Raw genomic sequence first — 44,077 nt, forward strand, 5'->3', positions numbered from 1 at the left:
TGCGGTCGGTGAGGCACTTAAAGCGCTGCACCAACGTTGTGTCGATGTGCGCTACCTAGGATCCTGGCCCACCGGGGCGGCCGGCGGCGTGACGCCGCCGCCCGCCGATGCGGCCGCACGCTGGTTGGAGAGCCTCAAGCGCGGCGCGACCGAGGAGCGCCGGTTATGAGCGGGCGGCTGGTGCTGGTGCGCCACGGGCAGTCCTACGGCAACATCCACCGCCGGCTCGACACCCGGCCGCCGGGCACCGCGCTCACCCCGCTGGGCCGCGAACAGGCCCGGGCGTTCGCCGGCGCCGGTTCGCTGCGGCCGGGCCTGCTGGCCCACTCGGTGGCGACCCGGGCGGTGCAGACCGCCGAGGAGATCGCGGGGCGGATCGCGGTGGTCCCGCGCCCCGTCGAGGGCATCCACGAAGTGCAGGCCGGCGACCTGGAGGACCGCAGCGATCGGGCCGCGCTCGACGAGTTCCACCGCATCTACCAGCAGTGGCACCGCGGCGACCTCGACGCGCGGGTGCCCGGCGGGGAGAGCGGCAGCCAGGTGTTGGACCGCTACCTGCCGGCGGTGACCGAGCTGCGGCTGCGCTACCTGGACAACCACGACTGGACCGCCGATGTCATCGTGGTCAGCCACGGCGCGGCCATTCGGCTGGTCGCGGCGGTGCTCGCCGGCGTCGAGGCGGAGTTCGCACTGGACAACCACCTCAGCAACGCCGAGTCGGTGGTGCTGGCCCCGATCACCGACGGACGGTGGAGTTGCGTGCAGTGGGGCGAGCGGACACCGCCGTTCGGCCCCGAGCCGCGGCCGGCCCCGACCGCCGATTCGCTCGGCGCCGACCCGATGGGCTGATCGGGGCGGCTCAGCCGACCAGTTCCGCGCAGCGGCACCCGGTGTCGCAGCATTCGACCGTGCAGACGTGCCGGTCGGCATGGTGGTCGACGCAGCCGTCGGTGGTGCATTCGGAGTGCCGGCAGGGATGGTCGATGACGGTGCCGTGGCAGTGGTCGACGTCGTCGTGGCAGTACCGGCAGCCATTGGTCATGGCTCGTTTGTAGCACCCGGACCCGACAGCGGCGCGGTGCCGTGCCGGGTCAGCCCCAACCCAGTTCGTGCAGCCGGTCGTCGTCGATGCCGAAGTGGTGGGCGATCTCGTGGATGACGGTGATCGCCACCTCGTCGACCACCTCCTGTTCGGACTGGCAGATGTCGAGCAGGGCGTCGCGGTAGATGGTGATCGCGTCGGGCAGCGACCCGGCGTAGTTGGAGTCCCGCTCGGTCAACGCCACCCCCTCGTACAGGCCGAGCAGGTCCGGTTCGTCGGGATTGCGGTCGGCGACCAGCACGACCACGTTGTTCAGGGCGGCGGCCAGCCGCGGCGGGATCAGATCGAGCGCCTCGGCGACCAGCTCCTCGAACCGCTCGGGCGCCATCGCGACCGCCACGGCGCGCTCAGCTCCCCGGCAGCGGCAGCAGGTCCAGCCGCTCCTCGGGGATGTCCGGCGGCGGCACCGGCGGCTGCCCGTTGATCAGCAGATCGTCCCTGGCGCTGTTGAGCAGCGTGGCCCACCCGCCGTTGCCCAGCGTCATGCCGACGCTGCAACTGAGTTGGCGGCTGCCTGCGGTCCAGCTGGGCAGCGAGATGGTGCTGTAGAGCAGGGTCAGGGTGGTCTGACGCAGTTTCACCGGCGCCAGGTACTCCTCGGTGACCCGGGTGCAGACCTCTTTGATGTAGGCGTCCTGGTCGGCTTCGGAGGGCAGCACGTCGGGGAACCGCTCGGCGAGGTTGACCGTCCCGGTCACCTCCATGGAGTGCGGCGCGGCGCAGTCCACCGGGATGTCGGAGGGCTGGTTGGTCTCGGTGTCGATGCCCAGACAGGTGCCGGGCGGCCAGACCTTCGACTGGTCCTGGTCGGCGACGCGCCCGCTGAACAGCTGCTGGGTGTCCGCGGGGCCGGGCAGTTGCAGCCCGCAGAGCATCCGCCGCTCACCGGAGTGCTGCCAGGGCTTGTCGCCGGACCACAACACGCCGATCGCGAACCGGCCGTTGGGGTCGTAGCGCGGACCCAGGTAGCGGTGCACCGCGCGCTCGCACTGTTCGCTGCCGATCGCGCGCAGCCGATCCGCCGACGGCGGCGCGGCGTCGGGTCCGTACTCCGAGCCGGGAAAAGCCCGCATGTCGACCGCCTCGGCCACCTCGAACCGGTGCTCGCCGGCGCAGTCGGCCAACGTGACGGCGTTGGGGGTGTCCTCCGGCCAGGTCAGGCAGTCACCGGCGGCGGCGCTGCTGAACGCGTCGTTGGTCCGCGCGGTCACCGAGTTCTGCGAATCCAGGCCCAGGTAGCTGATCAGTGCCTCGTCCTGGTCGATCAACGGGATGGCGACGGCCACCCCGGCGATGAGCAGCCCGCCCAGCGCGGTGAGCAGCAGCGTGCGCCGCGCCGCCCGTGACGAGCGGGTGCGCAGCCGCGGCCACCGCACCCGCCGCCGTTTCGGCTGCTCGGCGGGCGCGTCGCTCGGCTCGTCGAGCGCGTCGTCGATCGGGTCTGGCTCCTCGGACATCGGCACCATTCTGACAGGCAGCCCAGCCGACCTGTCCGGCAGTCGGGCGGAAAAGTAGTGTTCAGGCCGTGATCGACCTGAGGTTGCTGCGTGAAGACCCCGACGCCGTCCGGCGCTCCCAGATCAGCCGGGGGGAGGACCCGGCGCTGGTGGACGCGCTGCTCACCGCCGACGCCGAGCGGCGCGCCGCGATCTCGAACGCGGACGCGCTGCGCGCCGAGCAGAAGGCGGCCAGCAAGCAGGTCGGGGCCGCCACCCCCGCGGAGCGGCCCGCGCTGCTCGAGCGCGCCAAGGAGTTGGCCGCGCAGGTCAAGGCCGCCGAGGCCGCCCAGGCGCAGGCCGAGGCGGCGCTGACCGCCGCCCACCTCGGCATCGCCAACATCGTCGCCGACGGGGTCCCGTCCGGCGGGGAGGACAACTTCGCGCTGCTCGATGTGGTCGGGGAACCGGCCGCCCTCGCCGAATCGCGCGACCACCTCGAACTCGGTGAGGCGCTGGGCCTGATCGACATGGCCCGCGGCGCGAAGGTCTCCGGTGCCCGGTTCTACTTCCTGACCGGGCGTGGCGCACTGCTGCAGCTGGGTCTGCTGCAACTGGCCGTGCGGCTGGCGGTGGACAACGGGTTCGTCCCGATGATCCCGCCGGTGCTGGTGCGCCCGGAGATCATGTCCGGCACCGGCTTCCTCGGTGCGCACGCCGAGGAGGTGTACCGGCTGGAGGCCGACGACCTGTACCTGGTCGGCACCTCCGAGGTGCCGCTGGCCGGCTACCACGCCGAGGAGATCCTGGACCTGTCGGCCGGGCCGCTGCGCTATGCCGGGTGGTCGTCGTGTTTCCGCCGGGAGGCGGGCAGCCACGGCAAGGACACCCGCGGCATCATCCGGGTGCACCAGTTCGACAAGGTCGAGGCGTTCGTCTACTGCCGTCCCGCCGAGGCCGAGGCCGAACACCAGCGGCTGCTGGACTGGCAGCGGCAGATGCTGGCCGCCATCGAGGTGCCCTACCGGGTGATCGACGTGGCCGCCGGCGACCTGGGCGATTCCGCGGCCCGCAAGTTCGACTGCGAAGCCTGGGTTCCCACCCAGAACGCCTACCGCGAGCTGACCTCGACCTCCAACTGCACCACGTTCCAGGCGCGCCGGCTGGCCACCCGCTACCGCGACGAGAACGGCAAGCCGCAGACCGCGGCGACCCTCAACGGCACCCTGGCCACCACCCGCTGGCTGGTGGCGATCCTGGAGAACCACCAGCAACCCGACGGCAGCGTGCGGGTGCCCGCCGCGCTGGTGCCCTATGTCGGCGCCGAGGTGCTCACACCGCGCTGAGCCCGGTCAGCCCACCAACTGCCGCAGCGCCGCCAGGAACGCCTCCGGGTCGGCCGGGGTGCACGCCGGATCCGGCCAGGTGTCGTCGACCTGGAGGGTCACCAGCGTCGAGCGCAGCGGCCGCTGGACATCCAGCGGCAGCCACCGGCGCAGATCCGAACTGCCCCAGAGGCGGAACCGGTGCACGAACAGCCCCAGCGACTCGGTCCGGTAGCCGCGGACCGCGGCGAGCGGGATCACTTTCGACGTTCCGGACGGAAAGTGATAGCGGCGCAACGTGATCGCCTGTCGATCCAGCTGGATGAGGCCGTCGTCGTAGTGCTGCGGTGTCATAGCTTGGCGCACCGCAGTTCGTGCCCGCGCGCGGTCAGGCAGCGACCGGTCTCCAGGTCCCACTGCCAGCCGTGCTGGTTGCACGTCAACGTACTACCTTCCACCACACCGAATTTCGACAGGTCAGCCTTCATGTGCGGGCAGCGGCGCTGAATCTGGTAGCCGCCCAACTCGATGGTGGCCGAGTCGTCGTGGGCCTCGCCGAACCAGCCGTCGGCGTAGACGATCCGGTCCTCGGTGAGGCACTTGAAGAACGTGTAGAGGTACTCGTTGTAGCCGCCCACCCGCCAGGCGGTGAACCGGGTGGACAGGAAAATGGTGTTCACCCAGTCGGGTTCGTCGTCGCGCAACACGGTGCGGACCAGCTCCGGGGCGATGGCGAACCCGTAGCGGAACTTCTCCCCGGCCAGCGGCGCGCGCACCGACCGGTTCGGGAAGTCCAGCACGACCGTCTCGGGGCCGAGCACCAACTCGACCGGATAGCCGACCCCGTCGCAGATCTCGTCGCTTTTGGCCATGATCGGCTCGAACAGCGCCTGCAGCGGCGCGAGCAGCGGTTCGCCGGTCGCCGGCGCCCAGGAGGCCTTCTCGGCGGCCAGCACCGGTTCCATCCGCTGCGCGTAGTCGGCGATGTAATCGGCCTTGCCGGTGGTGAAGATGGCCTCCACCTGCTCGGTGGGCAGCGGGTGGGTCAGCGACTCCAGCTCCGAGCCGGCGAAGGCGGCGGTGGAGCCGGGCATCATCAGCAGCCCGCGGTCGTGGCCGTTGCGGCGCATCTGGTCGAGGAAGACCATCTGGTCGGGGAAGATGTTGGCCGGGTCGCCGTGGTCGTCGTTGAGGTGGCGCAACTCCGGATCCAGGAAGCACGGCGGTCCGGCGGAGGGCACCACCCAGGTCGCGCCGACGTGGGCGATGTACTGACGGGCCCGGTCCATCTGGCGCTGCCGCTTCTGGGTGCCGAACGCCGTCTTGGCCCGCGCGGGCATGTCGTAGACCATCGGGTACCAGATCGCCCCGGAGTACTGCAGCAGGTGCACGTCGATGTGGTCGAAGGCCTCGAGCACATCGAGGTCGACCGGCCGGGAGTCGTTCATGTTGAACACGGTGGTGGTGCCGTCGGAGACCACCAGGCCGGAGTCGCCGATCGGGCCGTCGGCCGGGGCGCGCAGCGCGATGATCATGATCTCCAGGTCGCCCTTGGGGCCGCTGACGGTCTGGCGCACCGAGTCGGTGGTCTCGACGAACCGGTGAAAGCCCAGCTTCTCCAACTCGGTGCGCAGGTCGGGCACCGGGTAGTCCGGCAGCAGCACCACCGCGTCGGTGTTGACGTACTTGCGCAGGTGGCGCGGATCGAAATGGTCGTGGTGCAGGTGGGAGACGTAGAGGTAGTCGCAGTCGCCCAGGGCGGCCCAGTCCAGCTCGCTGTTGTCGGGGAACGGGAACCACGACGCGAAGTACGCCGGGTTCACCCACGGGTCGCACAGGATGCTGCCCGCGCGGGTGTCGATCCGAAAACCCGCATGTCCGACGCTGGTTACCTGCACTAATACCTTCTCTCGACGCCGACGGGCCCGGCCGTTCCGGGCGTGCCCCCGAGCTTAACCGCCGGCGGGACGCGGCCCCGGCCCGCCGCCGGTCGCCGCGCATTAGGCTGAGCGGCGTGGAACCGGTGTACGGGACGATCATCAAATGCGCGCGGTTGGCGTGGCGGGTGCAGGGCCTCAGGTTCACCGTGAGCGGCGTGGAGAACCTGCCCGAGGTCGGCGGAGCGGTGGTGGCCATCAACCACACCAGCTACTTCGACTTCAGCTTCGCCGGGCTGCCGGCGTTCAAGCAGGGGCTGGGCCGCAAGGTGCGGTTCATGGCCAAGCAGGAGATCTTCGACCACAAGATCGGCGGGCCGCTGATGCGCGGCTGCAAGCACATCCCGGTCGACCGGGCCAACGGCAACGCCTCGTTCCAGCTGGCCTGTGACTACCTGCGAGCCGGGGAGTTGGTCGGGGTGTACCCGGAGGCCACCATCAGCCGCAGCTTCGAGATCAAAGACCTCAAGTCGGGGGCGGCGCGGATGGCGATCGAAGCGGACGTGCCGATCATCCCGCACATCGTGTGGGGCGCCCAGCGCATCTGGACCAAGGGCCACCCGCGCTCGCTGTGGCGGCCCAAAGTGCCGATCACCGTCGCGGTCGGCGAGCCCATTCCGCCGACCCTGCCGGCGCCCGACCTGACCGCGCTGCTGCACTCCCGGATGCAGCACCTGCTCGAACAGGTCCAGGACGCCTACGGGCCGTACCCGCCGGGCGAATTCTGGGTGCCCCGCCGGTTGGGCGGGGGCGCCCCGTCGCTGGCCGAGGCGGCCCGGATGGACGACGAGGAAGCGGCCGCCCGCGCCGCGCGCCGCGCCGGACCCCCGGCGGCCGGCCCCGAGTAGCCATGGAGCCGGTCTTCCGCTGCCTGGAGATCGCGGCCCGGGCACTGGTCAAGGCGACCGGCACCGACCTGGTGTACACCGGTCTGGAGCACATCCCGACCGCCGGCGGCGCGGTGGTGGCGATCAACCACACCGGCTACGTCGATTTCCTGCCGGCGGCGCTGGCGCTGCACCGCCGGGGCCGGCGGATGCGGTTCATGATCAAGGCCGAGATGCAGCAGGTGCGCGTGGTCGACTTCCTGATCAGACACACCGGCACCATCCCGGTGGATCGTCGCGCGGGTGCGCAGGCCTACGCGGTGGCGGTCGAGCGGTTGCGCGGCGGGGAGATGGTGGGGGTCTACCCGGAGGCGACGATCAGCCGCAGCTTCGAGCTCAAGGAGTTCAAATCCGGTGCGGCGCGGATGGCGCTGGAGGCGCAGGTGCCGATCATCCCGTTGGTCGTGTGGGGCGCCCAGCGCATCTGGACCAAGGACCACCCCCGCCGGCTGGGCAGGCACAAGATCCCGATCCGGGTCGCCGTGGGGGCACCGCTGCCGCCCGTCGGGGACGTCGACGCCGGAGCCATCGACGCCCTGCTCGGCGCGCTGCGCGAGCGGATGACCGCCCTGCTCGACGACGCCCAGCGCGACTACCCGCGCCCGGCCGACGCGTTCTGGGTGCCGCGGCGAATCGGCGGCGGTGCCCCCACCCCGGCGCAGGCTAAGGTTCTCGATGAGGCCGAACTTTCCCGCCGCGCGCGTCGCCCAAGGAGGTAGCCGATCATGGCCGAGCCGTTCTTCCGGTTGCTGGAGATCGTGGTGCCGCCGGTGGTGGCGGTCAACAAGACCAAGATCAGCTACCACGGCCTGGAGCACCTGCCCGAACGGGGCGGCGCGGTGATCGCGGTGAACCACACCAGCTACGTGGACTGGCTGCCCGCGTCGCTGGCCGCGCTGCAGCGGCGGCGGCGGCTGCGGTTCATGATCAAGGCCGAGATGCAGGACGTCGCGGCCGTCAACTACGTGATCAAGCACACCAAGCTGATCCCGGTGGACCGCGAGCGCGGCGAGCAGGCCTACCACGAGGCGGTAACCCGGCTCAAGCAGGGCGAACTGGTCGGGGTGCATCCGGAGGCGACGATCAGCCGCAGCCTCGAGCTCAAGGAGTTCAAGACCGGTGCGGCGCGGATGGCGCTGGAGGCGCAGGTCCCGCTCATCCCGATGATCGTGTGGGGCGCGCAGCGCATCTGGCCCAAGGACCACCCGAAGAACCTGTTCCGCAACAACGTCCCGATCATGGTGGCCGCCGGCCGGCCGCTGGCGCCGCGCGGCAGCGCCGAGCAGCTCATCGCCGAGCTGCGGGAGAAGATGGTCTCGATGCTGCACGCCGTCCAGCAGGACTACCCCCATCCCACCGGCGCGCACTGGGTGCCTCGCCGGCTCGGCGGGGGCGCGCCGTCCCCGGAGGAGTCGGCGGTGCTGCGCCGGGAGGAGCTGCTCGCCCGCGCCCGGCGCCGCGAGGAGGCCGCCCGCAAACGTGCCGGCGCCCCACCGAGGCGGTCGCGGTGATGGCCGGATCGCGGTGAGGGCGGCGCCGGCGCTGATCGCCAGCGACGTCGACGGCACCCTGCTCGACGACGACGACACCATCAGCCCGCGGACCCGCGCGGCGGTGCTCGCCGCGCTCGACGGCGGCGCCCGGTTCATCCTGGCCACCGGGCGGCCGCCGCGCTGGGTGCGCCCGGTGATCGACGAACTCGGGTTCGCCCCGACGGCGGTCTGCGCCAATGGTGCGGTGATCTACGACCCCGCCACCGACCGCGTCCTCGCCGCCCGCACGCTCAGCCCCGACGCCCTGGTCAAGCTCGCCGACGTGGTGGCCCGCGCGCTGCCGGGGGCGGGGCTGGCGGTCGAACGCATCGGGGAGCGGGCGCACGACGCCGCCAGCCCGCAGTTCGTCAGCTCCCCGGGCTATCACCACGCTTGGCTCAACCCGGACAACACCGAGGTGTCGATGGCGGACCTGCTCAGCGCGCCCGCGGTCAAGCTGCTGGTCGGCATGCCCGGGGCGCGCAGCGCCGACATGGCCGCCGCGCTGATCCGCCACGGCGCGGCGGCGGAGGTGACCTTCTCCACCGACCGGGGGCTGGTCGAGGTCGTGCCGCCGGGGATCAGCAAAGCCACCGGCATCGCCGAGATCACCGGGCCGCTGGGCATCGCCGACACCGAGGTGCTGGCGTTCGGCGACATGCCCAACGACGTGCCGATGCTGCAGCGCGCCGGTCACGGGGTGGCGATGGGCAACGCGCACCCGATCGCGATCGCGGCGGCCGACGAGGTCACCGCGGCCAACACCGACGACGGGCTGGCCCGGGTGCTGGAGCGGTGGTGGCCGTGAGCGGCGGGCTCAGTCGAGCGGGCTGACCGGCGGGGAGAACCGCTCGAGCTGCACCGGGGGGCCACCGGCGGTCGGCGGCGGCAACACCTGCGCCAGCCCGTCGACCACCCGGGTCACCGTGCCGGTGAGCCGGTCGAAGTTCAGCGTCCCGTGCTGGAAGTTCTGCCCGATCCACTGCGGTTCCTGGATCTCGCCGCTGGTCGGCAGGCCGAGCACGCCGCGCTCGTAGCCGAGTGCGGCCCACGCGTCGTAGATCGCCCCGGTCAGCGGCTGTGCGCCGGTCTGCGGCGACCAGTACATCGCGCCGTGGGTGAAGGTGGCGTAGCGGGTGGCGTCGGCGCCGGCGGACTCCGGGGAGGTGGGGGCGCCCAGCACGCTGTCCATGCCGCCCATCGCCTGCCAGCGGGCCAGGATCGCCCCGCCCTGCAGGGCGTCGATCAGGTCCTCGGGTCCGGCGGGCCGGGTGAACCGGGCCGCCTCGGTGCGGATCCAGTCCAGCATCGCGTAGGCCTGGTGGCCGGGGCAGTCGGTGGCCCCGACGTCGCGGTGGGTGAAGATCGCCGGCAGGGTGGCGACGGTGTCGCGGACGACGCTGGTGTAGGCGCCGCCGGCGGACCGCAGCGTCGCGGTGCCCAGCGGGTCCACCCCGTCGAGGCTGAGCCGCCACCCCAGCAGCCGCGCCACCGTGCGGGCCTGGATCGCGGTGGGCGGCTCGTCGTCGAAGTTGCCCAGCATCGCCACGCCCCAGGTGCCGGTGTTGAACCCGCCGGTGTGCGAGCCGCGCACGGCGCGGTTGATGCCGCCGGCGCGGCCCTCGAAGACCTGACCGTACTTGTCGACCAGGGCGTTGTAGGCGATGTCGCACCAGCCCAGCGTGCGGGTGTGGTAGGCCTGGATCGCCCGGACGATCGCCGCCGAGTCCTGCGGGCTGTAGTCGTTGCTGCCGGCGGTGTGGTGCACGACGGCCGCGCGCAGGCGGTCGTCGTAGCCGGTCGGGCAGCGGGTGGTCTCGTCCGCGCCCCACTGGCCGCGGCCGATGATCGCGGGCGGCTGACCCGGTGGGGTCACCGCGTTCGGCGGGGTCCACTGCGCGTCGACGGGGGCTTGGGGCGGTGAGATCAACACCGCCGAGACGTTCTGGCCCAGCGACTCCTCGGTCGCGGCGGGCCGGTATCCCAAGCCGGTGTCGGGTTGCTCGGTCCGGCCGCCGGTGGTGGGTGCGGCCCCGGCGGGCCGGCGCACCTCGATCTGCACGGCGTGGGTGCGCCCGACGAATACCGGTTCGGTGCCGCGGCGGCGGGTGGCGGCGTCGTCGCCGGTGAACTCGGGGGCTTCCACCTCGAACCACGGTCCCCACCCGCCGTGCTCGGCGCGGGCGCGCACCCGCGCCGACGTGCCGGTCAGGTCGCTGCCGGTCAGCGCGATGAGGGAGAACGGGGTGTCCTGGCTGATCTCGCGGACGCTGACCCCGCCGCCGAGGTCGGGCAGCGCCTGCTCGGCCAGGCGGGTCTCGGCCGCGTTCGGCGGCGCGGGGTGCTCGTTCGAGCCGCCGTCGAGCGCCCACGGCAGGATCACGACGGTGGCGGCGATGGCGGTGAGCAGCATCGTCGGCGCGGGGCGGCGGGACGGCACGCGTCGATGTTACGTACGTGTCACAAGTTATAGATGTTTCGACACGACATTAGTGGGAAAATAGTGACTCAACCTGTAACGGCACCGCAGAGTCTCTGAGTTGCTGGATCCGCCCGGTCCAGGCTCCCTCTGCGGTGCCGTTGGGTAACAGGTCGTTACTGCAGGGCCGCGTCGGCGGCGTCGGTCGCCGCCCCGGCCGCGTCGGTCGCGGCGTCGGTGGCGGCCGCTGCCGGTGCCGCGGGGTTGACGCCCTGCGCGGCCTGGGTGATCGACGGCATCACCACGCCCTTGAGCAGGTCCATCACCTGGCCCGCCCCCAGCTGCTGAGCGGCGCTCATCACGTCGCTGACGATGCCGCCGCCGGACGAGGTCGCCGGCGCGACCGGCATCGCGCCCAGGGAGGGGTCACCGAGGATGGGGTAGGTGCCCATCGACGGGTCCATCCCGATCGGGGCGGTGATCGGCATCTCGCTGGGGCCGATCGGGGAGAGCCCGTCGGTGGGCCCGAGCAGCGCCGGGTCCACGCCGGGCAGCGTGGCCGCCGGGTTGGTCAACCCCGGATCCACGCCGGGCAGGGCGCCGGCCGGGTTGACGCCGGGCAGGGCCCCACCCGGGTCGGGCAGGGCGCCGGCCGGATCGGTCAGGCCGGGGGAGAGCTGCGCGGGATCGGTCAGCCCCGGCAGCGCCCCGGTCGGGCTGGTCAGACCCGGGTTGGTCAGCGCCGGGTTGGTCAGCCCCGGTGAGGTCAACCCCGGCGAGGTCAGCCCCGGGGAGGTCAGGCCCGGCGAGGTCAGGCCGGGGCTGGTGGCCGGCATCGCCCCGGCGGGGCTCAGGCCCGTCGGCACCGGCGGCAGGTTGATCCCGAACTGGGAGAGGCCCTGGCTCAGCGCCGACATCAGTTCGTTCGGCAGATCGGTCACCACTGCAGCGCGGACGAAGTCGGGCTGCTCCGGGACGGCGCTGGCGCTCAACTCGGAAACGGTGACTACGGCAAATGGACTTGCGACTGCCAGCGCGGCGACTGCGCTCATGGCTGTCGAGAGCTTGCGTCGACGTCGGTTCGGCACGGAAGTCTCCTCAATGGTGGACTACTGCATCGGGTGCAGCACGGCAGGGAGCCGCTGTGATCGATGGTACGAGTGTGAATAGTGAGATTGGTGTGACGAGATCGAATCGTGAGCCAATCGCGATCTGCCGCGCTGCGGTCACCCGGAGCGGCGCGGCGGGAACGTCGCCGGGTCCGATACTCTAGGCGCCGATGACCGCACGTTATGACCTTTTCGTCGTCGGATCCGGGTTCTTTGGGCTGACCATCGCCGAGCGGGCGGCCACCCAGCTCGGCAAGCGGGTCCTCGTTACCGAGAAGCGGCCGCACATCGGCGGCAACGCCTACTCTGAGGCCGAACCGCAGACCGGCATCGAAATCCACAAGTACGGCGCCCACCTGTTCCACACCTCCAACAAGCGGGTCTGGGACTACGTGCGGCAGTTCACCGAGTTCACCGACTACCAGCACCGGGTCTTCGCCATGCACGACGGGCAGGCCTACCAGTTCCCGATGGGGCTGGGGCTGGTGTCGCAGTTCTTCGGCCGCTACTTCAGCCCCGACGAGGCCCGCGCGCTGATCGCCGAGCAGGCCTCCGAGATCGACACCGCCGACGCGAAGAACCTCGAGGAGAAGGCGATCTCGCTGATCGGGCGCCCGCTGTACGAGGCGTTCGTCAAGGGCTACACCGCCAAGCAGTGGCAAACCGACCCCGTCGACCTGCCCGCCGCGGTCATCAGCCGGCTGCCGGTGCGCTACACCTTCAACAACCGCTACTTCAACGACACCTACGAGGGCCTGCCGGTCGACGGCTACACCGCCTGGCTGGAGAACATGGCCGCCGACCCCAACATCGAGGTGCGGCTGGACACCGACTGGTTCGACGTCCGCGCGGAGCTGCGGGCGGCCGCCCCGGCCGCCCCGGTGGTCTACACCGGGCCGCTGGACCGCTACTTCGACTACGCCGAAGGCCGGCTGGGCTGGCGCACGCTGGACTTCGAGCTCGACGTGCTCGACACCGGCGACTTCCAGGGCACCGCGGTGATGAACTACAACGACCTCGAGGTGCCCTACACCCGGATCCACGAGTTCCGGCACTTCCACCCCGAGCGGGCCTATCCGACCGACAAGACCGTGATCATGCGGGAGTATTCTCGGTTCGCCGGCGACGACGACGAGCCTTACTATCCGATCAACACCGAGGCCGACCGGGCGGTGCTGGCCGCCTACCGGGCCCGCGCCAAGGCCGAGACCGCGGCGTCGAACGTGCTGTTCGGGGGCCGGCTGGGCACCTACCAATACCTGGACATGCACATGGCCATCGCGAGCGCCCTGAACATGTACGACAACGTCCTCGCCCCGCACCTGCGTGACGGCGTGAGGTTGGAAGAGAGCAAACCATGAGCGACATCCCGTCGGGCCCGCTCGACGACACCGAATCGCGTGCGGTGAGCCTGCTGGCGCGGGTCATCCTGCCGCGCCCCGGCGAACCCCACGACGTCCGCAAGCTCTACCTGGAGGAGTCGGCCACCAACGCGCGGCGCGCGCACGCGCCGAGCCGCACCACCCTGGAGATCGGCGCCGAATCGGAGGTGTCGTTCGCGACCTACTTCAACGCCTTCCCGGCCAGCTACTGGCGGCGCTGGTCCACCCTGGAATCGGTGGTGCTGCGCGTCGAACTCACCGGCTCGGCGCGGGTCGACGTCTACCGCACCAAGGCGACCGGCGCGCGGATCAGCGTCGGCGGCGGCGACGGCACCGCCGACCCCGCCGGGGCGCCGGCCTGGACCGAGTTCGAGATCGACCTCTCGCCGTTCGAGGACGGCGGCTGGATCTGGTTCGACATCACCACCGACAGCCCGGTCCGGCTGCACAGCGCCGGCTGGTACGCGCCGCAGCCCGCGCCGGGCCGCGCCAACATCGCGGTGGGCATCCCGACCTTCAACCGCCCCGCCGACTGCGTCAACGCGCTGGCCGCCCTGACCTCCGACCCGCTGGTCGACGAGGTCGTCGGCGCGGTGATCGTCTCCGACCAGGGCACCGCCAAGGCCGTCGACCACCCCGGCTTCGCCGAGGCGGCCGCCGCCCTGGGCGACCGGTTGTCCATCCACGACCAACCCAACCTGGGCGGCTCCGGCGGCTACAGCCGGGTCATGTACGAGGCGCTGAAGAACACCGACTGCGAACAGATCCTGTTCATGGACGACGACATCCGCGTCGAGCCGGACTCGATCCTGCGGGCGCTGGCGATGAACCGGTTCGCCAAGTCACCCACCCTGGTCGGCGGCCACATGCTCAACCTGCAGGAACCCTCGCACCTGCACGTGATGGGCGAGGTGGTCGACCGCGACGAGTTCATGTGGACCAACGCGCCGCACGCCGAATACGACCACGACTTCGCCAAAGCGTCGCTGGAGGAGAGTCCGGCGCTGCACCGGCGCATCGACGTCGACTACAACGGCTGGTGGATGTGCATGATCCCGCGGGCGGTGGCCGAGGAGCTCGGCCAGCCGTTGCCGCTGTTCATCAAATGGGACGACGCCGACTACGGGCTGCGCGCCGCCGAGCACGGCTATCCGACCGTCACCCTGCCCGGCGTGGCGATCTGGCACATGGCCTGGAGCGACAAGGACGACGCCATCGACTGGCAGGCCTACTTCCACCTGCGCAACCGGCTGGTGGTGGCCGCGATGCACTGGGACGGCGCCAGCCGCGGACTGTTGCGCAGCTCGCTGAAGGCGACGCTGAAACACCTGCTGTGCCTGGAGTATTCGACGGTGGCCATCCAGAACCAGGCGATCGCGGACTTCCTGGCCGGGCCGGAGAATCTGTTCTCGATCCTCGAATCGTCGCTGCCGACGGTGCATGCGATGCGCAAGCAGTACCCCGACGCGGTGGTGCTGCCGGGCGCGACGGCGCTGCCGGTGCCCTCCGGGCGCACCCGGGTCAACAAGCCCCCGGTGTCGGCGCCGGCGATCGCGGTGCGCCTAGCCCGCGGGGTCCTGCACCAGCTCACCCGGGAGGACCCCGAACATCACCGGCGGCCCCAGCTCAACGTGCCCACCCAGGACGCCCGGTGGTTCCTGCTGTGCAAGGTCGACGGTGTCACCGTCACCACCGCCGACGGCCGCGGCGTGGTGTACCGGCAGCGCGACCGCGCCAAGATGTTCGGCCTGCTGCGCGCCTCGCTGCGCCAACACCTGCGGCTGGCCCGCCGGTTCGACACGATGCGGCGCACCTACCGGCAGGCGCTGCCGATGCTGTCCAGCCCGCAGCAGTGGGAGAGCGTGCTGCTCACCGAGCCGACGACCCGAGCGCCGGGCAAGTGAGCGAACCCGGCGCGCCGCACGGCGAGGTCGCCGCCATGGTGGCGGTGCAGTCGGCGCTGGCCGACCGGCCCGGCGCGCTGGCGACGGCCCGCGCGCTGTCCTACTTCGGGGAACACAGCCTGGGCTGGCTGGCCCTGGCCGCGCTGGGCGCCCTGGCGCGGCCGCGCCGCCGGCGCGACTGGCTGCTGGCCGCGGCCGGCACGCTGGCCGCGCACGCCGCCGCGGTGCTGATCAAGCGGGTGGTGCGCAGGCAGCGCCCGCACCACCCGGCGGTGGCGGTCAACGTCGGCACCCCGAGCCGGCTGAGCTTCCCGTCGGCGCACGCCACCTCCACCACCGCCGCGGCGATCCTGCTGGGCCGCGCCAGCGGGCTGCGGCTGCCGGCGGTGCTGGTCCCGCCGATGGCGCTCTCGCGGATACTGCTGGGAGTGCACTACCCCAGCGACGTGGCGGCCGGGGTCGTCGTCGGCGCCGCCGTCGCGTCCGCCGCGGCCCGGCTGGACGCCCGAGCAGAAGGAACGAGCGCAGGTCCATGAGCAAGATCGACGAGGCGCCGGCGACCGGCGGACCCCCGAGCAACCTGGCCGTCGGCGTGATCAAGGCGGTCCGGCCCCGCCAGTGGGTCAAGAACGTCCTGGTGGTGGCCGCACCGCTGGCGGCGCTGGGCCGCCTCGACGTCGACTACCGCGCGGTGGCGATCAAGGTGCTGGTCGCCTTCGTGGTGTTCTGCCTGGCGGCCTCGGCGATCTACCTGGTCAACGATGCGCGGGACGTCGAGGCCGACCGCGCCCACCCCACCAAACGGTTCCGGCCGATCGCCGCCGGCGTGGTCCCCGAATGGCTGGCCTACAGCCTGGCGGCGCTGCTCGGCGCCGCCTCGCTGGGCATCGCGGCGACGGTGACCCCCAACCTGGCGTTGGTGATGGCGGTCTATCTGGCCATGCAGCTGGCGTACTGCTTCGGGCTCAAACACCAGGCCGTCATCGACATCTCCATCGTCTCTTCGGCCTACCTGCTGCGCGCCATCGCCGGTGGGGTGGCCGCCGAGATCCCGCTGTCGCAGTGGTTCCTGCTGGTGATGGCGTTCGGGTCGCTGTTCATGGTGGCCGGCAAGCGCTACGCCGAGCTGCAGCTGGCCGAGCGCACCGGCGCCAAGATCCGGAAATCGCTGGAGAGCTACACCAGCACCTACCTGCGGTTCGTCTGGACGCTGTCGGCCACGGCGATGGTGGTGTGCTACTCGCTGTTCGCGTTCGAACGCGACCACGGCTCCGGCTCCTGGTACGCCATCTCGATCATCCCGATCACCATCGGGCTGCTGCGCTACGCGGTCGACGTCGACGGCGGGTTGGCCGGCGAGCCCGAGGACATCCTGCGCCGCGACCGCGTGCTGCAGCTGCTGGCCCTGGCCTGGCTCGGATCCGTCGGTGTCGCCGTTGCCTGCGGTTAGCGTCCGGCCGACGGAGCGGCCGGCGAACCGGTCGCCGGCCTGGCCGGTCTACCCCTACGACGCCACGGTGCGCGCCAGCCTGTGGATCAGCGTCATCGTGGTCACCGCGCTGTTCGGCTGGGGTGCCTGGCAGCGCCGGTGGATCTCCGACGACGGGCTGATCGTGCTGCGCACCGTGCGCAACCTGCTGGCCGGCAACGGCCCGGTCTTCAACGCCGGCGAGCGCATCGAGGCCAACACCTCCACCGCCTGGACCTACCTGGTCTACCTGGGCAGCTGGGTGGGCGGACCGGTGCGGCTGGAGTACGTGGTGCTCGCGCTGGCGTTTTCGCTGAGCCTGCTGGGCATGGCGCTGGCGATGCTGGGCACCGCCCGCCTGTACGCGCCCGGGCTGCGCGGCCAGCGCGCGCTGATGCTGCCCGCCGGGGCGCTGGTCTACCTCGCGCTGCCCCCGGCCCGGGACTTCGCCACCTCCGGGCTGGAGTGCGGACTGACGCTGGCCTACCTCGGTCTGCTGTGGTGGATGATGGTCTGCTGGGCGCAGGCCCCGCGCTCCGGGCCGCCGAGCCGACTGTTCACCGCCGCACTGGCTTTCGTGGCCGGCTGCAGTGTCCTGGTCCGCCCGGAGCTGGCCCTGATGGGCGGGCTGGCGCTGGTGATGATGCTGGTGGCCGCCGGCGGCTGGCGGGCCCGCACCCTGATCCTGGTCGCCGGTGGCCTGCTGCCCGTCGGCTACCAGATCTTCCGGATGGGCTACTACGGACTGGTGGTGCCCGGCACCGCGCTGGCCAAGGACGCCGCCGGCGACAAATGGCAGCAGGGCTGGCGATACCTGGCCAACTTCACCGGCCCGTATGCCCTGTGGATCCCGGCGCTGCTGCTGGTCGCCCTGGTGCCGGTGCTGCTGATCACCCGCGGCAACCCGTGGTGGCTGCAGCCCCCGGCCGCGACCTCCCGGCGCGGACTGGCCCGGGCGGTGCAGAGCCCCGCGGCGGTGGTGGCGTTCATGGTCATCAGCGGCCTGCTGCAGGCCGCCTACTGGACCCGCCAGGGCGGCGACTTCATGCACGCGCGGGTGCTGCTGGCCCCGGTGTTCTGCCTCATCACCCCGCTGGCGGTGGTGCCGCTGGTCATCCCCGACGGCAGCCGGATCTCCAAGGAGACCGGCTACTGGCTGGCCGGCGCGGTCGGGTTGCTGTGGCTCGGGCTGGCCGGCTGGTCGCTGTGGGCGGCCAACTCCGCCGGCATGGGCGCCAACGCCACCCGCATCGGCTACGACGGCATCATCGACGAGCGCAAGTTCTACTCCCAGGCCACCGGGCACGCCCACCCGTTGACCGCCGCCGACTACCTCGACTACCCGCGGATGCGGGCGGCGCTGATCGCGCTGAACAACACCCCCGACGGCGCGCTGCTGCTGCCGTCGGGCAACTACGACCAGTGGGACGTGGTGCCGGCCATTCCGCCGCCCCCCGATCAGCAGGAGCCGGGCCGCAAACCGCCGCACACCGTCTTCTTCACCAACCTGGGCATGGTCAGCATGAACGTCGGCCTGCACGTGCGGGTGATCGACCAGATCGGCCTGGCCAACCCGCTGGCCGCGCACACCGACCGCCTCGACCACGCCCGCATCGGCCACGACAAGGACCTCTTCCCGGACTGGGCGGTCGCCGAGGGCCCGTTCCTGAAGCAGCACCCCTACCTGCCGCCCTATCTCGACGAGGGCTGGGTCGAGCAGGCCCAGGCCGCACTCCGGTGCCCGGCGACCGAGGCGGTGCTCGCCTCGGTGCGCGCCCCGATGGGCCCGCGCCGGTTCGTGTCGAACCTGGTGCACGCCTACGAGTTCACCCGCTACCGCATCGACCGGGTGCCGCTGTATGAGTTGATCCGCTGCGGACTCGAGATACCCGAGACCGACCCCGACCCCTACACCGGGCTGCCCGCGACCGGGCCGTGACGCGGTGCGCGGCAGGCGCCGGGCGGGAACCGGACGTGAAACGCGCCACATTTTCTCCGCCGACGGCCGCGCATAACACCAGCAACCGGCCGTACCGGCGTGACCGGCGGCTTCGCGGCGACCGGCGTATTCGGCGGTCGCCGGGGCGGCGGTGTAACGCGCGGGCGGGGCGCGCCGATCATGAAACCGAACAGCGGCAACGGATCCGCGCGATGTGGGGGATGGCCTTTCGGTGTGGTTGACTACACGGGCGCTGCCGGCAGTGCCGGGCAGCATTCCGCCATACCTCCTGCTGGTGGTTGAGAAAGAAGAGGAAAAACAACGGTGAAACTCGTTGAGATGATGCGCGCCGCGACGAAGGAGCTGCCGCGGCGCCTGCTGGTGGCCGCCGCGGGTGCGGTGCTGCTGCCCGGCCTGATCGGCGTCGTGGGCGGCACGGCGACCGCCAGCGCCTTCTCCCGGCCGGGACTGCCGGTGGAGTACCTGGAGGTGCCGTCGGCGGCGATGGGCCGCACCATCAAGGTGCAGTTCCAAAGCGGCGGGGAGAACTCCCCGGCGGTGTACATGCTCGACGGTCTGCGCGCCCAGGACGACTACAGCGGCTGGGACATCAACACCGCGGCGTTCGAGTGGTACTACGACTCGGGCCTGTCGATGATCATGCCGGTGGGCGGCCAGTCCAGCTTCTACTCCGACTGGTACAAGCCGGCCTGCGGCAAAGCGGGTTGCTCCACCTACAAGTGGGAGACCTTCCTGACCAGTGAACTGCCGCAGTGGCTTTCGGCCAACCGCAGCGTCAAGCCGACCGGCGGTGCCGCGGTGGGTCTGTCGATGGCCGGCTCGGCGGCGCTGACGCTGTCGATCTACTACCCGCAGCAGTTCGTCTACGCCAGCTCGATGTCGGGCTTCCTGAACCTCTCCGAGGGCTGGTGGCCGACGCTGGTCAACCTCGCCATGGGGGACGCCGGGGGCTACAAGGCCGCCGACATGTGGGGCCCCAAGAGCGACCCGGCCTGGCAGCGCAACGACCCGATGGTCAACATCCAGAAGCTCGTCGACAACAACACCCGCATCTGGATCTACTGCGGTGACGGCAACCCCAGCGAGGTCGGCGGCGCCAACGTCCCGGCCGAGTTCCTGGAGAAGCTGACCATCCGCACCAACCGGACCTTCCAGGACGAGTACATCGCCCACGGCGGGACCAACGGGGTGTTCAACTTCCCGACCAGCGGCACCCACGACTGGGGCTACTGGGGCCAGCAGCTGCAGGCGATGAAGCCGGACCTGCAGCGGGTGCTGGGCGCCTCCTCCGGCGGCGCGGTCACCGAGACCGGCGCCTCCGACGGCGGCCAGGAGTAACCGACACCACGGCGCGATAGCCGTGAGCGGTTCGTCCGCAACGTGTTCGACGGCGGTGCCCTGCGGGGCGCCGCCGTCGGCCGTATCGGCCCGCCGCGACCGGCCGGTGTGATTCACTACCTTGCGTACCGAGCGTGCGCGGAGCGGAAGAAACGGTCGTCGGAGGTAGCCATGAGAGCGCTGTCGAAACTGCTGCGGGCCGTCAGCGTGGCGGTGCTGGCCACCGGCATGTGGACCGCGACGGCCGGCCCCGCCCACGCCGACGGCGTCGAGCAACTGATGGTGCCCTCCGCGGCCATGGGCCGCGACATCCCGGTCTCGTTCCAGGCCGGCGGGCCGCACGCGGTCTACCTGCTCGACGCGTTCAACGCCGCACCCGATGTGAGCAACTGGGTCACCGCGGGCAACGCGATGGCCACCCTGGCCGGCAAGGGCGTCTCGGTGGTCGCGCCGGCCGGCGGCGCCTTCAGCCTCTACACCAACTGGGAGCAGGACGGCAGCAAGCAGTGGGAGACCTTCCTCTCCGACGAGCTGCCGAACTGGCTGGCCGCCAACAAGGGTCTGGCCCCCGGCGGCCACGCCATCGTGGGCGCCTCCCAGGGCGGCACCGGCGCGATGATGATGGCGGTGTTCCACCCGGACCGGTTCGGCTTCGCCGGCTCGCTCTCCGGGTTCCTCTACCCGTCGTCCACCTGGGAGAACGGCGCCATCACCGCGGGGCTGGCCCAGTTCGGCGGGGTGGACGCCAACGGCATGTGGGGCGCCCCGCAGCTGGGCCGCTGGAAGTGGCACGACCCGTCCGTGCACGCCGGGATGCTGGCCGCCAACAACACCCGGGTCTGGGTGTTCAGCCCCGGAGTGGACGCGCCCGCCGACGTCCCGGCCATGATCGGCGCGGCCGCGGAGGCCTCGGGCAGCGCCCGCCACTTCTACCAGCAGTACCGCAACGCCGGCGGCCGCAACATCCACGTCGACTTCGGCAGCGGGGACCACACCTGGGGGTCGTGGGCGGGCCAGCTGGGCGCCATGTCCGGCGACATCGTCGCCGCCATCGGCTAGCCGCCCGCCTGGCTCCCGCCTCGCTTCCCGCCCGCGTCCGGCTGACCTCCGGTCGGGCGTCCCGCCGGACGTCCGGGCGGCCCCGGCGCCACCCGGCCGGACCGGGGTGGGCCGTGCTCGATGCCGGGCCGGCGCCCGGGGTCGGTACCGTGGAAACGCAACTCGACCGACTCTGGTGAGCAGGAGACGATGGCCAACACCTCGCGGCGCAAACGCCGCCGCATTCTGGGCTTGATCGCCGCCGTCGCGATGGCCGTCGCCGTCGCCCTGGTCATCTGGGTGGTGATCATCGTCATCCGCATGCCCTCGGCGCCGCCGAGCTCCGAGCGACCCGAGGCGGTGCCGACCACCACGACCCCCCGGGCGAAGAAACCCCGCCCGGCCTTCCAGGACGCCAGCTGCCCGGATGTGCAGCTGGTGTCCATCCCGGGCACCTGGGAGTCCTCCCGCACCGACGACCCGCTCAACCCGGGCGAGTTCCCCATCGCGCTGCTACTCAACGTGACCCGCCCGATCGCGGAGAACTTCGACGCCGCGCGGGTGCAGCCCTACACCATCCCCTACACCGCGCAGTTCCATAACCCGCTGAGCAACGACAAGCAGATGTCGTACAACGACAGCCGCGCCGAGGGCACCCGCGCCACGATCAAGGCGCTGACCGACATGAACGAGCGCTGCCCGCTGACCAGCTACGTGATCATCGGCTTCTCCCAGGGCGCGGTGATCGCCGGAGACATCGCCAACATGATCGGCAACGACGAGGGCCCGGTCGACGAGGACCTGGTGCTGGGGGTCACGCTGATCGCCGACGGCCGCCGCGAGGACGGGGTGGGCCGGATGGTCGGGCCCAACCCGCCCGGGCAGGGCGCGGAGATCACGCTCAGCGAGGTGCCGCTGCTGTCCGGGATGGGCCTGTCGATGACCGGGCCGCGACCGGGCGGATTCGGTGCGCTCGGCGACCGCACCAACGAGATCTGCGCGCCGGGCGATTTGATCTGCGCCGCGCCCCGCGAGGCGTTCAGCATCACCAACCTGCCCACCACCCTCGACCAACTTGCCGGGGGCGCCGCCAACCCGGTGCACGCGCTGTACGCGACCACCAAATTCTGGGAGGTCGACGGCAAGCCGGCGACGACCTGGACGCTGGACTGGGCGCATCAGTTGATCGAGAACGCGCCGCATCCGCCGCACGGATGAGCGGCGCCACACCGGAGGCGGGCTGATTTGGCTCACGCCGCCCCGGCCCTTAACATTAAGAAAGAATTAAGAGCGGACGGGCCGTCGGTCCGGTCCCGGTTGTGCGCGTCGGTAGCATGCCAGCATCGCCGGACGGGACGTCCGATCGGTCCGCTGCCCCGCCCAGGTGTCGACAGGAGAGTGGTATGACACAGGCTTCCCATTTGGGATACCGCAACCCGTTCATCAAGGACGGTCAGATCAGGTTTCCCGAACACGGCAGTCTGGTACGCCACGTGGAACGGTGGGCTTCGGTCCGCGGCGACAAGCTCGCCTACCGGTTCCTGGACTACTCCACCGAGCGCGACGGGGTCGCCCGCGACATCTCCTGGGCGGAGTTCGGGGCCCGCAACCGCGCCATCGGCGCCCGCCTGCAGCAGGTCACCAAGCCCGGCGATCGGGTCGCGATCCTGTGCGCCCAGAACCTGGAGTACCTGGTCGCGTTCTTCGGCACCCTGTACTCCGGGCGCATCGCGGTGCCGCTGTTCGACCCGGCCGAGCCCGGCCACGTCGGCCGGCTGCACGCGGTGCTCGACGACTGCGAGCCGGCCGCGATCCTGACCACCAGCGACTCCGCCGAAGGCGTCCGCAAGTTCTTCCGCAGCCGCCCGGCCAAGGAGCGGCCCCGCGTCATCGCCGTCGACGCGGTCCCCGACGAGGTGGCCTCCACCTGGGAGCTGATGCCCGCCAGCGAGGACACCATCGCCTACCTGCAGTACACCTCCGGGTCCACCCGCACCCCCACCGGCGTGCAGATCACCCACCTGAACCTGCCCACCAACGTGGTGCAGGTGATGCACGCGCTGGAGGGCCGCGAAGGCGACCGCGGCGTCACCTGGCTGCCGTTCTTCCACGACATGGGCCTGATCACCGTCATGCTCTCCCCGGTGATCGGCCACCACGTGACGTTCATGACCCCGGCCGCGTTCGTGCGCCGGCCCGGCCGCTGGATCCGGGAGTTGGCCCGCAAACCCGACGACGAGGGCATGGCCTACTCGGTGGCCCCGAACTTCGCGTTCGAGCACGCCGCCGCCCGCGGCCTCCCGCGCGACGGCGAGCCGCCGCTGGATCTGAGCAACGTCAAGGCCATCCTCAACGGCTCCGAGCCGGTCTCGGCGGCCTCGCTGCGCAAGTTCAACGAGGCGTTCGGCCCGTACGGCTTCCAGGAGAAGGCGATCAAGCCCTCCTACGGGCTGGCCGAGGCGACCCTGTTCGTCTCCACCACCCCGATGCAGGAGGCGCCGAAGATCATCCACGTCGACCGGGACACGTTGAACAACAACAGCTTCCTCGAGGTCGACCCGGAGTCGGACAACGCGGTCGCGCAGGCCTCGGCCGGCAAGATCGGAATCGACGAGTGGGCGGTCATCGTCGACGCCGACACCGCCACCGAACTGCCCGACGGCCAGATCGGCGAGATCTGGCTGCACGGCAAGAACATGGGCTCGGGCTACTGGAACAAGGAGAAGGAGACCGAGGAAACCTTCCGCAACCTGCTCAAGTCCCGCATCGAGGAGTCCCACGCCGCCGGCGCCCCCGAGGACGGCATGTGGGTGCGCACCGGTGACTACGGCACCTACTACGACGGCGACCTCTACATCACCGGCCGGGTCAAGGACCTGGTGATCATCGACGGGCGCAACCACTACCCGCAGGACCTGGAGTACTCCGCGCAGGAGGCCAGCCGCGCCGTGCGGCCCGGCTTCGTGGCGGCCTTCTCGGTGCCGGCCAACCAGCTACCCGCCGCGGTCTTCGACAACCCGCACTCCGGGCTGAAGTACGACGCCGACGACAGCTCCGAGCAGCTGGTGATCGTCGCCGAACGCGGACCGGGCACCCACAAACTCGACCAGCAGCCCATCGCCGACGACATCCGGGCGGCGATCGCGGTACGCCACGGCGTCACCGTGCGCGACGTGCTGCTGGTGCAGGCGGGGTCGGTGCCGCGCACCTCCAGCGGCAAGATCGGCCGGCGGGCCTGCCGCACCGCCTATCTCGACGGCAGCCTGCGCGGCGGCTACGCTTCGCCGAACGCCTTCCCCGACCAATCGGACTGACCCCGCGCGGAATTGCGAACCCCCGCGAGCACTGAGGAGCGGCGCTAGTGACTGAGACACCGGAACCGGGATCACCGGCCCGCACCGACCTGACCGTCGCCGAGATGCGCACCTGGATGCGCAACTGGGTGGCCAACGCCACCGGGCAGTCCCCGGACTCGATCAACGAGACCACCCCGATGGTCGAGCTGGGGCTGTCCTCCCGCGACGCGGTGGCAATGGCCTCCGACATCGAGGACCTCACCGGCGTGACCCTCTCGGCCACGGTGGCGTTCCAGCACCCCACCATCGAGGCGCTGTCCACCCGCATCATCGAGGGTGAACCGGAGCTGCCCGACGACGGCGACGGCGTCGACTGGTCGCGCGACGCCGACGTCGCCGACATCGCCGTGGTGGGCCTGTCCACCCGCTTCCCCGGCGACATGAACAGCCCCAACGAGACGTGGCGGGCGCTGCTGGAAGGCCGCGACGCGATCACCGACCTGCCCGAGGGCCGCTGGTCGGAGTTCCTGTCCGAACCGCGCATCGCCGAACGGGTCGACACCGCCCGCACCCGCGGCGGCTACCTGAGCGACATCAAGGGCTTCGACTCGGAGTTCTTCGCGCTGTCGAAGATGGAAGCCGACAACATCGACCCACAGCAGCGGATGGCGCTGGAGCTGACCTGGGAGGCCCTCGAGCACGCCCGCATCCCGGCGTCGAGCCTGCGCGGCGAATCGGTCGGGGTCTACATCGGGGCGTCGAACTACGACTACAGCTTCCTGGCGATGTCGGACCCGAGCATCGCCCACCCGTACGCCATCACCGGTAACGCGCACTCGATCATCGCCAACCGGGTCAGCTACTTCTACGACTTCCAGGGCCCGTCGATGGCCATCGACACCGCCTGCTCCTCCTCGATGGTCGCCGTCCACGAAGGGGTGCGCGCCCTGCGCAACGGCGACGCCGACGTGGTGGTCGCCGGCGGCGTCAACGCGCTGATCACCCCGCTGATCACGGTCGGCTTCGACGAGGTCGGCGGCGTGCTGGCCCCCGACGGCCGGATCAAATCCTTCTCCGCCGACGCCGACGGCTACGCCCGTTCCGAGGGCGGCGGCATGCTGGTGCTCAAACGCGTCGACGACGCCCGCCGCGACGGCGACCAGATCCTGGCCGTCATCGCCGGCTCGGCGGTCAACCACGACGGCCGGTCCAACGGCCTGCTCGCCCCCAACGCCGAGGCGCAGGCCGCGGTGCTGCGCAAGGCCTACAAGGACGCCGGCATCGACCCGCGCACCGTCGACTACATCGAGGCGCACGGCACCGGCACCATCCTCGGTGACCCGATCGAGGCCGACGGGCTGGGCCGGGTCGTGGGCCGTGGCCGCCCGGCCGAGCGGCCGGCCCTGCTGGGTGCGATCAAATCCAACATCGGGCACCTGGAGTCGGCGGCCGGGGCGGCCAGCCTCGCCAAGATCGTGCTGGCCCTGCACCACGACAAGATCCCGCCGTCGATCAACTACGCCGGCCCCAACCCCTACATCGACTTCGACACCGCCCGGCTGCAGGTCGCCGACACCGTCACCGACTGGCCGCGCTACGGCGGCTACGCCGTCGCCGGGGTGTCCGGGTTCGGCTTCGGCGGCGCCAACGCCCACCTGGTGCTGCGCGAGGTGCTGCCCCGCGACGTCATCGCCAAGGAACCCGAGCCCGAACCGGCCGACACCGCACCGGCGGCCGACGGCGCCGCGGCGGCCGACGAGGCCGGCGGGGTGCGGTTCGACGAGTACGGCGAGTTCGTCCACGACGACGAGCCGCAGACCGCCGCCGCCGAAGACGACGAGTACCCGCTGCCCGGCCTGACCGAGGAGGCGGTGCGGCTCAAGGAGGCCGCGCTGGAGCAGCTGGCGGCCCGCGAGGCGGAGAACCCGACCGCCCCGCTGATCCCGCTGGCCGTGTCGGCGTTCCTCACCTCCCGCAAGAAGGCCGCCGCCGCGGAGCTGGCCGACTGGATCGACAGCGTGGAGGGCCGCGCGTCGTCGCTGGAGTCGATCGGCCGGGCGCTGTCGCGGCGCAACCACGCCCGCTCCCGCGCGGTGGTGCTCGCCCGCGACCACGACGAGGCCATCGCCGGGCTGCGCGCCGTCGCCGAGGGCAAGCAGAAACCCACCGTGTTCTCCGCCGACGGTCCGGTCACCGCCGGGCCGGTGTGGGTGTTCGCCGGGTTCGGCGCCCAGCACCGCAAGATGGGCAAGGAGCTGTACCTGCGCGACCCGATCTTCGCCGAGTGGCTGGAGAAGGTCGACGCGCTGATCCAGGACGAGCGCGGCATCTCGATCCTGGAGATGATCCTCGACGACGCGATCGACTACACCGACGAGACCGTCGAGTTCCCGATCGAAGCCGTGCAGCTGGTCATCTTCGCGATCCAGATCGCGCTGGGTGAGCTGCTGCGCGCCCACGGCGCCGCCCCGACCGCGGTCATCGGCCAGTCCCTCGGCGAGCCGTCGGCGGCCTACTTCGCCGGCGGGCTGTCGCTGCGCGACACCGTCCGCACCATCGTGCCGCGCGCCCGGCTGATGGGCGAGGGCGAAAAGATGCTGTTCGGCGAGTACATCCGGCTGATGGCGCTCGTCGAGTACTCCGCCACCGAGATCACCGAGGTGTTCTCCGACTTCCCGGACCTGGAGGTCTGCGTCTACGCCGCCCCCGGCCAGACCGTCATCGGCGGCCCGCCCGAGCAGGTGGACGCCATCATCGCCCGCGCCGAGGCCGAGGGCCGCTTCGCCCGCAAATTCCAGACCAAGGGCGCCAGCCACACCCAGCAGATGGACCCGCTGCTCGGCGAGTTCACCGCCGAGCTGGCCGGCATCGAACCGCTGCCCACCCGGATCGGCTACTACTCCACGGTGCACGAGGGCACCTTCGTGCGCGCCGGCGGCGAGCCGATCCACGACATCGACTACTGGAAGAAGGGGCTGCGGCACTCGGTCTACTTCACCCAGGGCGTGCGCAACGCCGTCGACAACGGCCACACCACGTTCCTGGAGCTGGCGCCCAACCCGGTCGCGCTGATGCAGGTCGGGTTGACCACCGCCGACGCCGGGCTGCCCGACGCGCAGCTGATCGCCACCCTGGCCCGCAAGGCCGACGAGGTGGACTCGATGACCACCGCGATGGCCCAGCTGTTCGTCCACGGCCACGACCTGGACATGCGCACCCTGTTCTCCCGGGCGCAGACGCTGGCCGACTACGCCAACATCCCGCCGACCCGGTTCAAGCGCAAACAGCACTGGCTGGACGCCAACTTCACCGCCGACGCCTCGGGCATCATGCCCGGCTCGCACGTGGCGCTGCCCGACGGCCGGCACGTCTGGGAGTTCGCGCCGCGCGGCGCCGCCGACCTGGCCGCGCTGGTGAAAGCCGCCGCCACCGCGGTGCTGCCCGACGCCCGGGTGGTCGCCGCCGAACAGCGCGCGCTGCCCGGCGAGGGCGCCCGGCTGGTCACCACCTTGACCCGCCACCCCGGCGGGGCGGCGGTGCAGGTGCACGCCCGCATCGACGAATCGTTCACGCTGGTCTACGACGCGCTGGTCAGCCGCGGCGACGCGCCGGCCGGCGCGGTCGGGTTGCCCGCCGCGGTCGGCGCGGGCAGCGCGGTCACCGCCCCGGCCGGCACCGCCGTCGAGCCCGAACCGGCCGAGCCGGCCGAAGAGGCGGCGATCCTGACCGACAACCTCACCCAGGGCGCCAACCTGGGCGCCGGGTTCGCCAAGTGGTCCCCGGACTCCGGGGAGAGTGTCGCCGACCGGCTGGGCGCGATCGTCGGCGGGGCGATGGGCTACGAGCCCGAGGACCTGCCGTGGGAGGTGCCGCTGATCGAGCTGGGCCTGGACTCGCTGATGGCGGTGCGGATCAAGAACCGGGTCGAGTACGACTTCGACCTGCCGCCGATCCAGCTGACCGCGGTGCGCGACGCGAACCTCTACAACGTCGAGGAGATGATCAAGTACGCCGTCGAGCACCGCGACGAGGTGCAGGCGCTGCACGAGCATCAGCAGACCCAGACGCCCGAGGAGATCGCCGCCGAGCAGGCGCGGCTGCTCTCCGGCGCCACCCCGACCACGGTGGGCGAGGCCCCGGCACCGGATCCGCAGGCCGAACCGGAGACCCAGCCGGAGCAGAACGCCGCCGGCGATGCGCCGGTCCCGCCGCCGCCCACCGATCCGAGCGGGCCGGGCGGCGCGCCGGTCCCGCCACCACCCACCGACCCCAGCGGTCCGGGCGGCGCGCCGGCCAAGTCCGCGGCGGGCGCCGCCGCGACCGACATCCTCAACCAGCAGGCGGTCGCCGAGGCGCTCAACTCCGACGTCCCGCCGCGCGACGCCGCCGAGCGGGTCACCTTCGCGACCTGGGCGATCGTCACCGGCAAGTCGCCGGGCGGCATCTTCAACCCGCTGCCCGAGATCGCCGAGGCCGAGGTGGAGAAGATCGCCCAGCGGCTCTCCGAGCGCGCCGAGGGCACCATCACCGCCGCCGACGTGCAGTCGGCCGAGACCATCGAGGCCCTGGCCACCACGGTCCGGGAGTTCCTCGAGGCCGGCGAGCTCGACGGGTTCGTCCGGACCCTGCGGGCCAAACCCGAAGGCACCAGCCGGGTTCCGGTGTTCGTGTTCCACGCCGCCGGCGGGTCCACCGTGGTCTACGAGCCGCTGCTGGCCCGGCTGCCCGCCGACACCCCGATGTACGGGCTCGAGCGGGTGGAGGGCTCCATCGAGGAACGCGCCGCCGCCTACGTGCCCAAGCTGCGCGAGATGGGCGGTGACGGGCCGTTCATCCTCGCCGGCTGGTCACTCGGTGGCGCGCTGGCCTACGCCTGCGCGATCGGGCTGAAGGAGCAGGGCTGCGACGTGCAGTTCGTCGGGCTGATCGACGCGGTCATGCCCGGCGAGCCGATCGAGCAGACCAAAGAGGCGACCCGGGCGCGCTGGGACCGCTACGCGAAGTTCGCCGAGCGGACCTTCAACGTGCAGATCCCGGAAATCCCCTACGAGCAGCTGGAAGAGCTCGACGACGCCGGGCAGGTCGCCTTCGTGCTGGACGCCGTCAAGGAGAGCGGGGTGCAGATCCCCGGCGGCATCATCGAGCACCAGCGCACCTCCTACCTGGACCAGCGGACCATCGACACCGCCGAGTACCGGCCCTACGACGGCCACGTCACGCTGTACATGGCCGACCGCTACCACGACGACGCGATCACCTTCGAGCCCGCGTACGCTACTCGGGCGCCCGACGGCGGCTGGGGGCAGTACGTCTCCGACCTGGAGGTGGTGCCGGTCGGCGGTGAACACATCCAGGTCATCGACGAGCCCTACATCGCCAAGATCGGTGCCCACATGAGCCAGGCCATCAACCGCATCCAAGCCGAGAGCGAGGGCACATGACCGACACTTCTCTCCCGCAGCCCAAGACCACCGCCGAGCAGCTCGCCGAGCTGCGCGAGAAGCTGGCCGAGGCCAACGAACCCGGCGGCGAGAAGGCCGTCGCCAAGCGGGAGAAGAAGGGGATCCCCAGCGCGCGGGCCCGCATCCACGCGCTGCTGGACCCGGGCTCCTTCCTCGAGGTCGGTGCGCTGGCCAAGACGCCGGGGGACCCCAACGCCCTCTACGGCGACGGCGTGGTCACCGGGCACGGTCGCATCGACGGCCGCCCGGTCGCGGTGTTCTCCCACGACCAGACCGTCTTCCAGGGCTCGGTCGGGGAGATGTTCGGCCGCAAGGTCGCCAAGCTGATGGAGTGGGTGGCGATGGTCGGCTGCCCGATCATCGGCATCAACGACTCCGCCGGGGCCCGCATCCAGGACGCGGTCACCTCGCTGGCCTGGTACGCCGAGCTGGGGCGCCGCCACGAGATGCTGCGCGGCCTGGTCCCGGAGATCTCGATCATCTTGGGCAAATGCGCTGGGGGAGCGGTGTATTCGCCGATCCAGACCGACCTGCTGGTCGCGGTGCGCGACCAGGGCTACATGTTCATCACCGGCCCGGACGTGATCAAGGACGTCACCGGCGAGGACGTCACTTTCGACGAGCTCGGCGGCGCCGACGTGCAGGCCCAGCGCGGCAACATCCACAAGGTGGTCGAGGACGAGGCCGCAGCCTTCCAGTACGTGCGCGACTACCTGTCGTTCCTGCCGTCCAACGGCTTCGACGACCCGCCGATCGTCAACCCCGGCCTGGAGCCGGAGATCACCCCGCACGACCTCGAGCTGGACTCGATCGTGCCGGACTCGGACAACACCGCCTACGACATGCACGAGATCCTGCTGCGCATCTTCGACGACGGCGACGTCTTCGAGATCGCCGAGCAGCGCGGCCCGGCGATGATCACCGCGTTCGCGCGGGTCGACGGCCGGCCGGTCGGGGTGATCGCCAACCAGCCGATGTTCATGTCCGGGGCGGTCGACACCGACGCGTCGGACAAGGCGGCCAGCTTCATCCGGTTCTGCGACTCCTACAACCTGCCGCTGGTGTTCGTGGTCGACACCCCCGGCGCCATGCCCGGGGTGTCGGAGGAGCAGAACGGGATCATCAAGCGGGGTGGCCGGTTCTTCAACGCGATCGTGGAGGCCGACGTCCCGAAGGTGACGATCATCATCCGCAAGGCCTACGGCGGCGGGTACGCGGTGATGGGCTCCAAGCAGCTCTCCGCGGACCTGAACTTCGCCTGGCCGACCGCGCGGATCGCGGTGATCGGCGCCGACGGCGCCGCCCAGCTGCTGGTGAAGCGGTTCCCGGACCCGACCGCGCCCGAGGTGCAGAAGATCAAGGCGGACTTCATAGCCGGCTACAACGAGAACATGGCGATCCCGTGGACGGCGGCTGAGCGCGGCTACATCGACGGCGTCATCCAGCCGCACGAGACCCGGCTGCTGCTGCGCAAGTCGCTGCGGCTGCTGCGCGACAAGCAGAAGTACGACCGGGTGCAGCGCAAGCACGGCCTGCTGCCGATCTAGCGGCCCACGCGCGTATAGCCGAGGTTTCCGCGGCACCCCCCGGCACCGCGGTCACGGAACCGTAAGTGTCGTATAACGCTTTAGCAACACCAGCCTCAGGCGCCTCAGAGCTACTATCGTATCCCCCGGCGATCCCATACCGGGCGCGCCGTCGAGGCTCGAATTCGCCGGGGGCCGAACGTGTTTCCCGGCTCCACCGAGATCGCCCGCAGAGTCCCCGGCGGCGGGCGAGAGGATGCGATGAGCCTGCTGTCAGTATCGCGGCCCGACCGGCCAACCGATGCGACAGCCACCCGCCCCGACCCGACGCTGCGCCGCGCCATCCTCGCCTCGGCCATCGGCAACGCCACCGAGTGGTACGACTACGGCGTCTACGCGCTGGTCGCCACCTACCTGACCGGCGCCTTCTTCCCGGGCAGCCTGGGCAACGTCGGCACCATGCTCGGCTTCGCGGTGTCGTTCGTGCTGCGTCCGCTCGGTGGGCTGGTGTGGGGCCCGATCGGGGACCGGTTCGGCCGCAAATCGGTGCTCACCGCCACCATCCTGCTCATCGCGGTGGCCACCACCGCCATCGGCGTGCTGCCCAGTTACGCCACCGCCGGCTGGTGGGCCCCGGCGCTGCTCATCGCGCTGCGGGTGGTGCAGGGCTTCTCCACCGGCGGTGAATACGGCGGGGCCGCCACCTTCATGGCCGAGTACTCCCCGGATCACCAGCGCGGCCGCTACGGCAGTTTCCTGGAGTTCGGCGCGATGGCCGGCTTCGTGTTCGGCGGGGCGGTCGTGCTGGCCCTGGAGGCGCTGCTCTCCCACGAGCAGATGGCCGCCTGGGGCTGGCGGGTGCCGTTCCTGATCGCGCTGCCGCTCGGGGTGGTCGGCCTGGTGTTGCGGGCCAGCATGGCCGAGACGCCGGTGTTCCGCGAGTGCGCGGCCGTCGAGGCCATCACCGGTTCGGCGTGGGGCCGGCTGAAGGACCTGCTGACCAACTACACCCGGCCGCTGGCGGTGATGTTCGCCCTGGTGGTCGCACTCAACCTCATCGACTACACGCTGATCACCTACCAGCCGACCTACCTGCAGGCCACCATGGGGCTCGGCGAGCGCAACCGCACCACCGTGGTGCTGCTCGGTGAGCTGGCGATGATGGTGTGCATCCCGCTGGCCGGCGCCTGGTCCGACCGGGTCGGCCGCAAACCGCTGTGGCGGGGCGCCCTGCTGGCGCTGGGTGCGCTGGCGGTGCCGATGTACTGGCTGATGGGCTGCGGATTCTGGTGGGCGCTGCTGGGTTTCACCGTGCTGTGCGTGCTGTTCGCGGTGCCGTCGGCCACCGTCGCGGCGACCTTCCCGGCGATGTTTCCCACCCAGGTGCGCTACGCCGGTTTCGCGCTCGCCTACAACGCCGCGGTGACCCTGTTCGGCGGGACCGCCCCGGTGGTCGCCGACACCGTGATCACCACCACCGGCTGGACCCTGTTCCCGGCGGCCTACCTGGTCCTGGGCGCGGTGGTGGGGCTGGCCGCGCTGCGGTTCCTGCCCGAGACCGCCGGGTGCTCACTGCGCGGCACCGACATCCCCGGGGTGCCCAGCCCGCTGGAGCGCGAACTGTCCGAATCGTTGGCGACCCGGCCGATCGCCCGGCCCGCCGACGTCACCGCCGCCCTGCCCACCCGGCCGCTGCGCGACCTGGTCGCCGCGCACGCCGGCGCCGGGGCCGGACCGGGTTTCACCGACCTTGGACCCGGGTTCGACGACCTCTGGGCCGTACTCGACGACGACACCGGCGCCGCGCCGCGCGTCGACCTCTCCGCCTGGTGGCCGGATCGGCCGCTGCCGCCGCGCGCCAAACCGATGCGGGTGCCGGCGCGGACCCCCCGCCGCCGCTGAGGCGGCTACGGCTTGATGCGGATCTGGCCGGATTTCCACCACCCGCTGCGGGTGGCCTCGCCGAGTTCGAGGTCGGCGGGCACCGCGTCGACGATGGTGTCGAACTGGCGCAGTGAGCCCCAGTCCCGGCCCCAGTCGCGGGAGAGGTAGGTCGCCATCACGTGCGCGCGCAGCAGCAGGTCGCTGATGCCGAGCAGGCCGCCGTTGAGCCCGTCCTCCCAGGTGTCGGTGTCCTGCTTCTTGGCGGTGTAATCCGGGGTGATCCGGTACTTGGGCACCTGGGTGACCCCGTCGCTGTGCAGCATCGGCTGCTGGCAGGGGAACGCCAGCCCGACCGCCCAGTCCATCAGCACCGGCTGGGTGGACCCGACGTACTCCTGCAGCGACAGCAGCTTCGGCACCCGCGGCGGGGTGACCGCCACCCAGTCGCCCGGCGACAACGACAGGTCCTCGGCCACGATCCGCACCGCGACCGCGTCGTCGGGGATGGCCGCGCGCGGGAACCGCAGGTTGCGCCACGACGGCGCGGGCCCCAGGTCGTAGGGGGTCAGCCGGCCGGCGGGCACCGGCGCCCCGTCCGGCCCGGGCACCGCGTACTCCAGCTCGACGGCCTGGCCGACGGTGCGACCGTGCTGGACGCTGTCACCGGCGATGGTGCCCGCCGCGGTGACCACCACCAGCGGCCGGCCGCCGTCGGCGGCGGGCAGCGGATACCAGGCCGAGATCAGCGTGCTCTGCTGCTGCGGGCCGGTGGTGTAGCTGCCCGCGACCGGCACCCGCGCCGGATCCAGCCGGTAGGGCAGCGGGACCGTGGAGCCGTTGACGCCCGGGGTCTTCAGCGTCACCGGGGCGTCCCAGTCGTAGTCGGTGCCGGGCTGCGGCAGCGTCATCCGGATTGCCTCGGCGACGATGTGCTCGGGCACCCCGTCGGCGGTGAAGCCCACCGGGTCGGTGCCCGCCAGCGGGCCCAGCGGCCCGTAGTCGCCGTCCAGCGGGGTCAGGAAGCCCTCGTTGGCGTCGGGTTCGACCAGGACGTCGTCGGCCAGGCCGCAGCCGCCGACGAAGGCGCGCAGGTTGGCCCAGCCGTTGGAATAGGTCGGGTACTGCCGCACGATCCCGATCGCCATCGAGGCGACGAACACGCAGACCATGAACCCGGCGGCCACCGGGATCGGCGCGGCGGTCAGCGTCCGCGCCACCCGGCCCTCGGCGCGCGCACGCGCGGAGAAATGCAGCCAGGCGGCGTAGAGCGCGGCCAGCACGAACAGCGCGAAGAAGATCGCGCTGACGCTGACCCCGCCGATGCGCGGCATCGTGGTGTTGAACGGCACCCCGTAGCTCGAGACGTACCACCAGCCGTTGGTGGTGGCGAAGCACAGCGCCAACACGAACAGCAGCCCGGCCAGGAACGCCATCCGGTTGCGCGCCGAGCGCAGCACTATCGGCGAGACCAGCACGGTGGCCAGCGCCGCCACCGCCGCCCCGGCCGCGGCGAACAGCCCGAAGTGGTGCACCCACTTGGTCGGGGTGAACATCAGGAAGAACATCGTGCCGAAGATGACACCCATCAGCCGCCAGGCCGGCCCGCGCGCCACCCCGGGCACCCGCTTGCGGCGCAGCATGATGAACATCGAGGCGAACAGGCACAGCGCGGTGATCAGGAACCCGAACCGCCGGGACAGCGACCCGTCGACGGTGGGCAGGATCAGGTAGTAGTAGCGCAGGTTCTCGGTGTACCACTCCTGGCTGGGGCCGATGGCGCTGCGGATCCGGGTGGCCTCCAGCACGGTGGACAGCGTCTGGTCGAAGAACACCACGGTGAGGATGACGAACCCGGCGGCCAGCAACGGCGCCAGCAGCGGCCACAGCCCCACCTCGCGGTGCCGGCGCACCAGAATCCGCAGCAGCGGCCGCCCGCCGGCGACCAGCGCGGCCACCGCGATCAGGCCGGTCGGCTGGATGCCGAGGGTGAACGCCGCCGCGATGATCGCCAGGGCGGCCGGGGTGAGCCGACCGGAGGTCACCGCCCGCTCGATGAGCACGTAGGTGATCAGCGAGCCCACCGCGATGATGGGTTCGGGCCGCAGCCCGTTGTTGAACGGGAACCAGGCGGCCATCAACACCGTCGCCGCCGCCCACAGCGCCGGGCGGGACGCGGCGACCGCGGGCCCGAGCCGCGGCAGCACCTCCCGGCTGAGCAGCAGCCAGCACACCAGCGCGGCGGCAAGGTCGGGCAGCCGGATCCAGATGCTGGCGTCGCTGATGTGGGTCATCCACGCCAGCAGGTTGTAGTACCAGCCGAACGGGTCCTCCGGGCTGCCGAACCAGCGGAAGTAGTTGCTCATGTAGCCGGCGTGCCCGGCCACCCGCGCCATCCCCAGGATGTAGCCGTCGTCCGACGAGTTCGCCCCCATCACATGCCAGAGCAGGAACCCGGCCGTCACCACCGCGTCGGGCAGGGTGAGGGTGCGCCAGCGGGCCGGGATCAGCCGGCGCATCCGCCGGCCGTCGAGCCGGTCCAGCCGCCACAGCGCCAGCAGCGCCACCACGGTCGCGGCGATCGCCAGCACGATCGCGGCCAGCTTCACCGCGGTCGGCTTGGTCGAGAAGCGGGTGTCGATGGTGGCGGTGAACTCCAGGCCGGCCGGCGCGGCCCCGGCCAGGTCGCTGAACACCCCGACGATCTGCGGGCGCAGGTTGGGGTCGGCGAAGCCGGTGCGCAGCTCGGCCCCGTCGTCGTCGGTGAGGCCGGCGAACGTGGCGAAGGTGCCGTCCTCGCTGGAGGTGATCTCGATCGTCGAGCAGCCCGGCTGCCCGCCCGCGCCCAGCACCCGGTCGCGGGCGACGCTGGCGACCACCACGTTACGCACGATCACGTCGACACGGCTGGTGTTGACGGTCACCAGCATCGCGTTCAGCGCGGCCTGCTTGCCGTCCTTGGGGGCGGTGCCCACCAGCAGCCCGCCCTTGGCCGGCAGCGCGGCGACCTCCCGGCACGGGATGCGCACCGTCATCTCGACCGGCACCTGCGAGATCAGCGGTGCGGTCACGTTGGTCAGCTGGCCGTGCTGCGGCCAGTTCAGCTGCGCGGTGGTCTGCACCACCGGCAGCAGCGGGGTGGCGACCGACAGGACGAAGCCGATCAGCCCGGCGACGATCGCGACCCAGCGGGTCAGGCGGATCTGGCGGCTGGTGTCGGTCACGGCAGGGCTCGAATCGGTCCGGGACGGCTCCAGCCGTACACAGTGGTGACCCCCTCCTCGATGACGGCCTCGGGCGCCTCCTCGGCGGGCACCAGCCGGTGGTAGCGCTCCACCGAACCCCAGTCGCGGTACCAGTCGTCACGCAGGTAGGTCGGGATCGTGGAGGTGTACAGCAGCGCCTGGGTGATCAGGAACGGCCCGCCGTCCTCGGTGGCCTGCCACAGGTTCGACGACGACGCCGTCTGCTTGTGGTCGGGCAGGAACCGGTACTCGGGCAGCTCGGCGACCCCCAGGTGCTGGGTGAACGGCCGCTGGCAGGGGAAGTTCGCGGCGGTGGCGATGTCGAGCAGCACCGGGGTGTCCGAGCCGACCAGCTCCTGGATGGTGGCCAGCACCGGCACCCGCGGCGGGGTGAACGCGAACCACTGGTCGGAGCTGAGGTTGGGGTCGTCGGCGACGATGCGCACCGCGTTGGCGTCCGGCGGGCGCCAGGCCATCGGGAACCGCAGGTTGCGCCAGGCCGGGTCCGGGCCGATGTCGATCGGCTGCACCAGCCCGAGCTCGGCGGTCGACCCGTCGGCGCCGGTGACGCCCCACTGCAGTTTCAGCGACTGCCCGTAGTTGAAGGTGCCGTCCTCGTCGTAGGACCAGATGGCGCCGGCCGCGGCGACGGTGACCAGCGGCCGTTCCGGGGTCGCGGCGGGCAGCGCGTACCAGGCGGAGGTGGCCTTGGCGGCGACGGTGTTCTCGTCGTAGCTGCCCATCACCGGGGTGCGGGCGGGGTCCAGGCCGAACGGCAGCGCCACCCGCGAGCCGTTCACCCCGGCCGGGGCGTCCGGCGGCAGCCAACCGCCGGCGGTACCCGCCGAGTCGCTCACCGAGGAGCCGGGCTTGTTCGGGGAGGCGTCGGAGTTGACCACGCCGGGCTTGGAGACCACCGGTTCGGAGGACAGGTCGTCGCTGACGCCGTTGGGGACGAAGCCGACCGGGTCGGTGCCGCCGAGCGGGCCGTACTCGCCCCAACTCTGGCCGGGCACCGGGGTCAGCAGCCCGGCGTTGGCGTCCGGTTCGGCCAGCACGGCGTCGGCCATCGCGCAGGCGGTGTCGGACAGTCCGGAGGTCAGCGCCGCCAGGTTGGCCTTGGCGGTGGTGTAGGTCGGGTAGCGCCCGACGAACGCCTTGGCCATCGACCCGACCTGCAGCACCACCATGATGACCGCGACGATCAGCAGCGGGGTGGAGGCCAGTACCCGGTTACGGCGGGTGTTGGCCACCTCGGTGTGCCCGGCGTAGTCCAGCCGGAAGTGCTGCCAGGCGGCCAGCAGCCCGGTGAGGATGGCCAGCGCCAGGAACATGGTGGTGACCGGGTGGCTGGCCAGCACCGGCTGCTTGTCGAACCAGGGGACGCCGTAGTTGCCGACGTAGAACCAGCCGTTGATGCCCGAGGTGGCCCAGGCCAGCAGGAACAGCAGCGCGGTCACATACAGCGACAGGTTGCGCCGCGAGTGCAGCCCGACCCGGGCGAAGCTGAACGCGGTGACCGCGCCCAGGGCCGCGGCCAGCCCGGCGAACCCGCCGAACTGCACCGCCCACTTGGTGGGGGTGAAGGTCAACAGCAGCAACCCGATCGCGGTGGTGCCCAGCAGCCGCCACACCGGGCCGCGGGCCAGCCCGAGCAGCCGGCCGCGGCGCAGCAGCACCGCCAGCATCGCGAACAGGCAGAACAGCATGATCAGCACCGCGAACCGCCGGGTCATCGAGCCGTCGACGGTCTCCACGGTCAGGAAGTAGTAGCGCAGCAACTCCTGATACCACGAGATCGTCGGGCCCACAACGTATTTGATGCGGGCGGACTCGGCGACGGTGGCCAGTGTCTGGTTGCGGAACACCACCAGCACGATCACCGACAGCGCGGCCGCCAGCACGGCGAGCGGGGCGGCCAGCCCGTCGAGTGGGCGGCGGCGCGCCACGATCAGCGCGATCGCGCGACCCCCGACCAGCAGCGCGGCGACCGCGATCAGCCCCTGCGGGGCCAGGGTGGCGGTCAGGGCGGCGACGATCACCGCCAGCGCCGCCGGGACCAGCCGGCGGGTGGCGATCGCGTTCTCCACCAGCACCCAGGTGGCCACGGTGCCGAACGCGATGAGCGGTTCGGGCCGCAGCCCGTTGTTGAACGGCAGCCAGGCGGCCAGGAACACCGCCCCGGCGGTCCAGACGGCTACCCGGTTGGCGGCCAGCCCGGCGCGGGCCGGCCCCAGCCGGCGCAGCATCCACCGGCTGACCAGCAGCCAGCAGGCGATGCCGGCCAGGGTGGCCGGCAACCGCAGCCACACCCCGGCGGTGCTCACCGAACTCAGGTGCGCCAGCACGGCGGGATACCAGTCGAACGGGGCCTCGGCGGCCCCGAAGTAGCGGTAGTAGTTGGCCAGGTAGCCGGCGTCCCCGGCGACGCGGGCGATGGTCAGGTTGTAGCCGTCGTCGGAGGAGAGCGGGCCGATGACGTGCCAGAGCGCCAGCGCGCCGATCACGCCGATGTCGGCGAGCCAGGTGGCGGTGCCGGCCCGCCAGGCGTGCCGCCAGCGCCGCGGCACCCGATGCCCGGCGCGGCGGTCCAACACGGCCAGCGCGACCAGGGCGGCCAGCACCGACAGCGCGCCCAGCCCGATCGCCGCCTTCTTGAGCAGGCCCGGGGAGACCAGGAAGCGGGTGTCGACGTCGATGCGCGCCGACAGGCCCGGCTGCGCCGTGACCTTCAGGTCGGTGAAGATGCCCGCCACCTGGGGCTTCTTGTCGGCGGGGAGGGTGCGCACGGTGGCCGGGATGCCGACGAACTCCGCGCCCGCGCCCCCGGCGTCGGCCCAGATGTGCAGGGTCTGGCAGTCCGGTCCGGCCACCGCGTCGCGGGGTGCCAGCGCGGCGACCGAGTCGCGGAACGCGACCACCACGGCGTCGCTGCTGGCCCGCACGAACAGCCCGTTCTTGGTGGCGTCGACCCCGCCGGCCGGGATCGTGGACAGCACCAGCCCGCCGTCGGCGGGCAGGGTGGCGATCACCGGGCAGGGGATGGTGATGTCCAGGGCGCGGGGGGCGCCGGAGACCAGCGGTGCGGTGACGTCGGTGATCCGGCCGGTGTCGTCGGTGGCGGTGGGCCACACCACGGTGGCGGTGGTCTGCTTGACGGGCAGCAGCGGCACCACGCCGCAGAGCAGGACGCCCAGCACCCCCGCGACGATCGCGATCAGCCGCGCCGTGCGGTAGCGGGACCGCTCAACATCGTCGTGGGGCACGAGGCTTGATGGTATGCGACGAGGTTTCCGATGGTGGGACCCGCCTTTTGGGCGGGGCGGGGCGCGCGGGTCTTACGGGCGCAGCGGTGCCGGGCTCCACAGCCCGCTGCGGGTCGCGGTGCCCAGATCCAGTTCCGCCGGGACCGCCTCCGGGTAGTAGCGGGTCAGTTTCTGCAGCGCGCCCCAGTCCCGGTTCCAGTCATCCTTGAGGTAGCTGGGCACGGTCGCGGCGCGGAACATCAGCTCGCTGATGCCCAGCGGGCCGCCGCCGATGTTGTCCATGACCGGGGAGTTGGCCTCGGTGCCGAACCGGTCGGGCAGGATCCGCCACTTCGGCGCCTCGATGACGCCGTAGCGGTGCCCGAACGGGCGCTGGCAGGGGAACGCCAGCCCGACCAGCCAGTCCAGCAGCACCGGATCCTCGGAGCCGACGACGTCCTGCAAGGTGTCCAGCTGCGGGATGCGGGGCGGGGTCAGCGCGATCCAGTGCCGCTGCGCCAGGTCCCGGTCGGTGGCCACCAGCCGCACCACGGTGGCCTCGGGCGGCAGCTGCGCCAGCGGCACCCGCAGGTTGCGCCAGGCCGGGGCGGCGCCGATGTCGGCGAACTCGATCGCACCGCCGGGCTCCTCGGCGGCCGGGTCGGTGGCCCACTCGACCTGCACCTCGTGGGTGTCGAAGCGGCCCGCCGCCGACACCACCAGCAGCGGCCCGGCCTGCTCGCGCGCCGGCAGCCGGTACCAGGCGGTGCGCAGCCGGGCCGGGACCTGCACCCCGTCCCGCCAGCTGCCCAGCACCGGGGTACGGGCGGGGTCGAGGCCGAATGGCAGCCGGGCGCGGGAGCCGTTGATGCCGGGCTTGGCGATCAGGCCGCCCTCCACCCCGGCGGTCGGGCCGTCGTCCTCGTCGAGGTTGTTGCCGCCGCTGGGCGGCTCCATCACCGGGTCGGCGGAGATGTCGGCCGGGATGCCGGTGGGCCGGAACCCCTGGGAGTAGCCGGCGGCCAGCGCGTCGCCGACCGGCACCCCGCCGGCCGGGACCAGCATCCCGGCGTTGGCGTCCTGTTCGACCAGGACGTCGTCGGCCAGCCCGCAGGTCTTGCCGGTGAGGGCCTGCAGGTTGGAGCGGCCCACCGTCCAGGCCGGGTACTGGCCGATCATCGCCAGCGTCAGCGAGGCCACTTCGAAGAACACCAGCGCCCACGCCGCGATCGCCAGCGGCGACTGCAGGATGCGGGCGCGCCGGCTCGGCGGCCGGCGGCGGGTGTCGTCGCCGGCGAAGAAGTGGAACCAGGCGGCCAGCAGCACCACCAGCGCGGTCAACCCGATCAGGAAGGTCGCGAACGCGAAATGCCAGGCCGGGAACTCGTTGGACCACGGCACACCGAAGTTCGAGACGTACCACCAGCCGTTGACGCTGGCGAAGCCCAGCGCGGTGATGAACAGCACCACCGCGGCGAACACGGTGCGGTTGCGTCGGGAGCGCAGCACCGCGGCGCTGACGGCGACCGCGGCCAGCGCGCCCAGCGACCCGGCCAGCCCGGCGAACACCCCGAAGTGGTGGGTCCATTTGGTGGGGGTGGACATCATCGCGACGAAGGAGATGATCGTGATCCCCACGATGCGGCGGCTGGGCCCGGCGGCGGTGCCGGGGATGCGGCCTTTGCGCAGCGACATGGCGATGGCGACCGCGAGCGCGACCACCAGCGCCAGCACCGCGAAGCGGCGGGCGATCGAGCCGTCCGGGGTGGCCATGAACAGCCGCTCGTAGCGGATGTGCTCGTCGAACCAGCTCAGGCTCGGTCCGACCGCCGATTTCAGGGAACTGGCCTGCAGTTCGCCGACGAAGGTCTGGTCGCGGAAGATCAGCACGGCCGGGACGGTGGCCGCCGCGGCGATCGGGGCGAGCATCGGCAGCAGTCCGAAGCGGGTGGAGCGGCGGTGCAGGATCGTCAGCAGCGGCCCGATGGCCACCAGCAGCGCCCCGATCGAGGCGATGCCGGTGGGGCCGGAGAACAGCGTGAGCGCGCCGATCAGGCAGGCCGCGGCCAGCGGCAGCAGCCGGCTGGTGGCCACCGCGCGTTCCACCGAGCACCAGGTCAACAGGATGCCCAGCGCGATGATGGGCTCCGGGCGCAGCCCGTTGTTCAGCGGCAGCCAGAACACCAGGAACATGCCGGCCGCGGTCCAGGCGGCGGCCCGCTGGGTCTTGACCGCGTGGCCCAGCCGGGGCAGCACCTCCCGGCTGATCACCCACCAGCAGGCCAGCGCCATCAGCAGGGTGGGCAGCCGCATCCAGATGCTGGCGGTGGAGATGTGCGACCAGTAGGCCAGCAGGTCGTAGTACCAGCCGAACGGCGCCTCGGGGGTACCGAACCAGCGGTAGTAGTTGGCCATGTACCCGGCGTGTTCGGAGACCCGGGCCATGGTGAGGATGTAGCCGTCGTCGGAGGTGTTGGCGCCGACGAAGTGCCACCACACCAGCACCGCGGTGACCAGGGCGTCCAGTCCGCTGATCGACCACCAGCGGGCGGGCAGGAAGCGGCGGTGGCGCATCCCGTCGGTGGCGTCGAGCAGGTGTAGCGCGATGAGCGCGGCGATGGTCAGCGCCACCCCGAGCAGCATCGCGGCCATCTTCAGCGGGGTGGGGGCGCTGGAGTAGCGGGTGTCCAGCGTCGCCGAGAACCGCAGCCCGTCGGGGGCGGGCCCGGCGAGGTCGGTGTAGACGCCGATGATCTGCGGGCGGAAGTCGTAGCCGCCGCGTTCCCCGCGCAGCGGTGCGCCGGGCTTGTCGTCGTTGGGGCCCTGGGTGAGGCCGACGAACTCGCCGGTGACCTTGTCGGCCCGCACGTCGAGCACCAGCTTGGAGCAGGCCGGGCTCAGCACCTGGCTGAGCGGGGCGACCACCACCGGGGTGTTGCGCACCACCACCACGAGGTTGTTGTTGGCGCGCTCGACGAGCAGGCCGCGGTCGACGGCCTTGGGTGCCTGTTTGGGCACCGTGGACAGCAGGACGTTGTGGCCGCCGTCGGATTCGGTGAGCCCGGCGGCGGCCCGGCACGGCACGCTGATGTGCATGTCGGTGGCGACGTAGCTGATCAGCGGCGCGTCGACGCTGGCCAATACCCCGTTCTGCGGCCAGTTCAGCTGCGCGGTGGTCTGGTTGACCGGCAGGAAGGGCACCGCCAGCGACAGCGCGGCGCCGAGCAGGCCGGCGACGACGGCGACGATCCGGGCGATCCGGTGGTTGGCCCGCAGGTCACTCACGGGGCTTGATGGTATCGGGCGGCCGGGATCGGTGCCGGTCGCGGGCGTCATCGGGCCGCGGGGACGCGGATCGCGACCACGAACGGCCCGATCTGGTCGACGCTGAACTGCGGGCCGTCGAAGAGGGCGGCGGGCAGGGTGATCGTGTAGCGCCGGACGTTGGGGTGGTTGGGGTAGACGTCCTCGGCCAGCCGCAGGGTGTAGGTGTCGCCGGCGGCCGACCCGGCCCCGCGGCGCATCACGAACACGGTGGGCGCCGGCCAGGGCAGCTCGTCGAGCGCGGCGGTGAACTGCTCGGCGGTCTTCAGCTCCGCCCAGCTCTCGATGGCCGCGGCGCGGCGGTCGAACTGCGCCAACGGGTTGGCGTAGTGGGAGGTCAGGCCCTGGAACCCGAAATAGGGGTAGATCGCCAGGAACCCGTAGTCGGCGGTGAGCACCACGGTCTGGTCGCGGGGAACGCCGGTGGCGGCGGTGATCGCGGCGTCGATCTCGCCGTAGTAGCGCTCCGAGCCCGGCGGGCGGCGGTCGCCGCGCTCGCCGTAGCCGTCGGTGTCGGTGTAGGCGACGGCCAGGTCGGGGCGCAGCACGTTGGGGATGTCCTGGCTGAACGACAGCGCCCCGGCGAACCCGATCACGGTGGCCACCGCGGTGATGCCGCGCTGCCAGCCGTACTGGCGGCCGGCCTCGGTGAGCCGGTGGGTGACCTCGAGGAACCCGAACACCCCGGCGGCGGCCAGCAGCACCACCAGCGTCGGCTGCAGCCGGAAGGACAGCAAGGTGGTGCGGGCCAGCGTGGTCAGCATCGACAGCAGCGACCACAGGTAGACGCTGACCACCCCGAACGCCAGGGCGGCGGCGCGCACCGAGGTGCGGGCGCGCACCACCAGCCACAGCGTGCCGAGTAGGCACAGCGCGCCGAGCAGGGTGAACTGCAGCATCGGGAAGGTCAGTTCCGCGCCGGCGGCGGGCAGGTAGTGCTGGGCGCTGCCGGTGTTGCTGATCGGGTCGCGGGCGGCGCGCAGCAGGAACGGCAGCCAGGTGGTGGCGCCGATCGCCGCCGCGATCACCCCGATCACCGCCAGCCGCAGCAGCGGGTCGAGCGCGGCGGCCGGGCCGCGGTGCCGCCACCGGGCGGCGGCCAGACCCACCGCCATCAGCACCACGGTGAACGCGCTGTATGCCACCAGCAGGGTGTAGAAGGTGGCGGCGAAGCCGAGGAAGATCCCGGTGCCGACGATCGCGGCCCAGCCGCCGCTTCCTGGCGCCACCGTGAAGCCAGCTTCACGCTCGGCCTCGAGTG

Annotated in this window: 27 protein-coding genes and 3 pseudogenes; 19 read left to right on the top strand and 11 right to left on the bottom strand. The window is 71.6% G+C overall.

Going from position 1 to position 44,077, the window contains the following annotated elements; genetic code table 11:
• Both A5643_RS18605 and A5643_RS04805 read left to right on the top strand, forming a co-directional pair.
• A pseudogene (locus A5643_RS18605) lies at positions 1–169 on the top strand (prephenate dehydratase); the annotation flags it as partial.
• Positions 166–849, top strand: coding sequence for a histidine phosphatase family protein (locus tag A5643_RS04805; RefSeq protein WP_066852492.1), 684 nt, complete (start codon positions 166–168; stop codon positions 847–849). The pseudogene A5643_RS18605 and the gene A5643_RS04805, both read left to right, overlap by 4 nt.
• 10 nt (positions 850–859) lie before the next feature.
• Here A5643_RS04805 and A5643_RS04810 read toward each other — a convergent pair whose 3' ends face one another.
• From A5643_RS04810 to A5643_RS04820, 3 genes and pseudogenes are all read right to left on the bottom strand, one after another.
• A complete protein-coding gene (locus A5643_RS04810) occupies positions 860–1,042 on the bottom strand; it encodes a hypothetical protein (RefSeq protein WP_066852494.1) in 183 nt (60 codons plus the stop codon).
• A gap of 49 nt (positions 1,043–1,091) precedes the next feature.
• A complete protein-coding gene (locus tag A5643_RS04815; RefSeq protein WP_066852496.1) occupies positions 1,092–1,442 on the bottom strand; it encodes a metallopeptidase family protein in 351 nt (116 codons plus the stop codon).
• Positions 1,443–1,458: 16 nt separating this feature from the next.
• A pseudogene (locus A5643_RS04820) lies at positions 1,459–2,559 on the bottom strand (septum formation family protein); the annotation flags it as partial.
• Between the two features lie 68 nt (positions 2,560–2,627).
• On the opposite strand from A5643_RS04820, the gene serS reads away from it, so the two are divergent.
• Positions 2,628–3,884 carry a serine--tRNA ligase gene (gene serS / locus A5643_RS04825; protein WP_066852501.1) on the top strand — a complete coding sequence of 419 codons (1,257 nt, stop codon included), beginning with the start codon at positions 2,628–2,630 and terminating at the stop codon, positions 3,882–3,884.
• Positions 3,885–3,890: 6 nt separating this feature from the next.
• On the opposite strand, the gene A5643_RS04830 is transcribed toward serS, so the two are convergent.
• Both A5643_RS04830 and A5643_RS04835 read right to left on the bottom strand, forming a co-directional pair.
• Entirely contained in the window at positions 3,891–4,217 is a 327-nt protein-coding gene (locus tag A5643_RS04830) for a hypothetical protein (protein WP_066852502.1), read from the bottom strand.
• Positions 4,214–5,761: an MBL fold metallo-hydrolase gene (locus A5643_RS04835; protein ID WP_066852504.1), complete on the bottom strand. Its 1,548-nt coding sequence runs from the start codon at positions 5,759–5,761 to the stop codon at positions 4,214–4,216. The genes A5643_RS04830 and A5643_RS04835 overlap by 4 nt, the downstream gene beginning before the upstream one ends.
• A gap of 116 nt (positions 5,762–5,877) precedes the next feature.
• Here A5643_RS04835 and A5643_RS04840 point away from each other — a divergent pair, with 116 nt between their 5' ends.
• From A5643_RS04840 to A5643_RS04855, 4 genes are read left to right on the top strand one after another with little or no spacing between them, the layout of a single operon-like run.
• Entirely contained in the window at positions 5,878–6,648 is a 771-nt protein-coding gene (locus A5643_RS04840; protein ID WP_066852506.1) for a lysophospholipid acyltransferase family protein, read from the top strand.
• 2 nt (positions 6,649–6,650) lie between these two features.
• Complete coding sequence (locus tag A5643_RS04845; RefSeq protein ID WP_066852508.1) at positions 6,651–7,406, top strand: lysophospholipid acyltransferase family protein; 756 nt, start codon at positions 6,651–6,653, stop codon at positions 7,404–7,406.
• Between the two features lie 6 nt (positions 7,407–7,412).
• Positions 7,413–8,198 carry a lysophospholipid acyltransferase family protein gene (locus A5643_RS04850; RefSeq protein WP_066852510.1) on the top strand — a complete coding sequence of 262 codons (786 nt, stop codon included), beginning with the start codon at positions 7,413–7,415 and terminating at the stop codon, positions 8,196–8,198.
• A gap of 13 nt (positions 8,199–8,211) precedes the next feature.
• Positions 8,212–9,027 carry an HAD family hydrolase gene (locus A5643_RS04855; RefSeq protein ID WP_066852540.1) on the top strand — a complete coding sequence of 272 codons (816 nt, stop codon included), beginning with the start codon at positions 8,212–8,214 and terminating at the stop codon, positions 9,025–9,027.
• A 9-nt stretch (positions 9,028–9,036) separates the two neighbouring features.
• Here the strand turns inward: A5643_RS04855 and A5643_RS04860 are convergent, their stop codons facing one another.
• Complete coding sequence (locus A5643_RS04860) at positions 9,037–10,659, bottom strand: N-acetylmuramoyl-L-alanine amidase (RefSeq protein ID WP_066852511.1); 1,623 nt, start codon at positions 10,657–10,659, stop codon at positions 9,037–9,039.
• A 155-nt stretch (positions 10,660–10,814) separates the two neighbouring features.
• Entirely contained in the window at positions 10,815–11,726 is a 912-nt protein-coding gene (locus A5643_RS04865; protein WP_066852513.1) for a hypothetical protein, read from the bottom strand.
• 191 nt (positions 11,727–11,917) lie between these two features.
• Here A5643_RS04865 and glf point away from each other — a divergent pair, with 191 nt between their 5' ends.
• From glf to A5643_RS04925, 12 genes and pseudogenes are all read left to right on the top strand, one after another.
• Complete coding sequence (gene glf, locus A5643_RS04870) at positions 11,918–13,108, top strand: UDP-galactopyranose mutase (protein WP_066852515.1); 1,191 nt, start codon at positions 11,918–11,920, stop codon at positions 13,106–13,108.
• The gene (locus A5643_RS04875) at positions 13,105–15,033 is read left to right on the top strand and encodes a glycosyltransferase (RefSeq protein ID WP_066852517.1); all 1,929 of its coding nucleotides are present in this window, start codon (positions 13,105–13,107) and stop codon (positions 15,031–15,033) included. The genes glf and A5643_RS04875 overlap by 4 nt, the downstream gene beginning before the upstream one ends.
• Positions 15,034–15,068: 35 nt before the next feature.
• Positions 15,069–15,569, top strand: a complete 501-nt coding sequence (locus tag A5643_RS04880; protein ID WP_082948734.1) for a phosphatase PAP2 family protein — start codon at positions 15,069–15,071, stop codon at positions 15,567–15,569.
• Positions 15,566–16,483, top strand: coding sequence for a decaprenyl-phosphate phosphoribosyltransferase (locus A5643_RS04885; RefSeq protein WP_066852520.1), 918 nt, complete (start codon positions 15,566–15,568; stop codon positions 16,481–16,483). The genes A5643_RS04880 and A5643_RS04885 overlap by 4 nt, the downstream gene beginning before the upstream one ends.
• A complete protein-coding gene (gene aftB, locus A5643_RS04890) occupies positions 16,470–18,440 on the top strand; it encodes a terminal beta-(1->2)-arabinofuranosyltransferase (RefSeq protein ID WP_286143634.1) in 1,971 nt (656 codons plus the stop codon). Before A5643_RS04885 ends, aftB begins: the two co-directional genes overlap by 14 nt.
• A gap of 324 nt (positions 18,441–18,764) precedes the next feature.
• Positions 18,765–19,799 carry an esterase family protein gene (locus tag A5643_RS04895; RefSeq protein ID WP_502686206.1) on the top strand — a complete coding sequence of 345 codons (1,035 nt, stop codon included), beginning with the start codon at positions 18,765–18,767 and terminating at the stop codon, positions 19,797–19,799.
• Positions 19,800–19,970: 171 nt separating this feature from the next.
• A complete protein-coding gene (locus A5643_RS04900; protein WP_066852522.1) occupies positions 19,971–20,858 on the top strand; it encodes an alpha/beta hydrolase-fold protein in 888 nt (295 codons plus the stop codon).
• A 189-nt stretch (positions 20,859–21,047) separates the two neighbouring features.
• The gene (gene culp6 / locus A5643_RS04905) at positions 21,048–22,055 is read left to right on the top strand and encodes a carboxylesterase Culp6 (protein WP_066852525.1); all 1,008 of its coding nucleotides are present in this window, start codon (positions 21,048–21,050) and stop codon (positions 22,053–22,055) included.
• Between the two features lie 203 nt (positions 22,056–22,258).
• A complete protein-coding gene (fadD32, locus tag A5643_RS04910; RefSeq protein WP_066852527.1) occupies positions 22,259–24,151 on the top strand; it encodes a long-chain-fatty-acid--AMP ligase FadD32 in 1,893 nt (630 codons plus the stop codon).
• A gap of 104 nt (positions 24,152–24,255) precedes the next feature.
• Positions 24,256–29,574, top strand: a complete 5,319-nt coding sequence (pks13, locus tag A5643_RS04915; protein ID WP_082948735.1) for a polyketide synthase Pks13 — start codon at positions 24,256–24,258, stop codon at positions 29,572–29,574.
• The gene (locus A5643_RS04920; RefSeq protein ID WP_066852532.1) at positions 29,571–31,142 is read left to right on the top strand and encodes an acyl-CoA carboxylase subunit beta; all 1,572 of its coding nucleotides are present in this window, start codon (positions 29,571–29,573) and stop codon (positions 31,140–31,142) included. The genes pks13 and A5643_RS04920 overlap by 4 nt, the downstream gene beginning before the upstream one ends.
• Positions 31,143–31,382: 240 nt before the next feature.
• Positions 31,383–32,714: pseudogene (locus A5643_RS04925) on the top strand (MFS transporter); the annotation flags it as partial.
• Between the two features lie 314 nt (positions 32,715–33,028).
• On the opposite strand, the gene A5643_RS04930 reads toward A5643_RS04925, so the two are convergent.
• The 4 genes from A5643_RS04930 to A5643_RS04945 form a co-directional block, all read right to left on the bottom strand.
• The gene (locus A5643_RS04930) at positions 33,029–36,259 is read right to left on the bottom strand and encodes an arabinosyltransferase domain-containing protein (protein ID WP_197497651.1); all 3,231 of its coding nucleotides are present in this window, start codon (positions 36,257–36,259) and stop codon (positions 33,029–33,031) included.
• Positions 36,223–39,513 (bottom strand): arabinosyltransferase domain-containing protein, encoded by a 3,291-nt coding sequence (locus A5643_RS04935; RefSeq protein ID WP_066852536.1) that lies wholly within the window; start codon positions 39,511–39,513, stop codon positions 36,223–36,225. Before A5643_RS04935 ends, A5643_RS04930 begins: the two co-directional genes overlap by 37 nt.
• A 72-nt stretch (positions 39,514–39,585) precedes the next feature.
• Positions 39,586–42,828, bottom strand: a complete 3,243-nt coding sequence (locus A5643_RS04940; protein ID WP_082948731.1) for an arabinosyltransferase domain-containing protein — start codon at positions 42,826–42,828, stop codon at positions 39,586–39,588.
• Positions 42,825–44,077 (bottom strand): arabinofuranosyltransferase (locus A5643_RS04945; protein ID WP_197497650.1); only part of this gene is annotated, 1,253 nt, incomplete at its 5' end. The genes A5643_RS04940 and A5643_RS04945, both read right to left, overlap by 4 nt.

The organism is Mycobacterium sp. 1274756.6 (assembly GCF_001668625.1).
Taxonomy (GTDB): Bacteria; Actinomycetota; Actinomycetes; order Mycobacteriales; family Mycobacteriaceae; genus Mycobacterium.

What these genes read in the sequence shown, in the direction of transcription:
- A5643_RS04830 (WP_066852502.1), bottom strand. Translation starts at nt 4,217, where the DNA reads ATGACACCGCAGCACTACGACGACGGCCTCATCCAGCTGGATCGACAG.
- A5643_RS04920 (WP_066852532.1), top strand. Translation starts at nt 29,571, where the DNA reads ATGACCGACACTTCTCTCCCGCAGCCCAAGACCACCGCCGAGCAGCTC.
- A5643_RS04805 (WP_066852492.1), top strand. Translation starts at nt 166, where the DNA reads ATGAGCGGGCGGCTGGTGCTGGTGCGCCACGGGCAGTCCTACGGCAAC.
- glf (WP_066852515.1), top strand. Translation starts at nt 11,918, where the DNA reads ATGACCGCACGTTATGACCTTTTCGTCGTCGGATCCGGGTTCTTTGGG.
- pks13 (WP_082948735.1), top strand. Translation starts at nt 24,256, where the DNA reads ATGCGCACCTGGATGCGCAACTGGGTGGCCAACGCCACCGGGCAGTCC.
- A5643_RS04900 (WP_066852522.1), top strand. Translation starts at nt 19,971, where the DNA reads ATGAGAGCGCTGTCGAAACTGCTGCGGGCCGTCAGCGTGGCGGTGCTG.
- A5643_RS04875 (WP_066852517.1), top strand. Translation starts at nt 13,105, where the DNA reads ATGAGCGACATCCCGTCGGGCCCGCTCGACGACACCGAATCGCGTGCG.
- A5643_RS04850 (WP_066852510.1), top strand. Translation starts at nt 7,413, where the DNA reads ATGGCCGAGCCGTTCTTCCGGTTGCTGGAGATCGTGGTGCCGCCGGTG.
- A5643_RS04880 (WP_082948734.1), top strand. Translation starts at nt 15,069, where the DNA reads ATGGTGGCGGTGCAGTCGGCGCTGGCCGACCGGCCCGGCGCGCTGGCG.
- culp6 (WP_066852525.1), top strand. Translation starts at nt 21,048, where the DNA reads ATGGCCAACACCTCGCGGCGCAAACGCCGCCGCATTCTGGGCTTGATC.
- A5643_RS04845 (WP_066852508.1), top strand. Translation starts at nt 6,651, where the DNA reads ATGGAGCCGGTCTTCCGCTGCCTGGAGATCGCGGCCCGGGCACTGGTC.
- A5643_RS04940 (WP_082948731.1), bottom strand. Translation starts at nt 42,828, where the DNA reads ATGACGCCCGCGACCGGCACCGATCCCGGCCGCCCGATACCATCAAGC.
- A5643_RS04810 (WP_066852494.1), bottom strand. Translation starts at nt 1,042, where the DNA reads ATGACCAATGGCTGCCGGTACTGCCACGACGACGTCGACCACTGCCAC.
- A5643_RS04885 (WP_066852520.1), top strand. Translation starts at nt 15,566, where the DNA reads ATGAGCAAGATCGACGAGGCGCCGGCGACCGGCGGACCCCCGAGCAAC.